This window comes from Paenibacillus oryzisoli (assembly GCF_050467285.1).
Lineage (GTDB): Bacteria > Bacillota > Bacilli > Paenibacillales > NBRC-103111 > Paenibacillus_E > Paenibacillus_E oryzisoli_A.
The window spans coordinates 1-57,671 of the sequence record NZ_JBCMUN010000009.1 but is presented as its reverse complement, the minus strand read 5'-3'; the positions used below and the strand labels follow the sequence as shown (position 1 = coordinate 57,671).

Below are 57,671 nucleotides of genomic sequence, written 5' to 3'. Positions count from 1 at the left end.
GCACGCCTTAGGATCCTCAGTGAATCCGTTTCCGAGGCGAGAGAAAAGTAGCCCTTTCGCGGCAATATAATTATCCATCGTACCGTGATAATCAAGATGATCCTGCGTAATGTTCGTTAATACTGCTGTCCGAAAATTGCAGCCTAACACCCGACCGGCATCGAGCCCCTGCGATGTCACTTCCATCACGGCATAGGCGCAGTCAGCTTCAACCATTCTTCGAAGATTTTCCTGTAATATCGGCGGCTCCTGCGTGTTGATGTCCGTTTTGTACAGCGTGTCGCAGATCTTCGTGCCTATGTTTCCCATCAGTCCGGTCTTGTTGCCTGCATGCCGAAGAATCGCCTCGATCATATGAGCCGTCGTCGTTTTGCCGTTCGTACCCGTGACACCGATCAGCCTCAGTTCATTACTTGGATATTCATGGAAATGCGCTGAGAGTACTGCAAGTGCATGCCGCGAATCCTTCACGAGAATCAACGGCACGTCGACCTCAACACTTCGTTCTGCAATAACAGCTACCGCTCCTGCCCGAACCGCGTCATGGGCATAGGGATGCCGATCTTCCTGATAGCCCGGAATTCCAGAGATGCACACAAACAGGTCGCCCGCTGTAACACGCCGTGAATGGTTGGCGATCCCCGTAATTTCAACCTCCACGTCTCCTTGAACAACCGCATTCGGAACTAGTGCTGCCAATTCTCTTAATTTCATTTGCGTCAAACCTCCTCGACTATTATTCGGATAACGCCATCCGCGTGTAGTAAGCTTCCTACTTCAAAAATTATTTAGATGAGATTTTTCAAAATCCATTCCACCGCATCGTGAATATTCTCAGCTATATATTCTGGTTCAGCTTCTATCCATTTGTAACGATAGTCCTTAAAAGACGCTTCTCCCCAGCCGGTTTTAACTAATATTTTCTTTGCTCCAACAGCATGTGCCGCTAGCATATCCGTATCCCCGACGTCGCCTATTACTGCACAATGCTTCAAATCAAGCCCATATTGTTCTGCTGCCTCAAGTAACATTCCAGGACGCGGCTTTTTGCATTCGCAAAGTTCGTCACTCCCATGAGGGCAAATGAACGAGTCATCAAAACCATAATCTTTAAATTGTTTCCGAAAATCCTCAATACTTGCCTGCCCTCGGGAGATTCGGTGCTGATTTGTAAATGCAAACACCTTGAGACCCGAGGCTTTAAGCGCATTGATTGCTTCTTGAGCGCCTTCGTACAAAGAGAACTCACTGGGATGAATAAAATGCCCTGTACCGCCGATCGTCCCGTCACGATCTAAAAACACAGCTTGTATTTTTGACATCAAGTTTCATTCCTTTCTAGCGAGCACCTCGTTGTTAAATTTATACAACAGAGTATTTCTTCATGAATGCGTTAAGATCCTTTTTTTATTAACTCCGTTAGCAGGTACATTCAGACCAAGACAGCCAAACCTGCAATTAAGCAGGAATCTCCATCCTGCCCCTCCCCATTCGATAAGATACCTGCAATTCTGCAGGAATTTTGGGGGAGAAGCCTCCTTTTGAGCGGAATCGGTCCAAAAAAACTGCCTTATCGCAGGTATTTCCCTGGAAACGCCATTTTTGCAAAAAATTCCTGCTGAATCGCAGGCATCTGCCTCACCACCTCGACAGATGCCTGGGCAGATCCCCCGTCAAGCAAACACAAAAAGACTGCCCCAAAGCCTCAGCTTCCGGGCAGCCGCCTTGCCAACCGCGCTCAATAATAACGCGATGTTATCATTTTCTTCTTCGTGTAAAACTCCACCCCATCCTTACCGTTGGCGTGCAAGTCGCCGTAGAATGAGTCTTTCCATCCTGAAAAAGGGAAAAACGCCATCGGCGCCGGCACCCCGACGTTCACGCCGAGCATGCCCGCCTCCACCTCCTCGCGGAATTGGCGGACCGCCTTCGCATTCTCCGTATAGATAACGGCGGAGTTGCCGAAACGCGATTGATTCACGATCGCAATCGCTTCATCCAGACTCGCGGCCCGGAAAATCGACAGCACCGGCCCAAAAATCTCCTCGCGCGCAATCGACATGTCCGGCCGGACATGATCGAACAGCGTCGCGCCGAGGAAGTAGCCCGGCCCGGCGCAGGCGGCCGCCGTGCGCCCGTCGAGCAGCAGCGTCGCGCCTTCGGCGACGCCCTGCGCGATGCAGCCGCTGATACGCGCGCGCTGCTCCTCGCGGATGACCGGCGTCAGGGACACGCCGTCATCCAGGCCGCTGCCGAGCACGAGCCCCTCGGCTGCTCGCACCAGCGGCTCCAGGACGGCGTCCCCGGCGCCGACCAACACCACGGCCGAGCACGCCATGCAGCGCTCGCCGGCACTGCCGAAGGAGGACATGATAATGTTCTCCACGGTTTTGTCCGGCACAGCGTCAGGCATTACGATGTGGTGGTTTTTGGCGCCGGCGAGCGCCTGCACGCGCTTGCCGGCGGCGCTCGCGCGCTCGTACACGTACTTGGCGACGGGCTGCGACCCGACAAAAGAGATCGCTTTGACGGCAGGATGCGCGGTCAAACCGTTCACGACGTCATGCGCGCCGTGCACGACGTTCAGCACGCCGTCCGGCAGCCCGGCTTCCCCCATCAAGGAAGCCAGCTTGTTCGCCGTCAGCGGCGTCCGCTCGGACGGCTTCAGAACGAACGTGTTTCCGCAGGAGATTGCCAGCGGGAACATCCAGCACGGCACCATCATGGGGAAATTGAATGGTGTAATGCCACCCACGACGCCGAGCGGGACGCGGAACAGCTCCGAGTCCATCTCCGCCGAGATATTCGCGAGCGTCGCGCCCATCATGTGCGATGGCGCACCGGCGGCGAATTCCACACATTCGATGCCGCGCAAGACTTCGCCGAGCGCCTCTTTGTAGCTTTTGCCATTCTCGAGCGTAATCAACTCGGCCAGCTCACGCTCATGCGCCTGCAGAAGCTGCCAATAACTGAACAGCACCCGTGCCCGTTTCGGCACTGGCGTCCGCCGCCAGCCATCCCAAGCGGCTTCCGCTGCCGCGACCGCCCGATCCACGTCCGATGTGGAGGAAAGCGGCACCTCCGCAATCGTCTCCCCCGTCGCCGGATTAAAAACGGCCTGAAGCTCCCCCGCCTCCGCATCCACCCAGGCGCCGCCAATGAGATTTTTCACCTCTGTCATATCAGCCCTCCTCACCGCTGCACAAACCTCACAGGAATGGTTACTTTTGGGCGCAGCTCGCGTTAGCCGCCACCCCAAACTTCCTCCTCACGGCTTCGTGCGCCCCTGCATCAGCAGGACATTCACATAATATTTGCGGGCATTCGCTGTTTTCAAATGCAGCTTTGCCGTTTCGCCGCCGGGATGCTCGAGATCCAGCCAAGCGCCCTCCAGATCTTCTTTGACGCCGACGATCCGAAACTTTTGCGCGACATAGCCGTCCAGCTTCTCCTTCTCCGCTTGAAATTGCTCAAACTCAGACATCGTCGACACCTCCGTTCGCCTTGGCAGGACTGCCGGCGTAGGCCGCGCCTTGGTACCGCCTCCGCTTGAGGTACTGCCCCGCTCCCGCTTTGCCGACGAATTGCTTATCGCGGATGACGAATTCCCCTCGTGACAGCACGCTGACCGGCTCGCCGGTAATCGCGATGCCTTCAAACGGGTTATAGTCCACATTCATGTGATGCGTTTGCACCGACAACGTGCGCGCCGCTTCCGGATCGAACAGCACAAGATCCGCATCGCTGCCGACCGCGATTGTGCCTTTTTGCGGGAATAAGCCGAACAGCTTCGCACTCCGCGTCGACACCACGTCCACGAACTGATTGAGCGTCAACCGCCCTTTGCGCACGCCCTCGGAAAATAAAATCGAAAACCGATCCTCGATACAAGGCCCGCCGTTCGGGATTAGGCTGAAATCACCACGTCCGAGCTCCTTTTGCCCCTTAAAATTAAACGAACACTGATCCGAGCCCACCGTCTGCAGCTGCCCACTGCTAAGTGCTGTCCACAGCGCCTCCTGATGCGCTTTCGGCCGAAGCGGCGGCGACCATACATATTTGGCCCCTTCAAAATCCGGCTTTTCCAAATATGTCTGATCCAGCATCAAATACTGCGGGCACGTCTCGCCCCAAATGTCGATACCCTGATTGCGCGCCTCCGTAATCTGCTTCACCGCTTCCTCACACGTCACGTGCACCACATAGAGCTGCGAGTTCGCCATCGCCGTCAGCTTCGCTGCGCGCCCCGTCGCTTCCCCCTCGATAATCGATGGTCGGGTGAGCGCATGGTAGATCGGATCCGTGTTGCCCGCTTCCAGCGCCTCGCGAATCAAATAATCGATCACATCGCCGTTCTCCGCATGCACCATGACGAGTGCGCCGTGCTTTTTGGCCTCGAGCAGCGTACGGTAGAGTGTGCCGTCGTCGGCTTGAAACACATTTTTGTACGCCATGAACACTTTGAGCGACGTAATGCCCTCATCCTGAATGATCGCCGGCAGCTCTGCCAGCACCTCATCCGTGATCTCCGCAATCATCAAATGGAAGCTGTAGTCGATGGTCGCCTTGCCCTCGGCTTTGGCATGCCACGTTTGCACGGATTCCCGCAAGGGTTTCCCTTTATTTGTCAGGCAAAAATCAATAATCGTTGTCGTCCCGCCGAACGCAGCCGCTCTCGTGCCAGTCTCGAAATTGTCGGCCGTCACCGTGCCACCGAACGGCATATCGAGATGGGTGTGCGGATCGACACCGCCTGGAAACACATACAGCCCTGTGGCGTCAACAATCTCCGCACCTTCCACGCTCAATCCTTTACCAAGCTGGGTAATCACCCCATTTTCGATCCTAATATCCCCCTGATACGTATCCGACGCTGTCACAATGGTGCCGCCCCGAATGATTTTCGCCATGCTACACCGCCTCCTTCTTGCTTCCGTCTTCGCCTTCACCGAGTTTGGCAACCGCCGTCTGGCGCTCGTTCCAGGTCAACGGAGGCTCCGTGCCCGCGACTTCCACCATGGAGATCGCCCCCTCCACCGGGCAAACGATCGCACACAAATTGCAGCCGACACAATCCTCTTCCCTCACTTGTAAAATCGGCTTGCCACTACTATCGACCGTGCGCTCGATGCATTGATGGGATGTGTCCTCGCAGGCGATATGACATTTGTTGCACGATATGCAGGTCTCGGTATCGATCCGTGCGACGACCGCATAATTGAGATCGAGATTGCCCCAATCCGAATATTTGGGAACGGACTTGCCGACCAGCTCGGACACACTGGCAATCCCTTTGCTGTCGAGGTAATTATTCAGGCCGTCGATCATATCCTCGACAATGCGAAAGCCGTGATGCATCGCCGCCGTGCACACCTGCACGCCTGTGGCGCCCATCAGCATAAACTCCACCGCATCGCGCCACGAGGAAACGCCGCCGATGCCGGAAATCGGCACCGTAATCGCCGGATTACGCGCGCAGTCCGCGACCATGTGCAGGGCAATCGGTTTCACGGCAGGGCCGCAGTAGCCGCCATGAGATCCTTTCCCGCCAACATGTGGGATCGTGTTCCACGTATCAAGATCGACGCCGGCGAGCGAGTTGATCGTGTTGATGAGGGAAATCGCGTCAGCGCCTCCGCGCACCGCTGCTTTTGCCGTTGCCGTGATATCCGTGATGTTAGGCGTAAGCTTTACGATGACAGGTGTCTGCGCCGCTTCCTTCGCCCACATCGTCTGGGCTTCCACGAGATCCGGCTGCTGCCCGGAGGCTGCCCCCATCCCTCGTTCCGCCATGCCGTGTGGACAGCCGAAGTTCAGCTCCAGCCCGTCGACGCCGACGGCTTCCACCTTTTTTACAATTTCATGCCATTTCTCCCGCTTCGGCTCCACCATCAGGGACACGACGAGCGCATGATCGGGGAACTGCTTCTTGGTCTCATAGATTTCTTTCAGATTCACCTCAAGCGGCCGATCCGTGATCAGCTCAATGTTGTTAAACCCCGCCACCCGCTGCCCGTTAAAATGAACCGCCGCAAAACGTGACGACGTATTAATAATCGGATCGCCGAGCGTCTTCCAGACCGCGCCTCCCCACCCCGCTTCAAACGCGCGCTGCACTTGATACCCGGTATTCGTCGGCGGCGCCGAAGCGAGCCAGAACGGGTTCGGTGAAGAAATACCAGCCAGATTGATGCGCAAATCCGCCATGCCGGATCCCTCCTTTGTGTTCATGATCGAGTCAAAAGCTTGTCACTCGTGCAGCTCTCAGCGTGGCGTGGCTAAGCCGACGCCTCCCGCCCCTCTCTTCCAGCCCAGTCGGCCAGTAGAGCCTGCAAAAAACCTGCAAAAAGGCAGGAATTTCACTGCAAAAGCCCCAATTTTACGGAATGCCTGCGAATAGGCACCTTTTTACAATTTTTCATCACTTTCTCGAGAGATGAGCCGGAATGCCTGCCTTTTCGCAGGAATTTTCATTTTTACCGCAGTTTTCTGGAAAAAGCCTGCCTTTTTGCAGGCTTCGAGGCCGTTACAGCCATTACACTGACTTCGGCACGCGATCCGCCTTTAAACCCGGCATCTGCTCGCGAGCGGCCTCTGTCTCCGCCGCCCCAAGAGGCTCTCAATGCCGCTTCCCGGGCTTTCCTAGCGCCCGGCACGCGTCCGGCTTTACAACCTACTCTCACGGCTTGGGGTTTGACCGACCGCCATGCGCCGGCGAAGCAACGAGCGCGTTGGGAAGCGCAACTAAGCCGACGCCTCCCGCCCCTTCACGAGCTGCTCATGAATCGCGTAGGCTGCGTCCTTCCCCTGCTGCGCAGCGGAGACGACCATCGCTTCCCCTTGTCCCGCGCCGAAACGAATGTCTCCCGCCGCATACACCTTGGGATGCGAGGTCGCGCCGGTTACCGGCTGCACGACCACGGTTCCGTTCACATGCTGCAGGCCAAACGCCTCGATCAGCGCAAGATGCCGCGTCTGTCCGATCGCTTTCACTACCGCGTCCACGGGAATTTCAAACGCCGTGCCCGCGATCGGCTTCGGCTCCTTGCGTCCGCTACCCGCATCCACAAGCTCCATGCGGATGCACGCCAGCGCCACGACGCGCCCCGCCTCATCGCCAACGATTCGCGTAGGCGCAGTCAGCCAGCGAAAGCGTACCCCGTCCTGCTTTGCAAACTCGTACTCAAAATCATACGCCGTCATCTCCGCTGCCGAGCGCCGGTACACGATCTCCACCTCCGCTGCGCCGAGGCGGACCGAGCACGTCGCCGCATCGATGGCGGTGTTGCCGGCGCCGATCACCGCCACGCGCTTGCCCACCAGCGATGTATCAAGCGATCTTTCAACGCCAAGTCCCGCTTTCGTCCGCTCCACAAAATCAATCGCATCGTGGACGCCGTCGAGCCCCTCGCCCGGAATGCCAAGCATCGGCACTTGCGCCATGCCGGCGGCAAGCAGCACGGCGTCGTACCGCTCCAGCAGCGCCTCGCTGCTGACATCCACGCCGACGCGCGTGTTCACATGAAACGTCACGCCCAGCCGTTCCACCTGCTGCACTTCCCACAGCGAGATTTCCTCCGGCAAGCGGAAGGAAACGATGCCGAACGTATCCAAGCCGCCGGCTTGCGGCTTCGCTTCATAGACGGCGACCTCGAAGCCGAGCCTCGCCAGCTCGCGAGCGGCCGACAGCCCGGCCGGGCCGCCGCCGACCACGGCAACAGATCGACCGTTGCTCGGTCCAGCCTCAAACAACTCCGGATCGTGGGCGATCGCCCAATCCGTCGCGTACCGCTGGAGCTGTCCGATCGCAATAGGCTTGGACGACTGATTAAGGACGCAAGCGCCTTCGCACAGTTCCTCGGTCGGACAGACGCGTGCGCACGAAGCACCCACAGGATTCGCTTCCAGAATGGTGCGCGCCGAGCCTTTGAGATTGCCGGTGGCAATCTTTTTAATGAACGACGGCACGTCAATGCCGCTGGGGCAAGCGCGCGTACAAGGCGCATCATAGCAAAACAAACAGCGATTCGACTCCTCCAGCGCCTCTTTCGGCTTCATCCCGGCCTTGACTTCCTCAAAGTTACGCTTCAAATCCGTGAGAGAAATCCATGAAGATCCCATCCTATGCGCTCCTTCCCTACCCTCTACCTCATGCTACTGAGTCACTAGCTTTATTCCTGCAGCGCAATCCGACGTGTCGTCCTGTACAGCAGCTCCGTCCCAAGCGCGATATCTTCCGGAGCCGCAAACTCCTTCGGATTGTGAGAGATGCCTGCCAGACAGCGGACAAAAATCATGCCATAATCGCACACGTACGACATCGCCAGCGAATCGTGAAACGGCCCGCTCATCAGCTCCGGCGGCGGCGCCATCCCCATGCCTTCCGCCTCTTCGCGCATCGTCCGCTTCATCCAATCCGCGCAATAGCGCGGTTCGCTGTTCGTGTCCTCGCGAACGGTATAGGCCAGCCCGTGCTCATCAGCAACGCGCTCCAAAGCAGCAAATAACTCCTGCTCCAGCGCTTGGCGGCGGGACAAATCAATATCGCGCAAATCGACTGTGAACGCCACCTTCTCCGGAATAATATTGCGCGAATCCGGAAATACCTGAAGCGAGCCGACCGTTCCCACCGTTGGCGCCCCCGGCTCCCGGCTGGCAAGCTCATTCAGCGCCACGATAATCTTGGCCGCTCCGACCAGCGCATCGCGCCGCATCCCCATCGGCACCGAGCCGGCATGTCCTGCGAAGCCCGTCATTTCGACCGTCAACCATAGCGGCCCCGAAATCCCGCTGACTATGCCGATCGGGTGATCCATCGCCTCCAGCACGGGCCCTTGCTCAATATGCAGCTCGAGAAACGCGCCGACCCGCCCGGCTTGGAATACATAATCGGCCTGCTCTGCCGGATCGACGCCGAAATCGAGCAGGGCCTGATGGCGTGTAACGCCATTTTTATCCATACGTTCCAACTCATCCGGCTCCAGCTTGCCCGTCATCCCGCGAACTCCGAACAACCCTTTGTTAAATCGGCAGCCCTCCTCATCGCAAAAAGCAACAACCTCCACATCGCGCTCCGGCACGATCCCTCGCTCGGCCATCGTCTGCACGGCTTCGATCGCGCCAAGCACCCCAATTGCGCCATCGAACCTCCCGCCGTAGGGCTGGGAATCGACATGCGATCCAAGCATTAGCACCGGCAATTCCGGATTTCGCCCTTTCCAGACGCCGATCAGATTCGCAAACGCATCGATGCGCGTCGTCATCCCCGCTTCCTCCATCCAGGATCGCACGAGATCGACGCCTTCTCGGTCTTCCTTGCTGAGCGCCAACCGGCACACGCCGGTCTCGCCGAGCTTCCCAATTTGAGCAAGTGCCTGAATATGTTGATGCAAACGAGGAGCATTAATGGATAACGGCTTGTTCTTTGGCAACTTGCATCATCCTTTCGACGAAATAGATCCGACTCCAAATACATCCAGCAGCGTCTCCACGATAAAATCGATATCATCATCGGTTGAACTGAGCGGTGGACTCAATGTCAAAATATTTGCAAAACCGGGCACGGTATCACCGTTTTTGCCAACCAGCAGCCCTTTGCTCTTGCAGGCGGCAACGATAGCTGCCACGCGCTCGGGAGTCGCAGGCTCCTTCGTACTCCGATCCTCCACCAGCTCAATGCCCATCGCCGAGCCGAAAATCCGAATATCACCGACGTGCAGGTGTTCCCGCAGCGGGACCAGTCTGGCCTCGAACGCTTCCCCGATCGCCGCCGATCTGGCGATAAGCCCTTCGTCCTCCAGGATGCGAAGGTTGGCAAGCGCAACGGCGCATGACACCGGATTGCCGCCGAACGTATTCACATGCCGGAAATGGCTCGTCACATCTCCGCCTTTGAACACATCATACAGCTCCGCTGAGACCGCTGTTGCCGACAAAGGCGAATAGGCGCTGGTGAGGCCTTTCGCCATCGTCACAATATCCGGCTTGACGCCGTAGTTGTGATGGCCGAACTTGCGGCCGGAGCGCCCGAAGCCGCAGATCACTTCATCGACGATGAGCAGCACGTCGTACTTCTCGCAGATGCGCCTTACCGCCGGCAAATAGCCCTCATGCGGGACAAGCATGCCGCCGCCGGTGATGACCGGCTCGAGGATGACGCCGGCGACGGAGTCCGGCCCTTCCCAGACGATGGCCTGCTCAATCGCTTTGGCGCATTGCAGAGAGCAATTGTCCTTCGTCTGGCCGAACGGACAGCGGTAGCAATACGGCGGCGGTACGTGCGAGAAGCCGACGCCGAGCGGCTCGTATTTCAGCTTCCGCTGCGCTTGCCCCGTCGCGCCGAGCGCGCCCATCGAATTCCCATGATACGCGCGATGCCGCGAAATGAATTTATGCTTCGCCGGCTTCCCTTTTTGATGGAAGTACTGCCGGGCGATTTTAAAAGCAACTTCATTCGCATCGGAACCGGAATTGGAAAAAAAGATCCGATACTCGCCTTCCAACCATGCATTCAACTTTGCTGCAAGGTCAATGGAGGGAATGTGCGCCTGCACCATCGTGGCGTAGGCAAGCGTCATCATTTGCTGAGCGGCGGCTTCCGCGATCTCCTTCCTGCCATGGCCGACATTCACGCACCACAGCCCTGACATGCCATCAAGGTAGCGATTGCCGTCCACATCCGTCACCCAGCTTCCGTCTCCGGAAGCGATAATCATCGGATTGTCATTATGCTGCGTCATATGATGCCAGACGTATTTGCGGTCTTTTTCCAATAATGCTTCTTTGTCAACCGGATCGTTGATAGCCATCACCGCCACCCTTTCCCTCATTCCTGCTTCACTTAATCTATGAATATGCTTGTATGAGCGAGGCTATCCCAATTGATCCTGAATGAGATCGGGCGCTGCCGGAAAACAGTTGCGAATCGCTGCCGTGAGTTCGTGGAATAGCTTGGTTTCACGGATATTTGGCACCCGTTCAGAGCCGAGGTTAATCTCGTGCTGGGAGTGAAGGCGTCCGGGATTCGGCACCATGACAACAATACGATGAGATAAAAAAACAGCCTCCGACACACTGTTCGAGACGAAAACGATCGTTAGGTTCGTTTTTTCCTTCAGGTGCAGAAGCTGGTCTTGTAGTTTTTCACGGGTAAAAGTATCCAAAGCGGAGAACGGTTCGTCGAGAAAAAGAATAGGCGGATCGAGGGAAAGCGCACGTGCGATCGCGACGCGCTGCTGCATGCCGGGGCTAAGCTGCCACGGAAAGTAGTCGCTGAATTTCGTCAAGCCGACGATGTCAAGAAGGTGGTCAATCTTGTCTTTGAAGAGGGAACGGTTGTGCAAAGCAATTTCCAGCGGCAGTTCAATATTTTCCCGGACGGTGCGCCATTCGAACAGACCGGGCTGCGCACCGACAATGCCGAACTTTCGCCGTAATCGGACCTCGCGCGGATGTGCTTTATGCAGCGAGATTTGCCCTTTGGACGGCTGCTGGAGATCCGCCATGAGACGCAGAAGCGTCGACTTACCGCTGCCTATCGGCCCCAACAGCGTAACAAATTCATGCCGGCCAACATCAAACGTAATGTCCTGAAGCACGGTGCTCGTCTTGCCTTTTTTGCCAGCGGTTACCCATACGCCATCGAGTGAAATGTCCACATGCTGCCCAGCACGATCTGAATTCATCCATCGGCCCTCCCATTCCTGCGAACACAGAAGCATTGAGGTAAGTTGAAACACTGATTGTATACCATTATATAACCTTGAGGATCAATTTTAAATATACATCGGTCAATTTTACCTTTTTTTGTCATCATCCATAAAAGGCAGCGCTGAAAATAGGAATTACAACAAAAGTTTACATAACTTTTATTATGTCACCTAAATAGCAAGATAACGTGCACACCTTTGCGTTGTAGCAATGTATGCGTAAAACAGCGAATTGAGAACGCTTTTATAAGTCGACCTCCCTCTCTTTTTGTCGATAATGTGACTGCCCTGCTCCCACCGCAAGCCGTTTTTAGCGAATTGCTCTTGAAATAAAATATTTTCCATATATAATAATGACTGTGGTCATTATTTGACTTAAGTCATTTCACTGGAGGTGCACATTCGTCATGCTGCGCGAAACTCGTAAACAGGAGCTTAAAGATCACATTTTTTTGACGGCGATGCAGTTATTTACCGAACACGGCTTTCCGCACGTCACCGTCGACCAGATTACGCAGGCATGCGGTATTGCTAAAGGAACCTTTTATTTGTATTTCCCTAAGAAAGAAGCCGTTCTTCTTCACTTCGGCAATTCGCAAATGGCTGCGGTGCATACAGCCGTCCAGCAGCACGCCGAGGTTGTCGACATCAAGAAAAAGCTGCAGTTGTTATTTCACGATCTGTTTGTGCCCTATGCCCGTCATTCCGAGCTGATTCGGCATACGATTTCCGAAATGATGCGTTCCAGCCTGTTCATGGAAGAGGAGCTGCCGCTCAGCGAACAATTTCAGCAAGTACTGACCGAATTGCTGCTGCAAGCGCAAAAAGAACACCAACTCTCCGCTGAATTGTCGTGTGCGGATGCCGCCGGTGTTCTAGTTGCGATCTACTTTCATTGTCTGCTGCAGTGGGCTGCTTCCCCACAGCGCCATCCTCAGATTGAAGCGTTATTCTTACCGCGATTTGAACTTGTTTGGCAAGGTATGAATCCAAGGAAGGATGTGGAACAACGATGATTCTTATCTCATTCGTCTTGCTGCTTGCAGTCGGGACCCTGCATATCTATTGGGCATTTGGCGGAAAATGGGGCAGTACGGTCGCGATTCCAACTATCGCCAATTCCAGCAGTCCGACCTTTCGGCCAGATAGGATCGCTACTCTGCTTGTGGCCGTTGTCGTTATCCTCGATGCCTGCCTGCTCGGCATGCAAGGAGATCTGCTCCCGCTTGCCCTGCCGGCAAAGCTCGTGAGATGGGGCTGCATCTTGTCGGCCATCGTATTTGCTCTCCGATGCATCGGCGATTTTAAATACGTCGGACTTTTCAAAACGAACCGCGCCTCCCGATTTGCCAGGTACGATTACTTTTTATTTACACCGCTCTGCCTCTGGCTGTGCTGGACATTCTTTTATGCCCTGTAGGCCGCAGAATGAAGCATCTAGCCGTGCGTTGGTCCCCCCTGCGCATCGGCAGAAAGTATTTCCTTCACCCGTCCCACCTGGCCGTCAGTTAATCTCACTTTAATACCATGCGGATGTGTGGGAGAGTTCGTCAACAGCTCTTTCACAACGCCTTTTGTCAGCTTTCCACTTCGCTGATCCTGCTTCAATACTATGTTTACCTGGAGTCCGGGAACGATATTTTTCCGCAGTTGTCCATTCATGGTGCTCGCCTGCCTCTGCCTTTAATGTGACCCTCATTATAGCATAATGAACAGAACGGACTCCAATCTCTACCACCGTTTTCGATCCCGAATATCCGCCGCCAGCTGCGCCGCGATCTCTTCCACGTTCCACACAGCGCCCTGAGCGGCTCCTCTTGCTCTGACGGACGCTTCGCCCGCCTGCATCTCACGATCACCGACGACAAACACATACGGCGCTTTGTGCAGCTGCGCTTCCCGTAAGCGATAACCGAGCTTTTCCTGACGCGCATCCACTTCCGCGCGAACGCCTGCATGCGACAGCAGTTGCTTCACTTGATAAGCATACGCAGCCTGATGCTCGGAGACCGGCAAAATCAGGACCTGTGTCGGCGCCAGCCACAGCGGAAACGCGCCGGCAAAATGCTCGGTCAGCATGCCGATGAACCGTTCCATCGAACCGTACAGTGCGCGGTGAATCACAACCGGCCGGTGTTTACGGCCATCCTCCCCCACATAGGCGAGATCGAACTTATCCGGCATCTGAAAATCGAGCTGAATGGTGCCACACTGCCAGCTCCGTTTCAGGCTGTCCAAGATATGAAAGTCGATTTTGGGCCCATAGAATGCGCCGTCGCCTTCATTGATCTGATAAGGAATGCCGCGCTGATCCAGCACATTCTGGAGCGCCAGCTCCGCTTGATCCCACAGCTCGTCGGACCCCAGCTTCTCGTCTGGGCGAGTCGACAGCTCTACGGTGTACGCAAATCCTAGCACGTCGTACACATGATTAATTAAATCGATAACCTGACCGATCTCTTCACCGATTTGCTCCGGCAGCACGAACAAGTGCGCGTCGTCCTGGCAAAATGTCCGCACCCGCATCATGCCATTCAATGCGCCCGACATCTCGTGGCGATGCACCTGGCCGAACTCGGAGATGCGAATCGGCAGCTCGCGGTACGAATGCAAGCTGTTCTTGAAGATCAGCAAATGACCGGGACAGTTCATCGGCTTCAGTGCAAACTTCACATCGTCCACCTGCGTGAAATACATGTTGTCTTTGTAGTGATCCCAATGACCGGATTGCTCCCAGACGCGATTATTCATCATCAAAGGCGTTCTTACTTCCTCATAGCCCCGCTTCCGCTGAAGCTCGCGCGCAAAGCCTTCCAGCTCATTACGAATGATCATCCCCTGCGGCAGGAAGAACGGCATGCCTGGGGCTTCTTCCGAGAACATGAACAGATCCAGCTCTTTGCCCAGCTTGCGATGATCCCGCTTCTTGGCTTCTTCGATTCTAGCCAAATGCGCTTCAAGCTCCTCAACGCTGCCAAATGCTGTACCGTAGATGCGCTGCAGCATCACATTCGCCGCATCCCCGCGCCAATACGCGCCTGAGGTATGCAGCAGCTTGAACGCACCCACTTCGCCGGTTGAGGCGACGTGCGGCCCGCGGCACAGATCCGCAAACTCGCCCTGCTCATAGACGGTCAACTCAGCATCCTCGGGTAAATCTCGTATAATTTCCAGCTTAAATGTCTCGCCCTGCTCCTCAAACCAGGCCAGCGCCTCTTCGCGGGAGACGACCTTACGTACGATCGGCAGATTCTCCCGTATGATGGCCGCCATTTCCTGCTCAATCGCAGCAAGGTCTTCCGGCGAGAGCGGCTTCTCCAGCGCCATGTCGTAGTAAAAGCCGTCGGCAATTACAGGGCCGATGCCGAGCTTGACCGCGCCTGCGCCATACAAGCGCTTCACGGCCTGTGCCAATACATGCGCCGTCGTATGGCGCATCACCTCTAATTGCGATTGATTGCCAAGTTCCATCTTACTTCCTCCTTTTCTCACGATTTCATTTCTATGTGAACGCAAAAAAAACGCCTCCATCCACCAAGGGACGAGTGCGTTCAGCTCGTGGTTCCACCCAATTTCAACGACAGGTACCCTGTCGTCCTTATTGCCATCCGGTATCGAGGATGAATCGTTGCCATCTACTGCCGCAAGCAAGGCGGGTTGGACGGCACAGCTGCAAAGGGGTAACGTCGCAATCGAATCCGGAGAAGCTTGCAGCCGAGGCTTCTCTCTCTGTGCGGTTCGGGGCTGGACATCGTGTCTTTGGTCAACGCTTTGAGATATGATTAGGCTTTATGTTACAAGACGTATACGCGCTTTTTCAAGGGAAAGAATCGTTATAACAGATTCACTCCTTCTCTCCGGAAAAGAAAATACGCATGGTCGTCTTTCGCCATCGCAAGCGGTCCTTTATAATGGACTCAAAGAAAGTTAATGCGATTAATTTCCCTCAGTGTAGCATTACGGCCATTTTTGGAAGGAATGTACAATATGCCCAGATTCATGGATAATACGATTAGCCCTTATCCGCTTCGCCTTATTACAATCCCGATCGATGCCAGCAAATTAAAGCTGCAATCGCTCATTATTTATAGCGTCGGTCACTTGCCCGGACGCATCCATTACCGGACACACGCTTCTTTCGAGAAGTGGGCCGCGGTGTACATCGCCGGGGGCAGTGGCGTTTTCCGCATCAACCAGGGCCCTGTGCAGCAAGTGGAAAGCGGCTCGCTGTTTTTTTTCAGACCTGGGGCCGAATACGAGTACGGACCTAACCCCGGCGGCTACTGGGATGAGTACTATTTCTCGTTCGAGGGCACACGGATCAACGAGTGGCTCCAGAGCTGGATCACCGACGCAGACCGCGTCACCTTTGTCGGCAAAGAGGACGGTTCGCAAATCGGGCGGATCGAGCTGATTTTTCAGCTGATGGAAAGCGGCAGCCCCGCCAATATTGACCGTGCCTCCCTGCTGGTGGAGTCGCTGATCTTCGAATTCATGCTGCGCGCAGAAGCCACCACGGAATCGCCGACCAAAGCCCAGCAGGTCATCAAGCTCATCGAGGAGCTGAACCATGCCATCTATCAGTCGTTTGATCCGCGTGAGTTTGCCAAGCGGCACCACATCTCGGTTTCGACTTTGCGCCGCATCGTGAACGATTACTCCGGCTACCCGCTCGGTACCTATATCCATCGTATGAAAATGGCCGAAGCCAAAAACATTTTGCTCAATACGGACAAAGCTGTCAAAGAAATCGCCCTTGAGCTCGGCTACCAGGACGTGTTCTACTTCTCACGTATTTTCAAGAAATATGTCGGCGTTGCGCCACAAATATTCCGTAATACGGTTCACACCTGATCCGCAAAGCCTGTACGGCAGTTCCACACGCGCCCAGTACAACTTGTCACCTCCCTGCATAAGATACAGTGGAAGCAAATCTTCCTTGCGTGGAGGTGAATCACAATGACATTTGCCCTTTCCGGATTAATGCTTTACGCAATGTGGCTTGTCTTGGCGGTAATGGGTATTAGCTTCGTCGTTGATTTGTTCAAATCGATGTCGGCCGGCACATTCTCTTCCGCTATGATTCTGTCTTACTTGCAAGACTTGCTCTACTACGTGTTCCCGCTCTTCTTGCTCGTCAACCTGATGCCGCTGGACCACACCGATTACATCGTGAAAATTGCGTACTATATCGGTGCTCTAGGTGTCGTACTCAAGTATGCGATGGGATTCGTTAAAAAGTAAGCTGCAAACGCCTTCAGCACCTGCCCTTGGCTGCCGGGATTTCCCGGCAGCTTTTTCACTATTTTGGCGTCCCGAAACACAAGAAACCGCCTGCCTCGCGGCAAACGGCTCCTGATCCACTCATTGTTGCTGCTGCTTCGAATCTTGCAGCTCCTGTTTCAAATCCTCGGTTTTCTGCCGCGCCTGCTTGATTTGCCCCTGCAGCTCCTCGAGCTGCTGCTCCGCGGCGCTTAGCGCAGCCTCCGTCGCTTGCGAATAGATCTGCTGCGCCATTTGCAGCGTTTGTTCCGCCGCTTGCTCTGCCTTGTGGGCGGCTTCTTTTACGCGTTCAAAGCCTTGCGAATCTTGCCCATTGCCTTGTTGATCCTGCTGCTGCATATCGGGTCCCTCCGGATGAAAATGTAACTTCCTGCTTAATGTGAGTCTCCGATTGGCATTTTATGCAAGATTTTATGCAAGAGGCAGGCTAGCTACTCAGAAGTCAAGTAAGCATGCGTGCTAAGGTCATCCTGAATCACCGTCGTCGGAATGACGAATTCCGGAACGCCCATGACGCCGGGGCCGACTTCATACTTCTGGAATACGATCACAAGCTTGCCCTGAGCATTGATGTAGAACGTTTGGTCTTTTTTGATGGACTTGAACAGCTCCATGTTGGGAACTTGCTGCGATCCGCCTTCCACCCAATACATTTTGCCCGGCTCGGTTTTCATTTGCTGAAGCATCTGTTCCTTGATGTTGGTGGTGATCAAATCAATGTAACGATCGTCCTTAAAGAGGCTCGGAAGCGTAATTAGCAGTTGATTTTTCTTATCAATAGTGTCGTACTGGAACGTCGTTGACGAGGACCCCGCGATATTGACTACATAACGTCCGACCGATAAAATCTGCTCGTTATCCGTCTTCACAACATAGCCGCTGTCTACCCCCATATGAGCATCGGGATGTTCCGCTTTGATCTTCTCCATATCAGCCATGAACGACGTATACAGCTGTTTGCTCTCCTCCAGATACTTGCTGTTGAGCGTTTCCTGCAGCTCCTTGTTATCCAAATTCGTGATCGCCGGCACCTCGACATTCGCTTGAAAGCCCTTATCCTCATAATGATACGTCCGGAACGTCAGCACTTTCACAAGTTCGCCAAGCACAGGCACTTCCGAGAGTGTGTCGGCAAACGCCTGACTCGTATTCAAGCCTGCCACGAAAACCACCGCTGCTGCGGCCGCACCCGCCGCCCATTTGCGCCCGCTGCGCTTTGGTCTATGCTTACGAATCGCCTGCTGGACGACAAAGTTCAGTTCTTGCGGAATCGGAATGTCCATATACTGTTGTCTCATCTTCTCCATTTTCTCTTCCATCGGTTATACCTCCACCAGCGCATCATCGTTCATGCGGATCTTCAGCAGCTTCAGAGCCTGATACAGCCTCGTCTTGATCGTATTCGTATTCTCTTTCAACACTTCGGCGATCTCTTCGATCTTCAAATCCTCAAAGTACCGCAAAGTGATGACGCTCCGGTACATATCCGGCAAGTCATCCAACGCCCGCTCCAGATCGATGTCCGCATAAGCGTCCTCGCTGCCTGAGGCGATCAACTCCATGGCCTTGTCGTCGACAATCTGTACTTTCTTCTTCTTCCGCAAGCAATCCAACGCGGTATTGACGACAATGCGATAAAACCAACTCTTGAGCGAAGTTGTGTTTTTCAGCGAGCCGGCCGCGGCAAAAGCTTTCTGAATCGCCTCCTGGACGACATCCAGGGCGTCTTCTTGATTTTTTACATAGCTGTACGCGAGCCGGTACACATTCTCTTGATGCTCCGTAATGCAAGCGACGAGCTGACTCTCCAATTTCGGATTCATTGCCATATCGGGATAACGCTCCTTTAACCGTCCAACGTTCATTATGATCTGTGATTCTGCACGTAAGACGCACGAAGGCGCAGAATAGTTTGGCGCTTTTCTACCAATTTTGACCATGCACTGCTATACTGAAATCTAGGAGGTGAGACGATCATGAATATCATTAAAATCAAAGACCGCCAGGAATTAGACAAACGAATTCCGACCATGCCTTGGTTTATCGAGCAATTTATTAACTATAAACTTCCGGATCTTTCCCCTTCATCCCTGCTCGAATATGTACGCGATTATGAGATTTTCCTAGGCTGGCTGATCGCCGAAGGGCTGTCGACCGCCGCCTCCGTCAAAGAAGTGACGCTGCTCGATCTCGAGACGCTCCATATGGAGAGCATAAGCAATTTTCGCATGTTCCTCACCACCCGTAAAGGACAAGGTAATGGTAAAACGACGATCAACCGCAAGCTGTCCGCCCTTCGCTCCTTGTTCCATTACTTGAGTCAAATCGCTGAGGACGAGAACTTCTATCCGCTGCTGAAGCGCAACGTCATGGCGAAGGTGGAAATCAAGCGCGCCTCCAAGCCGAAAGATATCGCGGCCAAGCTGGAAGGCAAGCTGCTGCAAGAGGAGGAAATTACGGAGTTTATTTACTACGTTCGGGAAGCGTACGAACACGATATTGCGACGAACAAGCAGGCGCTGTACGCCTACGAGCTTAATAAAATTCGGGACGCCTGCCTCGTGACGCTGATTCTTAATTCCGGGCTGCGCGTGTCCGAAGTGTACAACATGAACGCGGATGACATAGATTTGAAAAAGAAGCTCGTCTACGTCTACCGAAAAGGGAACAACGACGAGAGCTTCAAGACGCCCGTCTATTTCCGGAACGAAGCTGTCGAAATGCTGACGGAGTACTTGGCCATTCGCTCCACCCGCTACAAACCGGCGAAAAAAGAAAAAGCCCTCTTTCTGGCCATCGCAAATGGCAAGAAAGAAGGCGAGCGGATCACAAAGCGCGCGATCCAGGAGTTGGTCATCAAGTACGCGAAGCGCTTCGGCAAGCCGTACTTGTCCGTACATAAATTGCGACACTCGTTCGCAACCGATTATTATTTGCAGAACGATCTGTACAAAACGCAAGAGCAGCTCGGCCACGCCTCGCCGGAGACGACGCAGATCTACGCGCATCTCACCGATAAGACGATGTCCGAAGCGATTGATAAAAGAGCGGAATCCTGAGGATTATTTCTTCAGGATTTTTTCAATGGTGTCGAGCTCTTCCGAGGAGAACTCGAGATTTTTCAGCGCCGCCACGTTCTCTTCGATCTGCGACACGCGGCTTGCACCGATCAAGGCCGACGTCACACGTCCGCCGCGCAGCACCCAAGCGAGCGCCATCTGCGCGAGGCTTTGGCCGCGGGAAACCGCGATCTCGTTCAGTTGGCGGATCTGGTTCAGCTTCTCTTCCGTGATGTCCTTCGAGTTCAGGAAGGCGCTCTTGCCCGCTGCGCGCGAATCCGTCGGGATGCCGCTTACGTATTTGTTCGTCAGCAGGCCTTGCGCCAGCGGACAGAATGCGATGCTGCCGGCGCCGAAGTCGTCCAGCACATCCTGCAAACCGTCTTCAATCCAACGGTTGAACATGCTGTAGGACGGCTGGTGAATGAGCAGCGGCGTGCCGAGGCTTTTCAAAATCGAAGCCGCTTCCTTCGTTTGCTCCGCCGTGTAGTTGGAGAGCCCGACGTACAACGCCTTGCCCGAACGCACAATGCTGTCCAGCGCCTGCATCGTTTCTTCAAATGGCGTGTTTGGATCCGGTCTATGCGAGTAGAAAATATCCACATACTCCAGCCCCATCCGCTTCAAGCTTTGATCCAGGGAGGAAATGAGATATTTGCGGGAGCCCCACTCGCCGTACGGCCCTTCCCACATGTAATAGCCGGCTTTGGTCGAGATGATCAACTCGTCGCGGTAGGCAGCCAGATCGCTCTTCAGCACGCGGCCCATCAGCTCTTCCGCCGAACCCGGAGGCGGCCCATAGTTATTCGCCAAGTCAAAATGCGTAATCCCCAAATCGAACGAACGCAGCAGCATCGCTCTGCCGTTCTCGTGCAAATCGAGGCCTCCGAAATTGTGCCACATCCCCAAAGAAATCGCCGGCAGCTTCAGTCCTGTTCGGCCTGAGCGATTATATTTCATTTCTGCATAACGCGTTGCGCTTGCTTGATAAACCATGTCTACTTCTTCCTCCTCGGAACGATTCAATTCGAAAACTTTTCTAGTATACCCGGATGCCTGTCTCTGTTTCCTATGTACAGTATACGTGAACCCTTCGAGCAGCGGAAGAACTGAAAAAAACGTGTCTTACTTACGTCAAGGTGAGTAACCCCGCCTTATTGGTGCGCGAACAATAGCCGAGCGCCGTGAAGCTGCAGCCATTTCGTCTTCTCGTGCGTGCTCTGAATAATATCGATGAGGACCGCTTGCGAATCAATCTGGTCCAAATACCGGCCGAGGAAATGGATGAACACGTCGAGGCGGCGCAGCTCAATCAGCAGCGGCAGCACGCGCATCTCCGCGTCCGACAGCTGAATATGCTGGCGGTAACCGGCACAGAACGCATCGCATTGATGGCGTAGCTCGGATTCGCTGCGGCTCGGATCGATGAGATCGGACAAGCAGACGGCCAGTTCCATCACCCTCACATCGCGCGTCACAAATTCAAAATCCAGGATCGCCGCCAACTGCCCGTCATCGTCGATCAGCATGTTCGAACCGTTAATATCGCCGTGCACAAGCTGATGCGGCAAGCTGCGGATGAATGGAATCGCTTCGTAAATCGCCATATATCGGGCAAAAATATACGCCAGCTCCCCCTTTTGCTTCGCAAACGGCCCAGGCGGCTGCTCACAGAACGTCCGGATGGCGTCCGGCGTACAGCGTGGGTGAATCTGCTCGATTTCGTAATACGGCGCATATTCCGGCTTCAAATCCAGTTCGATCCGGCTAAGCGCAGCGGATAACTGTCCAACCGCCTTGCCGATGTGCGGCAGTTGGGATAACGCGAAGGCACCCGGGTTCTCGCCTTCGGTATAGGTGAATAGCGCCGCCAGCTTGCCGCCGGGCAGCGTCACCATCGTTTCGCCATTCGGCCGCTTCAGCGGCTGTGGAATGGCAAAATCCAGCTCGTGCTGCCGCCTTCCCAACTCCAGCAGCACGCGGTGCTCGAACGCGATTTTACTGCTATCGCGGTGCGTCTCATACAGCCGGAGCACATAGGTCGCTCCGGCCACTTCCACAAAGCGCGTCGTATTGTTCATCCCGCCGACGCCTTCGCGCAGCGTCCACGTCCGCTTCGGAAACCAATATGCGGGCAGTTCATTCAATTGCATGTCCACGTTATGCTCCGTCGCCATGGGCATCTCCACTCCTTTTTACACTTGAAGATCGTCGTCCAGAATAAAGTCGAAATCCTCGACGTCCACCGTCTCTACCGGCACACCGCCGTTAATGACACGGTCGATAAAATCCAGTTGGTCGGTGAGCAGCACCGCCTTCTCCCGAATCCCCGCCATAATCAGCTCGGTTTCAATCGGATCGAACAGCTCGCCATACGCCTCGTTGTCAATACTGTTGACGATACATAGCGTAACTTTATCGTTGATCGGCAGCGGCGGACTTTTGCCCCAAGGCATGGTGAGCGCTTTCTCGATTTTTTTCTTGTTGAACGGTTCCTCAAAGAACTGAATGAGCTCGGTGATCAACGTTTTGACAAAGCCGTCATCTTCTTCATCCAACATAATCGGCACCGTACTCGTTTGCAATTCATATAATTCTTGTATCGTCGTATACGGAATTACATACGTGACCGGCTTCGCGGGCAACATCAGCTGTCCGTGCACCGCCAGCATCACGGCTTCGATAATAAACGTCTTGCTCATGTCATTCCCCCCATGTACCAACTTACTTAGCATTATTTCGCTGCTAAGGAAGAGAAACCCTTCTTTCAGGATCTTCTGAAAAAGAAACAAAACCGTCAGCCTGCAGGTTCGCTTCCACCTGCTGGGCCGACGGTCCTCCCAAGGCTGCTATAAGCTTCCATCCATCCGATCTCGCTCCTCATAATGCAATCGTACCGGTTTCTTGGAAAACCGGTTGGCATAAGCCGACGCCACGTAGCAATCCGGTTTGATCACCGGCACCATCCCGACGGATTCGACACGTCTGACCATTTCCTGGACGAATTTGGCCGTCCGGTTCTTGTCCGCATCATCGCCGGCATCGATGTGAATGAACATATCGAAGGTCGCGCCTTGATAGAGATGAGGAAGTATAACATTTTCCATATCCTTCCGTTTTGACTCATCAAAAAACATCGCAATCTCTTCGCTCAGCGCGGTTTCCATCGAAAGCTTTTCCTTGATGGAATACATCGCGCGGGGCACGACATATTGACGGTAGCACGCCCACGCTCCTCTCCCCATCCGCTGGATAACAACACCCGTGATAAACTTCGTATGCCCTGGATGTACCTGACAATCCGTTCCGATAATGAATTTATACGTCGCTGCCGGGTCAAGTCGCATAAAATGCAAAATGCGCTCATGCACCGTGTCCAGGTTAAGCCCACTTTCCGTCGTGTTCCTGAATTCCAGAGGTTGGTTCATCGTCGCTGGTTTCAAAGATAGGCGCTCCCTTTCTCTATAGAGTCAATGGATGAGCAAAAGGCGGATGCAAAGGCTGCACCCGCCTCTTTCTATAGTATATGGCAAACCTGCGCTGATCGAACCATCAAGTTAGCGTAAAACCGATCCGCCGTATAAAAAACGATTCTCCCACTGCTTCCCATCAATCGTATCGATGCGCACGCCGCCGGATTCCACCGAGTACGTATGCAGCATTTCCCCGTTCCCCAGGTAGATGCCGACATGCGTGATCGGCTCCTGAAGGATGTTCACTCCGTCATAGTCAGACGATTTTGCGCCTTTGTAAGCCGAGAAGAACAGCAGGTCGCCGCGCTTCAGCTTCGTCCAATCCGTGACGATCGGCCCAAGCGATTGCACATACGTGCCTTGCGCCGCCGAATCGCCTGGTAGTACATCACGAAGCCCTTGCCAGAACATCGTTTGAATCAAATCAGAGCAATCAAACGTCGTCGGATCGTTGCGCTGGGAACCGTACTCATACGGTGTACCAAGATATTGCTGACCTACGGCAATTACTGCTTCTATCGCTTCTGCGACCGGTAAGTTCGGCATCGCGATAGAGAAGTCCACCGCCGTATACTTCGAACCTGCGCTGATGTAGCCCACGGTGCCGTTCGCATCCTGAATTTTGAACCAGCTATCGTTCAGTTTATCCGTGATCAGGATGTCTTCCCCTTTGGCCAGCATCCGAATGACTTTGGAAGCACTGTCTGTAGACGGCTGCGTCCGAAAGTTAACGCCATAAATGATTTGGGCATTGCTGATCACTTTTATGTATTTCGCGTTCGTAGATACATACCCTTGCACGCCTTGCGCGTCCTGTACGCCATACCAATTGGCAGACACATAGTCAGTTATCGTGACGATTTCATTCGTTTTCAAAAGCCGCATCACATTGCTCGACGTATTCGGCTCATCCCGAAAACTGACGCCCGCCACAATCTGCCCTTTCGTTGTTACCGCCTCCTCCGCATAGCCGCCTTGCGGCAGCAAGCCGACAACCGTGAACAGCGCCATTACGAAAACCATTAGCCATTTCTTCATGTTTTGCCTCCTGGTCGTCTGTCGTCGGACAGACTCATTGATGATGGTTTTTTCGCAATCAGTGAATAGTAATTTTTTCTTTCGTAACCTAATTATAGATTGCGGGGGTCGGAGGCGAATATAGGTGAAAGGAACGGATTCTTGGACAAGCGTACACGGCGTTCAGCCTATTGACGAGGCGGTACTATTTTCCAGTCAGCGCACCTCCGGTTTGCGGTCTGTCTGCCAATAGAGGCTTAGCCTCGGATCATTTCTCAACTTCACATTGCACAGCTTCATTTCGCGTTCATCCAGGTGAAGCAGCGTCCAAGATGACGCGTCCACAACCCCTTTGGCCTGCAAAAAAGCTGCCGCATCCCGCTCCGCCTCCTCTGCTTCGAGCCAAAACTTCACGCCATAATAAGGGAGGTCATAGTGGTTGACCAGCATAGCCGTATAGATTTGCTTCGTTTCTTTATGCTGCAGTACGTAAGGCATCGAGGCACTCTCCCTTCAAGTGAAAGGCACATCCACCCGAGGGTGAATGTGCCGCTGATGTTATAGATACGGATTCTCGTGCTTCGCTTTCAATCGATTCCAGCGACGCTCCACTTCCGTCTCGAACGATTGCAACGAACCGGCATACTCCGGCTTCGTCAGATGCTTCGTCTTGCCCATCGTCTTGAGCCAATCGGAGAGCGGAATCTTCTTGCCTTTGTCCTCCGGATTGTACGTCAACGTCGTTACGCCGTGCTCGACTTCGTAGAGCGGGAAGAAACAGGAATCGACCGCTGCGCCGACGATGTTGGAGCCTTCCTGGTCGTCAGACAGCCAGTTGAGCGGACAAGCGATCAAGATCTTGCCGTAGACGAGCCCTTCGTTTTGAGCGTACCACTGCGCCTTCGCAGCCTTCTTCACGAGATCTTGCGGGTACGCTTCCGAGCCTGTGAACACATACGGGATGTGCGTCGCCGCCATAATTTGCGCGGTGTCTTTGTGATGGAACACCTTGCCGCCCTGGTGCTTCCCGACGTTGGACGTCGACGTGCGGTGGCCCATCGGCGTTGAGTAGGACAGCTGCGCACCGGTGTTCATGTAACCTTCATTATCGTACTCGAGGATAATCATTTTGTGGTTCCGCAGCGCAGCCCCGATCGCCGGGCCCATGCCGATGTCCATGCCGCCGTCACCGGTAATCATGACGAACGTGAAATCGTCCTTGAGGCCGAGATGATCGAGCTCGCCTCTGCGCTTGCGCTCCCAGAACATCTCCACGACGCCGGAGAGCGTCGCTGCGCCGTTCTGGAACAGGTTATGAATGTACGTCGCTTTATGCGCCGAGTACGGATATCCTGTCGTGACAACCATCGCGCAGCCGGTGTGGAAGATCGAGACGATGTCGCCCTCGATGCCCTTGAAGAACAGCTCCAGCCCGGAGAAAATGCCGCAGCCCGGACATGCGCCATGTCCCGGCGCAATGCGCTTCGGTTTCTTCGTCAAGGAACGAAGCGGCGGGATCCGCACATTGAGCTTGCCGGTGTTCTCATCCGGCGTCACTGTAATAAGGCCTGTTTTCAAGTCCTCATATTTCATCGGTTCGAGCACCCGCTTCGGTGCCTTCGATGGATCGCCCGGCGAGTGCCCGTAGTAATCGAACGGCACCTCAACCTTGCCCGCGTTCATCGCATCGATCGCGAACTGGAACAGGTTATGCCCGTCCTCGGCATAAAAGTCTTTGCCGCCGAGGCCGTAGATGCGGCTGATGACGAGCGTGTCTTTGTTCCCATAGGTGAACAAAGCCGCTTTGATCTCGTTGACCATATTGCCGCCATGGCCGCCATACGAATCGGCGCGGTCGCCGACCGTGACCGCCTTCACATTCGCGAGCGCAGCCGCAATCTGCTTCGCCGGGAACGGGCGGATCATGTTCGGTGCGATCGATCCGGCTTTAATGCCTTTCGCGCGGAGCTGGTCGACGACGTCCTTGATGATTTCGGAAGCCGAATTCATCAAGAACACCGCGACTTCCGCGTCCTCCATACGGTACAGCTCGAGGATCGGGTACTCGCGCCCGGTCAGTTCCGCGTATTCCTTCTGAATACGATCGTAAACCTCATCTGCGTTGTACATCGCCATCGACTGCTGATAACAGTTATTAATGTAGTCCGGTTCATTCATATAAGGGCCAACCGTAATCGGATGGTTGCGATCGAGCGTATCCGGGAACCCTTGCGGCTGCTCGCCGATGAACGCGTGCACATCCTCGCGGTGTGCAAACGTTTGCACGCGCCGCTTCTGGTGGGACGTGAAATAGCCGTCCGACGCGACTAGCACCGGCAATCGAACGGCGGGATCCTCCGCCAACTTAATTGCCATAATATTCATATCATAAACAGCTTGCGGATCGCGGCACATGATGATAGGCCATCCTGTATTGAGTGCGTAATAGAGATCAGAATGGTCGCCATGAATGTTGAGCGGGCCGGACACTGACCGGCAAACCAGATTCATCACCATCGGGAAACGTGTACCGGATTGCACCGGCATTTGTTCAAGCATGTACAAATAACCATTGGCGCTCGTCGCGTTGAACACGCGGCCGCCTGCCGTCGATGCGCCGTAGCAGATCCCGGCCGAGCCGTGCTCGCCGTCTGCGGGAATGAGGACGATATCGTGTTGCCCATTCGTTTTCATCAAATCCAGGAATTGCGCCACCTCGGTGGACGGCGAAATCGGAAAGTAGCCCATCACATGATAATTAATTTGATGAGCGGCATAGGCAGCCATCTCGTTGCCTGACTCATAGACGATACGCTGCTCGATTTTGGCTTGTCCTAATTCCTTCTTAATATCAATAGACATGCGGCAGTTCCACCCTTCTCCCTTAATTACTCTCTAAGCTTACAAAGCCAGATTGAATCGGTGAGGCATGCGATTGGCGTCCGCGTAACCGTCTTCTTCCCGTTCTTGGGAAAGCGCTTCGGTCGGACAAGCCTGAACGCACTTGAGGCAACCCTTACAATATTGATAGTCAATGCCTTGAAGGAACATTTGCGGGCGGCCCTTCTTATCCGGAAGCTCATCCCACACAAAACAAAAATCCGGGCACACATTGTCACAGGACGCGCAGTGTATGCATTTATCTTCATGGAAATGCGGCATCATCCCCGCACGGGAAATACTCAAATCTTTTAAAATACTGTTGCCGGGATTGACCACCATGCCTCCGATCGGCTGTGTTTCATAGCCGAGCACCGGCGTATCGAGTCGGACGAAGTCCGGCATCTTCTCGCCTTCCGGCAGCGCGTACGTCTGGAACTGCACTTCATTGTAACCGCGGTCGAACGTGCGAATCGCCGGAGCAACCGCCAGCGGATACTTCTTCTCCAGCGACTTGCGGATGACGCCGCGCATCACTTCCGGATCGAGAAAATCGCAAAGCCGGAATAGTGCGCCAAGCATGGCCATATTCACGCGATTTTTCTCCTCGAGCGCAATCGCGATCGCATCGACAACCGCGATAGTGCCGCCCCGCAGCTTCATTTTCTCCTTAAGCTCGTCCGGTGTCTTGTCAGAATTTACTAGTACGGTACTATCCTCGTAGATGCCGCTGATAACATTTACAGTCTTGGAGAGCGATTCATGAAAAACTCCAACGACATGAGGCCTTTCCACTGGCGAGGTGTCCCGGATTTGCGTATCCATATCGCAAAACCGGATGTGTGCTTTGACAGGCGATCCTTTCTTCTCCGACCCGTAGGACGAGAAACTGACACCATTCAAACCAACGCCAACGACACCGGCTTCCGCCAGCATCTTCCCGGCCAGATTCGCACCCAAACCGCCGATGGACTCCAGTCTTATCTCGAAAAATCCGAGATCGTTCAATTTCGGCAAAGTTACCATGCATGGTCTCCTTTCAGAAGTGAACTGCATATAGAGTGAAAAGTAGGAATAGTAAATCTATTTTCATTGTAACAAGAAATAGCGGGTAAGCAACCTTTTTTTAAAACGATTCAAAGTAAATAGTCCATGATTAATCCACACTGTCCCAAATAGAAACTGGCTGTTTCTCGCTCCTCCTGCGCTTCCTCCTCGGTCCCCTCACACTCCTCGCATACGTCTACATAATCGTTTTCAATCGGGTTAAATACAATTCCGCACACATGTGAGTAGCTCCGCATCGCACATCTCTCCCTGGTTTCGGATAGCCATATTGTAAACGTTTGCACAACGTGTTTTTTTCTATTATACGCGGTGGCTCTCTGATTGACCAGAAGACTTTATCAAATCTTTAGCATATTAAATCGTCGTTTTCTCTTGATTCGATGAAATTCCATGAGATAATGTAGAAATCATAGGCTTTTTGTCGAATTGTGGAAAGGATGGTACTGCTTGCTTTACTCCATCATTGGCAGCGAACTGCAAGGTTTGCTGTATTTCATGAGCGCAGCGCTCCTGCATCTTGTGCTTGCTCCTCATTTCATCAATCGAACGCTTCGCTTAAAGCTGTTCTTTGGCATTATTTTACTCCTTTTCAGCTTGCTTTATTGGAACTTTGCCGGTGTAGATCCATTCGTCTATTCGCTGCAAATGCTCCCCGTTTCCATCATTATGGTTTCGCTGACGCTGGGACCTTTGCGTACGTTTATGACTTGGATCGCCTTAAATGCAGGTTGCTTGTTCGTACTGGGCGATCAATTCGTTCCGGCGCTGCTAAGCTCGAGTTTCTTACTCCTTTGCGCGGTATTATTGCATAAGCGACTGACCAAGCTCTCTTTTCCTCGTAAAATCAGCTATGCCACTTGCATCATGCTAGTCTATCAGCTCTTGTATGCGCCATTTTCGGCCTACCTGACATCTTATGCATCCCTGTACGTGCAATATACCATCATCTTTGCCCTGCTCTCGCTATGGATCATGGTCGCTTTGCTCGAAAGTGTTCACAGATACAAGGTGCAACGGCAGCATCTTCTCGATCTTGAAAAAAACCGTATGCTGGCTGAATCTTCCGCCGCAATCTCGCATGAAATCCGCAACTCCCTAACGACAACGCGCGGGTTTTTGCAGCTGCTGGCTCAACCCGAACTTACCTTTGAACAGAAGAGATATGCAGAACAAGCGATCTCTGGTGTCGAGCAAGCAACTTCCCTATTGGAAGAGTTTCTGAACTACGCCAAGCCGGCCGCCTCGCTCCGGGAGCAGCTGGATATTCGCGAAGAGCTTGAATCCACCGTCCGGTTCATGATGCCTTACGCGAACGACGCCAATGTGAGCATCGCTATTTCACATGAGTACGACGCCCCGCTTTATATTCTTGGCGAATCCCAGAAGCTGCGGCAATGCTTAATTAACCTCATTAAGAATGCGATCGAATCCATGCCTACCGGCGGCACGTTATCCCTGCGAACGCTCAAGTATGCGAATACCGTGCAAATCTCCATTATGGACACCGGCATCGGCATGTCGAGTAAACAATTGAAATCATTAGGCAAACCTTTTTATACCACCAAAGAAAACGGGACTGGTCTCGGCCTCGTCGTCGTCATGAGTCTCATTCGCAAGATGAACGGCAAAATTTCCTTCTCCAGCTCCCTCAACCAGGGTACCAATTGTTCCATTTTGTTTCAACTTAAGTAAGAAAAAAGGACAAGCCGTTAGGGCCTGTCCTTCTTTATTTCTACGCCAATCGGTGCTCACGCACAATATGATCGAGGAGCCGTATACAGCTATCCTCCACCATCTCATACACTTCTTGAAAATTCCCCGTATAATACGGGTCAGGCACGTCCTTTACGCTGCGATTCGGTGCAAAATCCAGCAGCTTGTGAATAGACGCCGTTCCTTGCCCTTTCGGAGCAAACGCCGATAAATTCCGCACGTTGCTCTCATCCATCGCAATGATATATGTGAACGAGGTGAAGTCATCGCTGCGCACCTGCCTGGCTTTCATTCCCGCGTAGCTGATCGCATACTGGTCCAAAATGGCGCACGTCCCCTGGTGAGGGGGGTGACCGATATGCCAATCGCCCGTCCCTGCCGAGTCGATCTCAATCTGCTGCTCCAGCCCGGCGGCCTGAACCTGATGGCGAAACACGGCTTCCGCCATCGGCGAGCGGCAAATATTACCCAAGCACACGAATAAGACCTTGATCATATTGCTCCGAACACGAGCATTTTTTCTTTCAAAGAAAGCGGTCTTGCCGGAATATCCAGCACAATTTTCCCTTCGGAAACGCCCCAAATCCGTGTAGCGTAGCGTTCCGCGAGCTCAACATTATGCAGCGTGGCAATGACGCTCATACTGCGATCCTTACACAACGCTTTCAAATCCTGCAAAATGTATTCCGTCGACTTGGGGTCCAGTCCGGAAACCGGTTCATCGGCGACCAGCACCTTGGGCCCAAGAATCAGCGCTTTCGCAATCGCCACGCGCTGCCGCTCCCCACCGCTAAGCTCCCCGACTTTACGCTCGCCTTTATCCAAAAGCCCAACTTTTTGGAGGTAGTCCATGCTGTCGACATGCTCGTCGCGCGAGGTAAGCCCGGCTAGAATCCGCAGTGGTGCTTTATAGATTTTGCCGCTCAGCACGTTCTTGACAGCGCTTTTATTTCGGTTGAGTACCGGCTTCTCTTCCAGGTACGCGAAGTCTTTGCCCAGTTTGAAGCGTTCCCAAAGATTCGGTTTTGTAATATCCTTCGATTGGTAAATCAATTGACCCGTTGTCCATTTTTCCTGATGGCTAATGCAGCGCAGCAAGGTCGTTTTCCCACTTCCGCTGCTGCCGATGACGGCGATGAACTCCCCTGGATCGACTTGAAAGCTGATTTGTGACAGTACCCCAATATCCGGCGGGAAAATTTTACTTAAATTACGAACGGTCAGCATCTCAACTCTCCTCCGTGTAAGCTACTCTAGGGAGCTTTCCGAAATTAGCGGTACTTTATTTGGGAAAGTCTCCTTAGCTTGCAAAAAATCGCCGCTCAGATCAAGTGCTATGGCCTGCGCTGAGGGCGATTTGGCTGTCTCCTGCTTGATTCTAGTCGCAAGAACTCGGAGCTTCCGTCGCTCCGGCTTCTACATTAATTTTCTCGGAAATCGTATCACGCACAACTGACATGACGAGTTGAAGCAAGTAATTAATGTCCTCTTGCGTCTGCTTAAACTCGCTGACAATCGGAATTTCATCCAATTGATCTTGCAGCTGCTCGATTTCACCTTCAATTTTTTTAACCATTTTCTCGTTTTGGAACGTTTCGAAAGCCACAATCTCTTTTTGCTTCTTCTTAATCGAAGAGATCAGCGTTTGAATCTCAGTGTTGATAGCAATCTGCTTCTCCGCCTTTTGATAGAACTGCACCTCGTTTGACGTCGTCAGCAGATTCGCCAATTCTTTCGCTTTCACCAGAATGTCCTCGCGTACGATCATTTCCGTATTTGTAAACTCGGGAATATCGTATTTATGAGGTTGGCTATCGTTATGGTCATGATCACAGTGGGACATGAAGGGACACACTCCTGTTCAATTAAATAGACATCTGTATAGGCTGCGCAACGATTTCGCCTTTTAAGATCCACGTTTGCGCGTGAGTAACTTGCACATTGACCATCTTCCCGACGAGGGATTTATCGCCTGTAAAATGAATCAGCTTATTCGACCGCGTACGACCGGCCAACACATCCGCGTTCGTACGGCTCTCGCCTTCGACCAACACTTCAACTACCGTATCCAGCAAGCGCTCATTACTCAGCTTACTGTGCTTGTTCACCAGCTCATTGAGGCGGTACAGCCGATGCTTCTTCTCTTCCATGGAGACGTTGTCTTCCATGCCTGCCGCAGGCGTTCCTTCGCGTGGAGAATAGATGAATGTGAAGGCAAAATCAAAGCCAACTTCATCGTACAGCGAAAGCGTATCTTCGAACTGTTCCGCTGTTTCCCCCGGAAACCCAACGATAATATCGGTTGTCAATACCGCGTTCGGAACTGTAGCTTTGATCTTGCGAACAAGCTCCAAATATTGCTCGCGCGAGTACTTTCTGCTCATCCGCTTCAGCACCTCGGTATTACCGGCCTGCACAGGGAGGTGTATATGCTCGACGAGATTGCCACCTTTGCCCAACACTTCAACCAGGTGATCGTCAAAATCGCGCGGATGCGAAGTCGTGAAGCGAATGCGCGGCACATCGATCTTTCGGATATCATCCATCAAATCGCCGAACGTGTAGGCTATATCTTCAAAGTCTTTGCCGTAAGCATTGACGTTTTGTCCAAGCAGCGTAATCTCTTGAAAACCTTGTCGCGCCAGTTCCCGCACTTCCGCCAGAACGTCCTGCGGTCTGCGGCTGCGCTCTTTCCCGCGGGTATACGGAACGATACAGTACGTGCAGAACTTATCGCAGCCGTACATAATATTGACCCAAGCGCGGATGCCTTCGCGTTTCTTCGGCAGATTTTCAATAATGTCGCCTTCCTTCGACCACACCTCAACGACCATTTCCTTGTTGAAGTATGCGTCCTTGAGGAGCACAGGGAGGCGATGAATATTGTGAGTCCCGAAAATCATATCGACGAACGGGTGCTTCTGCATAATTCGATTGACGACCGCTTCCTCCTGGGACATGCAGCCGCATACCCCAAGAACCAGATCCGGCTTCTCCGCTTTCAACGCCTTGAGGTGCCCAAGCTCGCCGAACACCTTGTCCTCCGCATTTTCACGAATCGCACATGTATTTAAAAGAATCACATCGGCCACATGCTTATCTTCCGTCGATTGGTAGCCCATCTGCTCGAATAGGCCGCGCATGACTTCCGTATCGTGCTCGTTCATTTGGCAGCCATACGTAGCAATGAGATAATACTTGCCTTGGCCAAATTCCTGCATATCGTCCGGAATTGCAAAATCGTAATGGACCTGAACGTCCTCTTTCCCCCGCTGCTTCTCATCGCGATAACTTGGGGCCGCATTGATCTGAATATTGCGCCCTTTAATGCGATAAGTCGTCTTGCCTTCTTCTTGACTAATCAATTTCGCATCCGAGAAGTCAAAGTATTTGGAGTAGTCCTTCACCTTGTCGGATTTTAAGTCCGATGTATTCCGGTTCTCCTGTGACATGTTGAATTCACTTCCCTTTATTTCAATCTAGTTCATCCTATCGTTGATAATCCAATACAACATTATAACATAGATGAGTGAGATATATCCATCATGCCATGTCATCGGGAAAACGATAATCGATCTCTTAAGAGTGCCGAAATGTGCTCGGCATTCTGCGGCCTGCTGAATAAATAGCCCTGCGCTTCATTGCACTGCTTTTCCACCAGAAACGCCAGTTGATCCTGTGTTTCAACGCCTTCTGCAATCACTTTGAGATCCAGATTATGCGCCATTGAAATGATCGTATGAACAAGTGCGGCATCCTTAACATTTTCAAACATGTTGCGTGTAAACGATTGGTCGATTTTCAAGCTGTCAATGGGAAACAATTTTAAATAGCTCAGCGAAGAATAGCCAGTTCCAAAATCGTCGATGGACAAAAAGATTCCCATATCCTTCAGCTTTTGCATCGTGGAAATGGCAAATTTGGAATCTTGGATGATGCTTTCCGTCAACTCAAGCTCCAGATATTTCGGATCGAGTCCTGTCTCGCTCAACGTCTGGCTTACGACTTCAATCAAGTTGCTCTGCTGGAACTGACGCGACGAGATGTTGACAGCCATACGGATCGGCAGAAAGCCTTGTTCCTGCCACTTTTTATTTTGGCGGCACGCCTCTTTCAACACCCACTCCCCGATAGGGATAATCAATCCGGTTTCTTCAGCCATCGGGATAAACTCAACTGGCGATATTTGTCCAAGCTCCGGGTGCTGCCAACGAATGAGCGCCTCGACGCCAATAATGCCGCCGGTTGCCACATCGATCTGCGGCTGATAATACACTTGGAATTCTCCCCGTTCCAGCGCCTTGCGAAGCCCGATTTCCAGCTGCATCTTCTTGGAGACAGCATCGTTCATATCCGGCGTATAGAATTGAAAACTATTTTTGCCCAGCTCTTTGACCCGATACATCGCGGTATCCGCGTTTTTAATCAGCGTATCCAGATCGCTGCCATCCCCCGGGTACATGCTGATGCCGACAGACGGTGTAACAAACAGTTCGTTATCGTCAATGGAAAATGATTGCGCAAAGGCGCGAATAATGGTACGCGCTTTTTTGGTAATCTCGTCTGTCGTTGTGTTGGGGAACAAAATAATAAATTCATCCCCGCCTTGGCGTGAGACCGTTTCAAATTTACTAACACAATCTTGAAAACGTTTTGCCGCTTCGATCAGTAATTTATCCCCTGTTGCATGCCCCAACGAGTCGTTAATATATTTGAACCGATCCAAATCGATAAACATGATGCCGATCATCTGCTTATTTTCTTGCGCCTGATCCAAGGCATGAATTAAACGATCATTGAGCAAATGACGATTCGGGAGTCCTGTCAAAGGGTCAAGATAGACCATTTGATTAATTTTCTCTTCCGCCTGCTTGCGTTCCGAGATGTCACGCATGATGCAGCTAAAATACGTTTTTCCTTCATCCATCCAGAGGCCGATTGAGAGCTCGATCGGGATTAAAGCTTTATCTTTGCGAATCCCTTGTACTTCACAGGTTTTCCCCATCAGCTGGGCCGACTTCAATCGCATGGAAATTAGCTGCTCCTGTTCCCCTTGGTCGCCAAAGGAAATAATCGTCAGGAGACTCTTTCCCATAATGTTAGACTCCTCATAGCCGAAAATGGCATGCGCACCTTTATTCCACGAAATGATAGTACCTTGATTGTCCGTCAAAATAATCGCATCGTTTGCGGATTCCACAACGGCGTGGAACTTACGTTCCGACATAAGCGATTGGGATTCAAACCGGCGATCGATAAAGGTGCTGATGAAGGCCACACCTAATATAAATAATACACCGAAGCCAACTAAATAGGCCAAGAGGGTATTGTCGATTGTGCTCCCCGCCATGACCTCATGAGCATGCTGACGAAATGTTGCCGCGGACATGCCTGTATAATGCATGCCGACGACAGCAAGGCCCATTACAACGGCGCTGCCGAGTTTTTTCAAAAAAATGCCTGGCAAATCCGATTGCTGCTTCACTTTATACAGTAAATAAAGTGCCGCCAGGGATACGACATATGCGACAATCGCGGAAAGCACCCACAGAAACGGATTATAGGTAATCGTCGCGCCCATCACCATAGCGTCCATGCCGACATAATGCATAGAGACAATGCCAGTTGCAATCAACGTTGCACCAACGAACACTTGCGATACGCGCATCGTCGGCTTGCTTATTAAATGCAGGGCCAGCCACGAAGCCAAGATAGCCGGGATAATAGATTTGATCACAATAGCTATGTTATACGAGACAGGGATCGACAAATGAAAGGCGAGCATGGCAATAAAATGCATCGACCAGATGCCCATCCCCATGGCAAAAGAGCCTCCTGACACCCACAGGTATCGTGCGTAACCCTTGGCTCGATGGATCCGAATTCCCAAGTCTAACGCTGCGAACGATGCGACAATCGCGATCAGGATCGAAAAAAGTACCAAAGGTAAATAATATGTACTTGCTAGTATGTCCATCAGGCAATCTCCTTTAATGACGCGAGTATTGTCGTAATTTGGGTGGTTTTGGCGTTCTTATTTGCCTTATTCTATCATGAATGCCTCAAAATTGCTAAAGAACTATTTTCATAGAACCCCCTGCTCGCGCGCAAAAAAAGCACCTCATCATCGCATGCGAATTTGAGATGCTTCCTGTTTCCTGATAATTAATGTTGTTAACTATCTATCTCAGCAATTCCGCTTGATCTCCGGTTTTAACTCCTGCCGCATTGCCTTCATCCGTATCGATATGAAAATCAAGCGCAAATTGATCGGATACGCGTGCAATGACGTCTTCAAACACCAACGGTCTTTCGCCGCCCACTCTCACCCGAAGCAATTGCTTGTCCTGAATATCCCAGCGTTCAGCATCGGACGTATGAAAGTGAATATGTCTTGCCGCGACAATCACCCCTTTGTCCAGTTCGATTTCACCTTTAGGCCCAATGACTCGAAGGCCCGGCGTATCGACGATGTTGCCGGATTCTCTTACGGGAGGCTGAATACCCAAAGCAAAGGCATCCGTGCGCGAAACTTCGATTTGCGTGCTAGGCCGCACTGGACCGAGAATTCTCACTTTATCGAAGCGGCCTTTCGGTCCTACGATGGCTACTGTTTCATTGGCCGCATACTGTCCAGGCTGTGACAACGGCTTGAATACGGTCAACTCGGCGCCTTGTCCGAATAATTGTTCCACATGCTCATCTGTAAGATGAATATGTCTTGCCGAAACCCCGATTGGAATCAACTTCATGGCGATCATCCTTCCTTTATATCTTCATCAACCGTATAGCGGTTAAAGAAAGAGGCATACGGAATTCTCCATATGCCTCTTGTGGTATGTGTGCAATTAGATAAATTCTTTCAGCATTTTACTGAAATCCGCTTCGGAAATTTTCAGATCTTGGTTGGCAAGACCCACTTCAGAGAAGTTCGGAACGGAAGCTTCATAGCTCTTCTTATCTTTGTTTTCGTAGATGATGCCTGTCAGCATGGAGTTCGTTTCCATGATTTTCGTCATCGCCATGACGCGGTTCGTAGGATCGTAGTCAGGGATTTCATCCAAATCAACGATGTTCTCTTTGAACCAGTCGTATGTGTTTACTTTGTTGAACGTTACGCAAGGCGAGAATACGTTGATCAAGGAGAAGCCTTTGTGGTTCAGACCTGCTTCAATAACCGCAGTCAGTTGTTTCAGGTTGCTCGAGAACGATTGCGCTACGAATGTCGCGCCTGCCGCCATCGCAACTTCCAACGGGGAAATCGCAGATTCGATCGTTCCTTGCGGTGTACTTTTCGTTTTGAAGCCTTCCGCACTACGTGGGGATGCTTGGCCTTTTGTCAAACCGTAGATTTGGTTATCCATTACGATGTAAGTGATGTCAATGTTACGACGAATGGCGTGAACCGTGTGACCCATACCGATCGCGAAGCCGTCACCGTCACCGCCGGATGCGATAACTGTCAATTCGCGATTCGCCATTTTCACGCCTTGTGCGATTGGCAGAGATCTTCCGTGAATACCGTGGAAACCGTACGCATTGATGTAACCGGAAATACGACCGGAGCAACCGATACCGGAAACGATTGCCAAGCCCTCAGGCTCCAGACCAACATTTGCTGCTGCTCTTTGAATCGCCGCTTGTACGGAGAAGTCTCCGCATCCTGGACACCAGTTCGGCTTCACATTGTTGCGAAAATCTTTTAACGTTGCCATGCTAGGGTCAACTCCTTAATTTTTTGTTCAATTTCTGCTGGCAAGAACGGATTGCCGTTGTATTTCAGCATGTTCTTGATTTTATCTGCATGACCGACATGCAGTTTAATTTGATCAGCGAGTTGACCTGTTGCATTGTTTTCGACAACGATAACTGTCTTCGCTTTCTCAACATATGGTCGCAATTGTTCAGCTGGGAACGGGTGAATCAAACGAACGGTCGCATGGTTGGTTGTAATGCCTTCTGCTGCAACGCGGCTTCTAGCTTCATCAATTGTACCGCCGGTGGAACCCATACCAATGATCAAAATGTCTGGGTTTTCGTTCGGAGCATCCACTTTAACGGCATCCGTCACTTGGATGTGTTTCAGCTTCTCAAGACGTTTATCCATCATTTTTTGACGGTTATCCGTGCTCTCGGACGGACGGCCTGTTTGGTCGTGCTCAACGCCTGTTACATGGTGCAGACCATGTTTCACGCCTGGAATTACACGCGGCGAAACGCCGTTAGCTGTAAATTCGTAACGTTTGAAAAGTTGATTCGCTTCTAGCTCAGGCGCTTCTGTCACCAGGGCGCCGCGATCGATCACGATACGGTTGTAGTCCAGCATTTCTGCGGATTGTTTACCCAAGGAAAGTTGAAGGTCCGTCATCAAAATAACCGGGCATTGGTATTGCTCAGCCAAGTTGAACGCTTCGATCGTATCATAGAAGCACTCTTCGATCGTGCTTGGGGAAAGAACGATTTTTGGAATTTCACCGTGTGTTCCGTATACCATTGCGTTCAAGTCGGATTGTTCTTGTTTCGTAGGAAGACCTGTACTTGGACCACCGCGCTGCGTATCCACGATAACAACCGGCGTTTCTGTCATACCGGCAAGGCCGATCGCTTCCATCATCAAGGAAAGACCAGGACCCGCGGAAGCTGTCAGTGCACGAGCGCCAGCGTAGTTTGCGCCGATTGCCATGGTGCAAGCTGCGATTTCGTCTTCGGTTTGAATAACTGTACCGCCGAATTTAGGAAGAGCTTTGATCAAGTATTCCATAACCTCGGAAGCAGGTGTAATCGGATAAGCAGGCATGAAACGGCAACCTGCAGCTACAGCTCCAAGCGCGATCGCATCGTTACCGATCATGAACAGCTTTTGTTTGCCGTCAGCCGGTTCCAATTGGAAGTCAGCGATAGGTCCGCCAGCAAGTTCCAATACGGATTCAGCACCTTTACGGACAGCCTCGATGTTTTTCTCAACAACTGCTGCGCCTTTACGGCCGAACTCTTCTTCTACTGCTTTATTAAACACGTCAAGCGGCAAACCAAGCAAAGCCCAAGAAGCGCCTGACGCAGCCATGTTCTTAAATAGGGAAGTACCTAATTCCTCCGCAATTGCCGTAATCGGCACAGGAAATAGTCTAGCTTTAATACCTTCCGGCAATACCGGGTTAAATTTAGCATCCGCAACGATGACACCATTGTCACGAAGCTCATGTGCATTGAAATCGATACTTTCTTGGTCGAAAGCTACCAGAATGTCCAAATCATCTGAAATTGCGCGAATCGGTTTGGTGCTGATGCGAATCTTGTTATTTGTATGCCCCCCCTTAATCCGCGAAGAGAAATGACGGTACCCATACAAATAATAACCGAGACGGTTCAATGCAGTAGAGAAAATACGGTCTGTTGATTCGACCCCTTCCCCCTGCTGACCTCCGATTTTCCAAGATAACTGACTAATCACCGTACGTCCACTCCTTTTGATTGTAGCTGCATGAAGACACTTGAACTACACCATTCCTATAGTAAGTAAAGAAGATCAATAAAAATTTCCTTTCACCATCACACAAATTCTATGCCTTCGCTAACTAAAATGCAAGTGTTTTCAACCATTTCAAAGATAGCTTTTTTAGATTGTATCCATATCAAAGTTAGATTGATCGGCTTTTTTGCATCTCGGAAGGTTAGCGACCATAAAACGGCGCCAATTTCCGTACAAAAACGATTCAACCTGGGTCTCCGTATAGCTTTTACTTAACGCTTCCCGAATATTTGCGTAATTGCCGGTGTGCCGAAGATTTACCATCCACTGCTCAATCCCGTCAAAGTCGGAGCCAAAGCCTACATGCTGCTCTCCTCCAAGTGCACACACATGATCGATGTGATTCAGCAGCGCAGAAATCGGGACACGCTCTTTCCCGCTCTCCACAAAGTAAGGCACGAACGTGAGACCCATCATTCCCTTACATGCGATGATAGCTTTGATCTGGTCATCCGATAAATTTCTTGGATGAGCGCAATGGGCCTGCGTATTGGAATGTGAAGCTATGAAAGGCTTTGGATATACGTTCGTCAGCTCCCAAAAAGCGGCGACAGAGAGATGAGATACATCGACTATTATGCCCAAAGTTTCTAATTCTTTTAACATCCCTCTTCCTTTTCTTGTGAATCCGCCGTTTCGCGGCTCCATGACGCCGTCAGCCGCCCAATTTGCATAGTTCCACGTCAGTCCGATCGCTCTTACGCCCATCTCGTGAAGCAGCCGGATATAAGTCAAATTGCCCCCTAGCGCATCCAACCCTTCCAAGGTAAGCATAGCCCCTATCTTGGATGACGTCTCTACTTCCAGCCAATCCTCAGACGTACGAATGACCTGCATATGCGGGTGACGCGCGATTTTTCGATAAAAGACATCTATCATACGTAAAATATGATCAAAGCCCGGGTTTCGAATCGACTCCGACAAATACATGGCAAACAGCTGGACTTTCACGCCGGCTTGGCGAAGTCTTGGATAGCAGACGTCCAGTTCCTCTTGTTCTCTATCAAAATCCAACCTCTCGTTAAGTGCCAGCTTGGTCAGGGCATCACAGTGAGCATCCACGACTCTCATCTTACCCGCCTCCTTATCGATGTCCAAACAACACAAAAACCTCTATAACAGAGGTTTCATTTGCGTGTGTATACGATTCAATCCCTTGCAGGTCATCAGGCTATCTACTGCGCATCTCTTATATGTAGAAGAAGAGTCATCGCGGCTCGACAATCAATTTAATCGCGGTACGGTCCTCGCCATCAATCACAATATCCGTAAAGGCCGGTACACAAATTAAGTCGACTCCGCTAGGTGCGACAAACCCTCTTGCGATCGCTACTGCTTTGATAGCTTGGTTTAACGCGCCTGCGCCAATCGCTTGAAGCTCAGCTGCTCCACGCTCGCGCAAAACGCCCGCCAACGCACCTGCTACGGAGTTTGGATTAGATTTTGCTGAAACTTTTAATACATCCATGAATAGTACCTCCTCGGGAATGATGGTTAGATTCCATTACCCATCATATTCTCGAGCTTGACTAAACATGCTACTTTATCCATATCTTATCTATCCATCACTTATTCGAAAAAAACATGATCTTCATCATAACGGATGAGCTGAATATCCTTCGCCATACCGGTATCGTCGTTCAGTTCAATCGCTACCGCATGGAAATGCCATTTCCCCTCATCCGTCACAAAACGAACGGGGAGCTGCGTCTTAAACTTCTGCAGCACGGCATTACGCTCAACGCCAAGAATGCCGTCACGCGGCCCTACCATGCCCACATCGGTCACGTAAGCCGTACCGCCAGGCAGAACACGGTTGTCGTTCGTCTGGACGTGCGTATGCGTCCCCACCACGGCAGACACGCGGCCGTCCAGGTGCCAGCCCATGGCGATCTTCTCTGAGGTCGCTTCCGCATGAAAATCAACGAATACGAATTTGTGTTTCTTTTTATCTTGATCCAGAATCTCATCGACTTTCCGGAACGGGCAATCGATCGGCGGCAAGAAGGTTCTACCCTGTAGATTAATGATCAAAATCTCCTGATCCTTCACCTTAATAACTGTGTGGCCTCTCCCAGGCGTCCCCGGCGGAAAGTTCGCAGGACGCACCATTTTATCGTCGCGATCGATGAAATCAAAAATCTCTTTCTGATCCCATGTGTGATTCCCCATCGTCATCGCCTGAATCCCCATCTCATAGATCTCTTTGGCAATCGCAGAGGTGATGCCTTTGCCCGCCGCCGCGTTCTCTCCATTGGCAATAAAGACCGCATTAGGGTACTTCTGTTTTAGCCGCGGCATCATATTCTTGAGCGCTTTTCTTCCTACTGATCCAACAATGTCTCCGATAAATACAATTCTCATAACGTCTTGGTTAACTCCTTTAGTGAGAAAAAATAAGGAAAAGTGGCCTTGTCAGCCACTTTTCCCATCCGTTACTTATTTCGCATATTCGACTGCTCTTGTTTCGCGAATGACCGTAACCTTAATATGTCCCGGATAATCGAGTTCACCCTCGATTTTCTTCGTAATATCTCGAGCTAGACGGAATGCTTCCGTATCGTCCACTTTCTCCGGCTGAACCATAACGCGAACCTCGCGGCCTGCTTGAATCGCGTAGGACTTCTCGACACCGTCGAAGGACTCTGAGATCTCTTCCAGCTTCTCCAGACGCTTAATGTACGTCTCCAGCGTCTCGCGGCGTGCGCCAGGTCTTGCAGCAGATAAAGCGTCTGCAGCGCCAACCAGCATCGCGATAACCGACGTTGCTTCCACATCGCCGTGGTGGGAGGCGATACTATTAATAACGACCGGATGCTCTTTGTATTTCTTGCCGATTTCCACACCGATTTCTACGTGTGAACCTTCTACTTCGTGGTCTAACGCCTTACCGATGTCATGAAGCAGCCCGGCACGTTTCGCCAAAGTTACGTCTACCCCGAGCTCTCCAGCCATTAATCCGGCCAGGTAAGCCACTTCCATAGAATGCTTCAATACGTTTTGACCGTAACTTGTTCTGAACTTTAGACGTCCAAGAATCTTAATCAAGTCGGGGTGTAGACCGTGAACACCAACTTCAAAGGTCGCTTGTTCACCGTATTCGCGGATCCGCTCGTCCACTTCTTTGCGGGATTTCTCCACCATCTCTTCAATGCGCGCCGGATGAATACGACCATCAGCGACGAGTTTCTCGAGGGATGTGCGGGCAATCTCGCGGCGAATCGGATCAAAGCCCGATAGAATAACGGCTTCCGGTGTATCGTCGATAATGAGATCGATGCCCGTCAATGTTTCCAATGCACGGATATTTCTTCCTTCACGACCGATAATCCGGCCTTTCATTTCTTCGTTAGGCAACGAGACGACGGAAACGGTCGTTTCAGCTACGTGATCTGCCGCACAACGCTGAATAGCGAGTGTGATAATTTCGCGTGCCTTCTTCTCTCCGTCTTCTTTCGCCTGGTGCTCAATCTCTTTAATAAGCTGAGCCGTTTCGTGACGTACTTCCTGTTCTACATTGGTAAGAATGATCGATTTCGCTTCTTCCATCGTCAAACCGGAAATGCGTTCAAGCTCTGTGACTTGTGTTTTATAAAGCTGATCAATTTGTGATTGTGTTTCTTCGATCCGCTTCTCCTTGTTGGCAACCAACTCTTCTTTGCGCTCAAGGGATTCTAATTTTTTATCCAGGGATTCCTCTTTTTGCAACAGTCGCCGTTCTTGTCGTTGAATTTCGTTACGACGCTCACGAATGTCTTTTTCAGCTTCGGTCCGCAGTTTGTGCACTTCGTCCTTGGCTTCCAGAACCGTTTCCTTTTTCAGCGCATCGGCTTCCTTCTTTGCAGCTTCAATGATCTGCTCAGCGGCTGTCTCAGCACTGGAAATTTTCGCTTCTGCAAGAGATTTTCGGATAAAATAACCAATCCCTAAGCATGCAGCCCCAACAATGAGAATGATCGCGATCCAGACGATCGTCATCTTGTTCACCTCCTCGTTGGTTTCTCCAAGGTGTGAGCTTGGGATACCCTTCGGTTCTTTACTCCGATTTTCAATTGTTTGGCTAGTCGTACATACCCCAAATGCTGCGGAGTATGGCTTTTAAAGGAATGCGCACGATCGTCCCAATAGACGTAAGCGTGCTAATTGTCCATAATTAACAGTGCAAAAATTGGCGATTTTTACAGCTGTCAGCTCAAAATCAATGAAAATAGTATGATTTTGATTACATTATGAAAATATACATTGTTATTTTAGCTTTTGTCGAAGAAGCTTGTCAAGCGAATGTCCAAGTGAGAGCCATTTTGCTGTCCTTTAATTTTCATTAATGGCATTAATTAAATGCCAATTATTTAATTCCATTAATAAAAATCGCCAGAATCATGTTCATCGGCGAAATCTATCTCGTCGTCCTCCGTGCCTTGACTGAGCTCATTTAACACTTTCTGCACGAGAGTGCCCATATACCCTCTTCGCATGAGAAACGCAGCGGTTTTTCGTTTGCGATCCAACGTTTTGCCGGAAGTCTGTTTCCATTTCGTCTGCGCAATCTTGAAGGCAGCGGCGTATTCATCCTCCGGATTGATCGATCCGATGGTTTCTTTCACCACATCCTTGTGAATCCCCTTCTGCTGCAGTTCCTGCCGGATGAGATTCCTGCCCTTCTTCTGCGAGACGACGCGATGATCCGTAAGCATCTTCGCGTATTGTTCATCGTTAATGTAGTTTTGTTCGATCAGTTTATCCGCTACCCACGAAACGATGTCCGGCTCAAAGCCCTTCACCTTGAGCTTCCGCTTCACTTCGGCCAAGGAATGGGGTCTCCTCCCGACCATATGCAGCGCTTTCACATAGCCCAAATTCCGCTCTTCATCCTGCATAATCGCTTGCAGTTGTTCTTGGAACAATGTCTCGCCTTTATTCAAGCGATGCTTCACTAAAATATCTTCATGTACAGAAAATGCATATTCTTCGTTTAAAAATATATTGTAACGATGCTTGCCGCGCTGCTGCTTCTCTACCTTGGTAATGACAAGTACTCGTGGCTGTTCCTCACTCATTGTATATTCGCTCCATTCAAAAAAGAAGCACCTCCACACAAGGTGTCAGGTGCTTCTTGACTCAACTTCACTTATTCAAGTTCTAATTCCACTTCATCATCTTCCTCATCAACGTTCGGGCCGACGACTTTAATCAAATTGCTGTTTTCGCGAATTTTGCCTTCGATTGTATCGGAGATCGCTTTGTTCTCTTTCAAGAATTGCTTTGCATTCTCGCGTCCTTGACCTAAGCGTTCGCCTTCAAACGAATACCAAGCGCCGCTTTTATTAATAATATCCATTTCTGTCGCAATGTCGACAATACTGCCTTCGCGAGAAATCCCCTCGCCGTACATAATGTCGACTTCCGCTTGCTTGAACGGAGGTGCGACTTTATTCTTCACAACTTTAATGCGCGTGCGATTCCCTACCATATCGTTGCCTTGTTTGATCGTCTCGACGCGGCGAACATCCAAACGAACGGAAGAGTAGAATTTCAATGCGCGTCCGCCAGGCGTTGTCTCCGGATTGCCGAACATGACGCCGACTTTCTCACGCAGCTGGTTAATAAAGATGGCAATAACTTTGGATTTGTTAATGGCACCGGACAGCTTACGCAGTGCCTGAGACATCAGACGTGCTTGCAAACCAACGTGGGAATCCCCCATGTCGCCTTCAATTTCCGCTTTCGGAACGAGCGCTGCGACGGAGTCAATAACGATAATGTCCACCGCGCCGCTGCGCACGAGCGCTTCGGCGATTTCAAGCGCCTGCTCGCCAGTATCCGGTTGGGAAAGCAGCAGCTCGTCGATGTTAATGCCCAGCTTGCTGGCATATAAAGGATCAAGCGCGTGCTCAGCGTCGATAAACGCGGCTTGTCCGCCAACCTTTTGCACTTCTGCGATTGCATGCAAAGCGACAGTTGTTTTACCGGAAGACTCCGGTCCATAAACTTCAATAATTCTTCCGCGCGGGAATCCGCCGATTCCTAGCGCTATATCAAGTGCCAACGCTCCCGATGAAATGGTTTCAACCTGCATGTGCGTTGATTCCCCGAGCTTCATGATGGAGCCTTTACCGAATTGCTTCTCAATTTGACGTAATGCGTTATCTAATGCGGCACGACGATCTGACAAAACGACCACTTCCTTCTATCATTATAGGTATATGATAACTTGTTTTGGTCCGTTTGCCAAGCATTTTTTCGAACATACATTCGTTTTTCTGCGAACAAACGAAGAACCGCAACAAAGTTATCGCTTTGCCGCGGTTCTTCCGTCAACATATTTCCCATTATACTGGAAATCTAGTTTTCTTTCAACTGCTTCCATAATTGGTAGAGTGCGCTTTTAGCGGCCCGCAGCTTGATCATGCCCCGGCTGCCCGAGGGCTGCAGCGTGAACACCTGCGTCTCCTTGCCCTTCTGTGCCAAGCCGACATACACAAGCCCGACCGGCTTCCCCTCCGACGGATTCGGCCCGGCCACCCCCGTCACAGAGATGCCAAAGTCGCTTCCTAGCGTGCGCAGCAGCCCCTCAGCCAGGAGAGCCGCCGTCTCCCGACTGACAGCCCCAGGAGCTCCTTCTCCCTCTAGAACGTCCATGGGAACGCCGAGCAAGCCGTGCTTCACTTGATTCGTGTAACAAATAATGCCGCCGAGAAACGGCTGCGAACTGCCCGAGACTCCGGTAATAAGATCGCTGAGCAGACCTCCTGTGCAGCTCTCTGCGACGCTTAACGTTCGCTTGGTCTCCGTCAGCCTCTGCACGATTACAGCCTCCAGCGGCACATCCTGAACGGCGTAGAGGTACTCGCCAACACGGCCCTGAATCTCTTGCATCGTCGGCGCCATCAACGCCTCGCCTTCTTCCGCCGTATGCGCCCGGGTCGTTAGACGGATCGCCACTTCGCCTTCTTTGGCATAAGGGGCGATGGTCGGATTCGTTTGCGTCTGAATCAGGTCCAGCAGCTGATGCTCCAGCGTCGACTCCCCGATACCGGCAAACTTCAGCATTTTAGAGTAGAGAGGCACTTGCTCATTCATTAACGTACTTAACCATTTGGCCGCATAGTTCGTAAACATCGGCTTCATTTCTTTGGGAGGGCCGGGCAGCAGAACAAAATGTGTCCCCTCAATCGTTATCGCATTCCCAACGGCAAGGCCGGCGTCATTGGGCAGCGGCGTGCTGCCTTCCAGCATGAGCGCTTGCCGGCGATTGCTTTCCACCATATGGATGCCTCGGGAGGCGAACAAATCTTCAATCGCCCCCATGGAGGGCTCGTGTAAGATTAATTTACAGCCTGCATAAGCCGCCAGCACATCCTTCGTGAGGTCATCCTGGGTCGGTCCAAGACCGCCTGTGCAGATCACAACATCGGCCCTTGAAGCCGCCAGCTTCAAGCTGTCCGTCAGCCGCTGCTCGTTATCGCCGACAACCGTCTGAAAGTATACGTTGATGCCCAGCGCCGCGCATTCCTGCGCCAGAAATTGCGCATTCGTGTTCACAATCTGTCCCAGCAGCAGTTCCGTTCCTACAGCAATAATCTCCGCCTTCATACGTACCATCTCCCCCTCAAAGTGAGAAAACCTCCAATCAGGCCAGCATGGTGCGGCCGTGATTAGAGGCATCTATGGAAACTTTCCGAAACCAAGTAACGCTATGTTTCAGACAAATCTCCGTGAAGCCCGGAGGCTTTGTCTAAAACTGCGGGCAGTGTTTTCGATAAGCTCCCTATGTACTACTGCTTATCTGTAAAATCAATAACATGCTTATTCTTAACGAAATATTCAATACCGGAATAAACCGTAATAATGGCTGCCGCCCAGCTGGCAATCACATCAAAAGGAAAATCAAGGAACGTAAACGGAAAATTATTGATCAGCAGGGCGATAATCGCAGTAATTTGCGCTGCGGTCTTCGCTTTCCCCCACTTGCTGGCCGCCATAACGGTTCCTTCGAGCAGGGCGATTTGCCGCAGACCAGTAACGGCCCACTCCCTGCTGATGATGACAATGACAATCCAGGCATCCACTTTGTCCATTTCCACCAACGAGACGAGCACGGCCGTGACAAGCAGCTTGTCCGCCAAGGGATCAAGCAGCTTGCCCAAATTCGTAACGAGATTGCGTTTTCTGGCAATATAGCCGTCCAAACTGTCTGTGCTCGCCGCAATAATGAAAATTAAAGCGGCAATAATTTGATTATACGTGATGCTGAATTCCTCTATCCGTATATGTGGGAATTTCACCTTCACCAACAGAAAAAACATGATGATCGGCACTAATAAAATTCTCGCTACGGTGATGCGGTTGGCCAGATTCATGCAATGACCTCCCCGGACAAATCGAACTCATAGGAATGGGTAACGCGGACTCTCGCCAGCTCGCCAATGTTCAGTTTGGCATTCGAGACGAAGACTTCGCCGTCGATTTCCGGTGCATCGAATTGCGAACGACCAACATAAACGTCGCTTCTTCCGTCATAACGCTCGATCAAGACATCAATTTCTTGACCGATGCGGCGGCCGCCGCGGAGATTGGAAATCTCGCGCTGAATTTCCATGATAACATTCGCGCGATATTCTTTGACTTCGTCCGGCACCTGATTCGGCAGACGCGATGCAGGCGTGTCGTCCTCTTGGGAATACGCGAACACGCCAAGGCGATCAAATTGCATCTCGCGAACGAATTCTTTCAGATTCTCAAAATCTTCCTCTGTTTCGCCAGGGAAACCGACGATCAAGGACGTGCGAAGCGCAACGTCCGGAATAGCCTCACGGATTTTACGAACCAATTCGCGGGTATCCTTTTGACGCCCCGGTCTGCGCATCCTTTTCAAAATCGAATCTTCGCTGTGTTGCAGCGGCATATCGATATACTTGCAAACCTTTGGATTGTTCGCCATCACTTCGATCAGTTCATCGCTGAAGAAGCCTGGATACGCATAGTGCAGACGCACCCACTCGATGCCCTCCACTTCGCTCACTTTATTCAGCAAAGTAGGAAGCATGAAGCGGCCCTCAAACAAATCCGTTCCGTAATTCGTGGAGTCCTGCGCAATCAGGCTGACTTCTTTCACGCCCTGCGCCGCCAGATTTGCGACTTCCGCTACGATCGACTCGATGGTCCGGCTCTTGAAAGCTCCCCGCATAATCGGGATCGAGCAGAACGTACACGCATTGTCGCAGCCTTCCGCAATTTTCACATAAGCCGTATAACGCGGTGTCGTCACGAGGCGCGGCAGATCCGCGTCATAGTTAAATACCGGATTCCCAATCAGAACCGGTTTCTTGCCACGCAGCGCTTCATCCACGATATGATTGATTTTATCAAAATCACCGGTACCGACAATGCCATCGATCTCCGGCATTTCATCCATTAGTTGCTGTTTGTAACGCTGCGTCAAACAACCGGAAACGATCAACGCCTTCAAATTGGCGGTCTGTTTAAGTTCAGCCATATCCAAAATGGTATTGACCGACTCTTCCTTGGCCGCATCGATAAACCCGCAAGTGTTTACGATAATGACCGTAGCCTCTTCTTTATTATCAACCAGTTGGTAGCCGCGGCCATGAATCAGCCCTGACATAATCTCGGAGTCGACCAGGTTCTTCTCGCACCCGAGCGTAACAACTTTTACCTTCTCTGTCATGAATAAAACAACCTCCAATAGTCCTCGAACGCTACCTATCAGTATAATACATGCCCTATGGGGTGTCAAAAAGTAAAAGCCCCCTACTTCCATAGGGGGACTTTGGATTATTTCAAGTTGACAAACTGCAGGTCGAGCGGGATTTCCGCTTTCCGCAGCAAGGCGATAATGGCTTGAAGATCGTCTCTGCTTTTGCCAGTGACACGAATTTGGTCACCTTGAATTTGCGATTTGACTTTGAGCTTGGAATCACGGATCAAAATGTTGATCTTCTTGGCGTTCTCTTGATCGACGCCTTGCTTTAAGCTGATTTTTTGGCGGACGGTCTGTCCAGACGCAGGTTCCACTTTGGAATAATCGAGATTCTTGATAGAGATTCCGCGCTTGGTCATTTTGGCATGCAAAATGTCCAGTACGTTCTGGAGCTTGAATTCATCGTCAGAAACGACCACGAGCTGATCCTTCTCCAACTTGATGGAGCTCTTACTCCCTTTAAAATCAAAACGATTCAGCATTTCCTTCTCCGCTTGCTGGATCGCATTGTTCAGTTCCTGCATGTCCACCTTGGAAACAATATCAAAAGAGCTTTCTGAACTCATCTCTCACGAACACCCTTTCCTTCAAATTACTTCTTGCATTATAGCAAGAACGCATAAAAAAGGAAATATCCGGTGCATGCACGCGAATATTTCCCAGCCTCATTTTTATTTCCGGGGAAAGCGCAGGAAGCGTCAAAAAGCTAGCTTTTCTGCAGGTTCAGCTGCAGCCGCTTCGGATTCGGCGTATCGCCGACTGGAACAAGCGTTCCGTTGACATTCAACTGCAGCGCGCTTGCCGCTCCTACATTCAAGTAAGCCGAGTTATCCAGTTCGAACGTATCCGTATCTCCGGCGTTATACAGCTTCTGTCTCAGCATTTCTTTGCTACCGTCACCTTTAACCGCATCGATTCGAATCCAGCAGGGACCGGTAATTGTCATTTGAATGCTTAGCTTAGGCGCTCCTGTTACCGCATAGTTGTCAACGCCTTTATCCGCCGTAGTAAATTTTACTTGAACGGCCGGCGGGGTCGGCGTCGGAGCAGGCGTTGGCGTTGCGGAGACAATCGGAGACGGATTGTTCGCCCCAGTCGCGTTCACCGACGTGCCGGGGGAGGAATTCGGATTCGTTGAATCCGTAATGCGCGATGTCGAGGTTTGTGAAGGCGTTTCGTCAGCCGGAGTCCCCTTATAATTTTTATACGTGTAGTAATACACAATCCCGAAAATCAGCAAAATGAAGCACACAAACATTAGACTGGAGGCCCATCTGCTCAATTTCTCGGTATTATGAACGCTCGAACGGTTTGGCCGGATGGCTTCAACAGCAGGTTTCTCCACAACAGGCGTTGGATTCGTCGATTGATACATGCTCAAGACTTCTGTTGGATCCAGCCCAAGTGCTTCCGCGTAGCTTTTAATAAACGCCCGCACATAAAAGCTTCCCGGAAGAACCTTGTAGTTCCCCTCTTCAATCGCTTCCAAGTACCGTTTGCGAATCTTCGTCACTTCTTGCAGCTCGTCGAGCGACATCTTTTTTTCCAGCCTGGTCTTACGCAGTATGTACCCTAAGTCAGCAGACACATGGTCACCTCCTCATCAAGAAGAATATCCTCGTAAATGGACGATACATCCCCTAAAAAGGTTCAGATGTATACGTGAACGAATCGTAATTGATTTCTTCATCCGGATTGTTCCGCAGTTCAATAATATAATCGAAGTGACTATACGTATATTCGGATTCACGGATAAAAATATCGGGGTGCTCGATCACTTTCGTCGACGGCATCGACATAATGTCTTGCAGCAGCCCGTAGTGCTTCTCGTTGGAACGAATGGTGGAAACGATACCATCGATAATGTAAACGTTGTTAGGCGCCATTTCATCCTCGGAAAGCTGGCTGCGGACCGTTTGTCTGAGCAGCGTGGACGACACGAACGTCCAACGCTTATTGGCGCAGACACTGCCGGCGATGATGGATTCCGTCTTGCCGACACGCGGCATCCCGCGCAGACCAATAACCTGATTGCCTTCACGTTTAAAGACTTCACCCAGAAAATCGACGAGAAGCCCCAATTCATCGCGCGTAAAACGGAAAGTTTTGCGGTCGTCGGAGTCGCGCTCGATGTAGCGGCCATGGCGTACAGCCAAAATATCCACTAATTTGGGCGGTCTTAAAGCAGTAATAGTAATATTATCTACTTTTTTTAGCATTTTACCCATTAAGTCAATTTTTTCTTCATCGTTGGTCTGCAAAAGCATGCCGCGCGTGCGATCCTCAACCCCGTTAATCGTCACAATATTAATATCCAGCATCCCCATCAGGGAAGCAATGTCCCCCAGGAGACCCGGCCGGTTTTTGTGAATTTTGTATTCCATGTACCATTCTTTAACGTCCACGTATTCCACCTCATTCAGTTGTATGCCGCATGAACAGCGACTAATCTGCGTATCTTAAACATTTCTACAAAATTCATCAATATCCTTCTTAACCTGAAAGGACAAGCCGGATTATTTCATTTTTAGTTCTTTTAGCTCTTGCAAATTGTAATTTTGAACTCCTGTTTGCCAACTGTGATTGGTCATAACCCCTAACCGATTCGCTAAAATGTCATCCCAACTCAAATTCGCGGATAGGCCTGCCGTCAAATCCATTACGGAAATGCCGAGCGTCTTGGCTTTCTGAATCTGAGCTTCTTCAGCGGGCGTATAGAAAATGGCCCATTTCGCATGATGCTGATTCACTTGAAAAGCAAGCTGCTGAAACCATTGCGGGTTATTGTCCAGCAATACAATATGATCGCTCTCTTCGGAAGGCGCCCATGCGGAAGGAATTGGCCGCTCGGCCTTTGTGACCCATTCGATCGGCGTCTGTTGGTCCAGCAGGCTTTGAACCCAAGTCGTTTTCATCGTCTCAATTTGAGCCGTATCTACTTGCAGCAGTGCCGCTTTGTCGGCAATTGCGGCACCTTGATTGGCTGCATCAGGCTCGCTCTGCAGAAAGGTCCACTTCCCTGCGGTCGGGTTAGCCTGCATCCAAACCGCCGCGGATGAGAACAAGCTATTGCCTGCCACATATATATAATCGTACGAAGCCGTTTTCAATTTGGCCTCTGCCCCGGCATCCACCGTTTGCAAGTCCTTTACCCAATCATACGCGATCATGCTTTGATCCCGCCATTTTAGCAAACCTTGCTCAATCGATTGTTTCGCCGCGTCTGGGAGTTCAGCGCTTGAAAGCATCAGCACCGATATTTTTCGATCAAGCATGTCTTGCTGGATTGTTGGAATACCGCGGCTTGTACAGCCGGCAAGCAAGCAGATAAGTAAAATAATGACCATTCCGTTTCGAAGCGTACGCATACCTGTCGTTAATCCTTTCTTTGCTATGAAAGCATGCAAAAGCCTCCGAAAAGGAGGCTTTCCCATTATACCTGATTAAATTGTAAAACGGTAATTAACCTTTGTCTACTAATTTTACCATGAGGCGGGCGATTGTCTGCTTCTCTTGCTCATCGCCAGCATCCCACAACTCTTTAAGTAAACGTTCCTGTTCATTTTCCGGATCTACTTTGTTCGATAGAAACTCGCCGATCTGAAATGCGAGCTTAGAGATCGTTTCCTCATTCATTCCTGCATGCCCAGCCTGACTCACGCGTTCAGCCAAAAATTCTTTCCATTTGTCGAACACTTTAAGTACAGTTGCCATTGTAAGAAGCCTCCTTTGAGTTATGAGAAATGGTCATTACAAAAAGTAATATGCGCTTCTCAAGCCTCAATTATGCGATGCGTCCATGAATGCAGGAATGGCAAAATATAAGAATCAAGTCAGCCAGCCGCCATTGGGGCTAATGATTTGACCTGTGATATAGCCCGACTCCGGCAGGGCCAGGAAGTACACGAGCGAAGCGACTTCTTCCGGCATCCCAAAGCGGCCGACAGGAATCTCATTCTCAATCGCGACTTTCTCATCAGCGTGAAAACCGGCCATCATATCCGTCTCCACCGCGCCGGGGGCGACCGCGTTCACCGTGACGCCGGACGGGGCCAATTCCTTGGCAAGCGCCTTGGTAAATGCGTTAAGTCCGCCTTTGGCTGTAGAATAGGCAACTTCGCAGGACGCGCCGGATATGCCCCAGATGGAAGAGACGTTAATGATGCGCCCAAACTTCTGCGAAATCATCGCCGGGACAAACGCCTGAGAGCAGAGAAACACGCCTTTCAGGTTCACATTCATCACATAATCCCAATCATCTTCGGAAATGTCGGTCAACAATCCATAATGAGAAATGCCAGCATTATTCACGACGATGTCCGGCACCATCCCCATCTGCTCCAATTTGTCGCGCATCTTGAGAATCTGATCCCGAGACTGCATATCGGCGGAAACGGTCAGCACTTTGGCGCCTTTTTTCATGCAAGCCCGAGCCACTTCATTGGCCGCCTCATGCGATTCCCGATAATGAATAACGATCTGCATGCCCTCCGCGGCAAAACGCTGCGCGATTGCGGCGCCAATTCCCCTGCTGGCTCCCGTAATCAACACCGTTTGCTCGTGAAACGGTTTATTCGTCATACCTGCTATTCGCGGCTCCGAATGATGGAAACGGCAAGCTTCGACCAGTCAAAATGTTCGCGGAAACGCGCGTTCACATCTTCTAATGTTATTTGTTCATATGCCGGCAAAATATCGAATAAATCAATGCCTCTGAACCGATACTTCGTATACTCATTGGCAATGGATTCAGGGGAATTCATCATGCGGAGGAAATTGCCGATTTTCTTCTTGCGGCTCCGTTCGAAAGCGATCGGATCCACGCCCGCCGCTTTGCGCTGCTCCACTTCTTCGCGGATTCGGGCAATCAGCCCTTCCGGATCTTTCGTATCGCCGCCAACAATCGAGAAGGCGTAGCCTTCGCTGCAGTTGTATTCATGACCGAAGTTATCCGTGATCAACTGGTCGTCATACAGGCTTTGATAAATATCCGAGCTGGAACTGAATAGAATATCGAGCATCAGCTTCGTCGTCAGTTCACGGACCAGAAGCGGTTTCCCCGTTTCGACAGGCGGCTGTTCTTTAAAGCCCATCAAGCACTTGGGCATGGAAACGGGCAAATGCATCAGCCTTTGCGCTTCTCTCACCTGAGCAGGCTCCTCTGGAAAGAAGCGCTGGATCGCGCCCTGTGGCGGGAATGTTTTCGCGGCTTGATTTTGTTTAATGAGGTTAATTACCTCTTCCGCATTCACACCGCCCACAACGAACAAACTCATATTGCTAGGATGGTAAAATGTGTGGTAGCACTCATAAAGCGTTTCCTTCGTAATTTCCGAAATAGAAGCGACTGTCCCCGCAATATCGATATGAATCGGATGCTTGGCGTACAAAGCCTCAATCAGGCCGTAATAGCTGCGCCAGTCTGCATTATCCTCATACATCTTGATTTCCTGGCCGATGATGCCTTTTTCTTTCTCCACATTCTCGTCGGTAAAATACGGATTCTGAACAAAATTAATTAATGTCGTTAAATTTTCGAGATAACGGTCCGTTGACGAGAACAGGTATACCGTCCGATCAAAGCTGGTGAAGGCATTTGCAGAGGCACCATTCGTAGCAAATGTGGCGAAAATATCGCCCTCCGGCTCTTCAAACATTTTATGCTCAAGAAAATGCGCAATGCCGTCCGGTACCTGCACTTCCGGCTTGCCTGCCACCTGAAAATGATTGTCAATCGAGCCGTACTTCGTGGAAAACGTGGCGTACGTTTTTTGAAAGCCTTCCTTCGGAAGAACAAACACATGCAAGCCATTATCGAGCACTTCATGATAAATGGTTTCACCCAGCTGCGCGTATGGAATTGTTTGCATGCCCTACTCCCCCTTCTGATCCCGTAAAAAGTATATCGTATCGAGCTGAACCCGCTTCGCCGCCTCGGCGATCGCCGGAATATCGACCTTCTCAATCGCTTCGATCAAGCCGGGAACGGTACGCTCTTTCCCCGATAAAATCGCGTTAAAATCAAACGAAATCATTTCAAACGCCGAGTCCTGAATTTCCCGCAGCTGATTGCTGATCATCGCCCTCGTCTGTCCCCACTCGATGTCCGTGATATCGCCATCTTCCATCGCTTTCAGCTGCTTCCGGATAATATCGACCGCCTTCTCATAATTGGCCATCTCAATGCCGGATTGGATCGTCAAGATGCCTTTATGTCCGTCAAAACGGGATGAAGCATAGTACGCCAGGCTGGCTTTCTCGCGTACGTTGGTGAACAGCTTCGAATGCGGATACCCACCTAGCACGCCGTTATACATGAGCGCTACTGGGTATAGATCATCCTTGTAGGAGACATTGGTCCGCAGCCCCATATTCAGCTTGCCTTGATTGACGTCGAGCCGCTCAACGATCGTTTTGACTTCGCCGGAGGCGCCGCGCGGTACCGAGGTCGCATAGGATGCAGCAGCGTCGCGGTCAATGTCGAACGCCTGTTTCACAATCCCTTCAACTTCGGCGAGCGTCGTGTTGCCGACTACATAAATATCCATCGGCGACGTGCGTAGCCAGTTCTGGTACTGCTCGAACAAGCTTGCCGCGCTGAGCTGAGCCAAATCTTCAATTTTGCCTAACGGATGGAGGCGATACGGCTCATTGATGCACATCTCCTCCATGCAGCGCTCGGCCGCATAACGGATTTTATCGTTAATGATGGATTCGATGCGCTTCTGAAGCGTTTGCTTTTCCGCATCGACGTATTTTTGACGGAAATGTCCGTTCTCTGTCGCAGGTCGTGTCAACGTTTCACCGACGAACCCAAGCCCCTGCTTGAGCAGGGAATCCGCCGATTTGACGAAACGGTCGTTAATAATATCCATTTTCAACTGCACGATCTGATAATCGCCGCGCTTATAAATATCGAATCCGAAGCCCGCCCCGTACAAATCGTCCAAATGTTCGCGGAACTGCTTCGTCTCCGGCAAGGATGCCGTACCTCTGCGAAGAATAAATGGCGTAAGCGCGGTGCCGGTCACAGTGTCTTCTTCAAGCTGCCGGCCTATGTATACAGAGATGGCAAACGTTTTGAATCGATCCGTGGGCAAAACGTGCAGGCGAATGTGCTTCAAAGTGCTGCGCTCAAATTTTGGCTCCAAAGGTCGGTCTCCCTTCTATTGTTAAGTTAGTTCCATTATATTCCTATACGAAGAGGAGAAGCAACCAATGCCGGTTCCTTCTCCATGTTCCTTCGTTTTTATATACAGAAAATATGTTTGCCGATGGTCTTCACTTGCGTCCGGCTCCAGATCCATTTGGACGTGGCGGTCGCCGGATTAAAATAATAGATGCAGCCGCCGGTCGGGTCCCAGCCGTTCAGCGCGTCTTTAACAGCCTTCTTCGACGACTCGTTCGGCGTCAGCCAGATCTGGCCGTCAGCTACCGCTGTGAAAGCACCCGGCTGAAAAATAACGCCCGAAATCGTGTTCGGGAAGCTGGCCGATTTGACCCGATTCAAAATAACTGCCGCCACCGCTACTTGTCCGATGTATGGCTCCCCGCGCGCCTCGCCGTGCACGGCATTGGCCATTAAGTTAATATCCTGCTCGGAGTAGCCTAGATTGTTGGATGGCGTCAGATTGGCGGGTTTATCGTTAGCCGTAGAAGCAGCTGCTCCGCCGCCACCTGCAGCCGCGCTTCCGGAGCTTCCGCTTTTCGCTTCGCCCATATTGGGGCCGGTCGGCTTCCAGTTTTTCGTCGCTTCCCACAGCTTCAACTTCGTTTTGGAACCGACAATTCCGTCCACTTTCATGCCGAATTCGCCTTGGAACCGTTTCACTGCCGTTAAAGTTTTATATCCGAAATCACCATCCACCGAGCCGCTGTAAAAACCGATGAATTTAAGCCTGCCTTGCAGCTCATTCACATCCGTCCCTGTAGCGCCATAGCGAATTTCATTGGAACTGAACGTTTCCTCGGCTGGCTGACGGAGTTTGTCCTTGAGTTGAAAGCCTAGTACAAGTACAACTGCAATGCTGCATGCAATCAGAAGGATCCGTTTCGTCATTCCCGTAATCAACCTCGCTTTTCATTTTGCCTAACCTTTTCTTGCTTATTATGAGAAAGCGTGGCGTCCATTATGCAGGAAATACGGAATCCCGATCAGTCATTGCACAACTGTAAAAGAAAAAAGACACACTCCACAGTCAATGTCATTAAGATAAGGCA

55 protein-coding genes (1 of these 55 running past the window's edge) are annotated in these 57,671 nt (G+C 51.4%); 6 read left to right on the top strand and 49 right to left on the bottom strand.

Features of this window, described 5'->3' with window-relative positions:
* From ABE504_RS15620 to ABE504_RS15575, 10 genes are all read right to left on the bottom strand, one after another.
* Positions 1–714 carry the 5' portion of a UDP-N-acetylmuramoyl-L-alanyl-D-glutamate--2,6-diaminopimelate ligase gene (locus ABE504_RS15620; protein ID WP_430090186.1) on the bottom strand. The gene continues 783 nt to the left of window position 1, outside the view, so 714 of the gene's 1,497 nt are visible here — the first part of the coding sequence; its start codon is at positions 712–714; its stop codon lies off the left edge, out of view.
* 74 nt (positions 715–788) lie between these two features.
* Positions 789–1,322: an HAD-IIIA family hydrolase gene (locus ABE504_RS15615; protein WP_430090184.1), complete on the bottom strand. Its 534-nt coding sequence runs from the start codon at positions 1,320–1,322 to the stop codon at positions 789–791.
* Positions 1,323–1,738: 416 nt separating this feature from the next.
* Positions 1,739–3,181 carry a CoA-acylating methylmalonate-semialdehyde dehydrogenase gene (locus tag ABE504_RS15610; protein ID WP_430090182.1) on the bottom strand — a complete coding sequence of 481 codons (1,443 nt, stop codon included), beginning with the start codon at positions 3,179–3,181 and terminating at the stop codon, positions 1,739–1,741.
* Between the two features lie 87 nt (positions 3,182–3,268).
* On the bottom strand, positions 3,269–3,484 hold the full coding sequence (locus ABE504_RS15605; RefSeq protein ID WP_430090181.1) for a hypothetical protein: 216 nt from the start codon (positions 3,482–3,484) through the stop codon (positions 3,269–3,271).
* Complete coding sequence (gene hydA / locus ABE504_RS15600; RefSeq protein ID WP_430090179.1) at positions 3,477–4,910, bottom strand: dihydropyrimidinase; 1,434 nt, start codon at positions 4,908–4,910, stop codon at positions 3,477–3,479. The genes ABE504_RS15605 and hydA overlap by 8 nt, the downstream gene beginning before the upstream one ends.
* Position 4,911: 1 nt before the next feature.
* Positions 4,912–6,207: an NAD-dependent dihydropyrimidine dehydrogenase subunit PreA gene (gene preA, locus ABE504_RS15595; protein ID WP_430090178.1), complete on the bottom strand. Its 1,296-nt coding sequence runs from the start codon at positions 6,205–6,207 to the stop codon at positions 4,912–4,914.
* A 537-nt stretch (positions 6,208–6,744) separates the two neighbouring features.
* Positions 6,745–8,121 carry an NAD(P)-dependent oxidoreductase gene (locus tag ABE504_RS15590; RefSeq protein ID WP_430090175.1) on the bottom strand — a complete coding sequence of 459 codons (1,377 nt, stop codon included), beginning with the start codon at positions 8,119–8,121 and terminating at the stop codon, positions 6,745–6,747.
* A 50-nt stretch (positions 8,122–8,171) separates the two neighbouring features.
* Positions 8,172–9,431, bottom strand: coding sequence for a M20 family metallo-hydrolase (locus tag ABE504_RS15585; protein ID WP_430090172.1), 1,260 nt, complete (start codon positions 9,429–9,431; stop codon positions 8,172–8,174).
* A 6-nt stretch (positions 9,432–9,437) separates the two neighbouring features.
* Positions 9,438–10,808 carry an aspartate aminotransferase family protein gene (locus ABE504_RS15580; RefSeq protein ID WP_430090170.1) on the bottom strand — a complete coding sequence of 457 codons (1,371 nt, stop codon included), beginning with the start codon at positions 10,806–10,808 and terminating at the stop codon, positions 9,438–9,440.
* A gap of 63 nt (positions 10,809–10,871) precedes the next feature.
* Entirely contained in the window at positions 10,872–11,684 is an 813-nt protein-coding gene (locus ABE504_RS15575) for an ABC transporter ATP-binding protein (protein WP_430090168.1), read from the bottom strand.
* A 431-nt stretch (positions 11,685–12,115) separates the two neighbouring features.
* Here ABE504_RS15575 and ABE504_RS15570 point away from each other — a divergent pair, with 431 nt between their 5' ends.
* Together ABE504_RS15570 and ABE504_RS15565 are read left to right on the top strand one after the other, a co-directional pair.
* Positions 12,116–12,724 carry a TetR/AcrR family transcriptional regulator gene (locus ABE504_RS15570; protein ID WP_430090165.1) on the top strand — a complete coding sequence of 203 codons (609 nt, stop codon included), beginning with the start codon at positions 12,116–12,118 and terminating at the stop codon, positions 12,722–12,724.
* Entirely contained in the window at positions 12,721–13,128 is a 408-nt protein-coding gene (locus tag ABE504_RS15565) for a DUF3995 domain-containing protein (protein WP_430090163.1), read from the top strand. The genes ABE504_RS15570 and ABE504_RS15565 overlap by 4 nt, the downstream gene beginning before the upstream one ends.
* A gap of 17 nt (positions 13,129–13,145) precedes the next feature.
* Here the strand turns inward: ABE504_RS15565 and ABE504_RS15560 are convergent, their stop codons facing one another.
* Both ABE504_RS15560 and thrS read right to left on the bottom strand, forming a co-directional pair.
* Positions 13,146–13,370, bottom strand: a complete 225-nt coding sequence (locus ABE504_RS15560) for a YwbE family protein (RefSeq protein ID WP_430090160.1) — start codon at positions 13,368–13,370, stop codon at positions 13,146–13,148.
* A 69-nt stretch (positions 13,371–13,439) separates the two neighbouring features.
* Positions 13,440–15,179: a threonine--tRNA ligase gene (gene thrS / locus ABE504_RS15555; RefSeq protein ID WP_430090158.1), complete on the bottom strand. Its 1,740-nt coding sequence runs from the start codon at positions 15,177–15,179 to the stop codon at positions 13,440–13,442.
* 516 nt (positions 15,180–15,695) lie between these two features.
* Between thrS and ABE504_RS15550 the strand changes: the two genes are divergently transcribed.
* Together ABE504_RS15550 and ABE504_RS15545 are read left to right on the top strand one after the other, a co-directional pair.
* A complete protein-coding gene (locus tag ABE504_RS15550; RefSeq protein ID WP_430090154.1) occupies positions 15,696–16,562 on the top strand; it encodes a helix-turn-helix domain-containing protein in 867 nt (288 codons plus the stop codon).
* A gap of 105 nt (positions 16,563–16,667) precedes the next feature.
* A complete protein-coding gene (locus tag ABE504_RS15545) occupies positions 16,668–16,952 on the top strand; it encodes a hypothetical protein (protein WP_430076944.1) in 285 nt (94 codons plus the stop codon).
* 120 nt (positions 16,953–17,072) lie between these two features.
* Here ABE504_RS15545 and ABE504_RS15540 read toward each other — a convergent pair whose 3' ends face one another.
* The 3 genes from ABE504_RS15540 to ABE504_RS15530 form a co-directional block, all read right to left on the bottom strand.
* Positions 17,073–17,330, bottom strand: a complete 258-nt coding sequence (locus ABE504_RS15540) for a hypothetical protein (protein ID WP_430090151.1) — start codon at positions 17,328–17,330, stop codon at positions 17,073–17,075.
* Positions 17,331–17,422: 92 nt separating this feature from the next.
* Positions 17,423–18,310 carry a DUF3298 domain-containing protein gene (locus ABE504_RS15535; RefSeq protein WP_430090148.1) on the bottom strand — a complete coding sequence of 296 codons (888 nt, stop codon included), beginning with the start codon at positions 18,308–18,310 and terminating at the stop codon, positions 17,423–17,425.
* 3 nt (positions 18,311–18,313) lie between these two features.
* On the bottom strand, positions 18,314–18,814 hold the full coding sequence (locus tag ABE504_RS15530; protein WP_430091343.1) for an RNA polymerase sigma factor: 501 nt from the start codon (positions 18,812–18,814) through the stop codon (positions 18,314–18,316).
* A gap of 153 nt (positions 18,815–18,967) precedes the next feature.
* On the opposite strand from ABE504_RS15530, the gene xerS reads away from it, so the two are divergent.
* The gene (gene xerS / locus ABE504_RS15525) at positions 18,968–20,050 is read left to right on the top strand and encodes a tyrosine recombinase XerS (protein ID WP_430090145.1); all 1,083 of its coding nucleotides are present in this window, start codon (positions 18,968–18,970) and stop codon (positions 20,048–20,050) included.
* Between the two features lie 3 nt (positions 20,051–20,053).
* On the opposite strand, the gene mgrA is transcribed toward xerS, so the two are convergent.
* The 8 genes from mgrA to ABE504_RS15485 form a co-directional block, all read right to left on the bottom strand.
* A complete protein-coding gene (gene mgrA / locus ABE504_RS15520) occupies positions 20,054–21,046 on the bottom strand; it encodes an L-glyceraldehyde 3-phosphate reductase (protein WP_430090142.1) in 993 nt (330 codons plus the stop codon).
* 158 nt (positions 21,047–21,204) lie between these two features.
* Positions 21,205–22,227 carry a phosphotransferase gene (locus tag ABE504_RS15515; protein WP_430090139.1) on the bottom strand — a complete coding sequence of 341 codons (1,023 nt, stop codon included), beginning with the start codon at positions 22,225–22,227 and terminating at the stop codon, positions 21,205–21,207.
* Positions 22,228–22,245: 18 nt separating this feature from the next.
* Positions 22,246–22,752 carry an ADP-heptose synthase gene (locus ABE504_RS15510; RefSeq protein ID WP_430090136.1) on the bottom strand — a complete coding sequence of 169 codons (507 nt, stop codon included), beginning with the start codon at positions 22,750–22,752 and terminating at the stop codon, positions 22,246–22,248.
* A gap of 147 nt (positions 22,753–22,899) precedes the next feature.
* Positions 22,900–23,493, bottom strand: a complete 594-nt coding sequence (locus ABE504_RS15505; RefSeq protein WP_430090133.1) for a ribonuclease H-like YkuK family protein — start codon at positions 23,491–23,493, stop codon at positions 22,900–22,902.
* 114 nt (positions 23,494–23,607) lie between these two features.
* On the bottom strand, positions 23,608–24,561 hold the full coding sequence (locus ABE504_RS15500; protein ID WP_430090130.1) for a C40 family peptidase: 954 nt from the start codon (positions 24,559–24,561) through the stop codon (positions 23,608–23,610).
* Between the two features lie 195 nt (positions 24,562–24,756).
* Positions 24,757–25,038, bottom strand: coding sequence for a hypothetical protein (locus ABE504_RS15495; protein ID WP_430090127.1), 282 nt, complete (start codon positions 25,036–25,038; stop codon positions 24,757–24,759).
* A gap of 60 nt (positions 25,039–25,098) precedes the next feature.
* Entirely contained in the window at positions 25,099–27,402 is a 2,304-nt protein-coding gene (locus ABE504_RS15490) for a thiamine pyrophosphate-dependent enzyme (protein WP_430090124.1), read from the bottom strand.
* A gap of 39 nt (positions 27,403–27,441) precedes the next feature.
* Positions 27,442–28,446 carry a 2-oxoacid:acceptor oxidoreductase family protein gene (locus ABE504_RS15485; protein WP_430090121.1) on the bottom strand — a complete coding sequence of 335 codons (1,005 nt, stop codon included), beginning with the start codon at positions 28,444–28,446 and terminating at the stop codon, positions 27,442–27,444.
* Positions 28,447–28,935: 489 nt separating this feature from the next.
* Between ABE504_RS15485 and ABE504_RS15480 the strand changes: the two genes are divergently transcribed.
* The gene (locus tag ABE504_RS15480; RefSeq protein ID WP_430090118.1) at positions 28,936–30,180 is read left to right on the top strand and encodes an ATP-binding protein; all 1,245 of its coding nucleotides are present in this window, start codon (positions 28,936–28,938) and stop codon (positions 30,178–30,180) included.
* Positions 30,181–30,220: 40 nt separating this feature from the next.
* Here the strand turns inward: ABE504_RS15480 and ABE504_RS15475 are convergent, their stop codons facing one another.
* The 26 genes from ABE504_RS15475 to sleB form a co-directional block, all read right to left on the bottom strand.
* Positions 30,221–30,697: a low molecular weight protein-tyrosine-phosphatase gene (locus ABE504_RS15475; protein ID WP_430090115.1), complete on the bottom strand. Its 477-nt coding sequence runs from the start codon at positions 30,695–30,697 to the stop codon at positions 30,221–30,223.
* A complete protein-coding gene (locus tag ABE504_RS15470) occupies positions 30,694–31,428 on the bottom strand; it encodes a phosphonate ABC transporter ATP-binding protein (RefSeq protein WP_430090112.1) in 735 nt (244 codons plus the stop codon). The genes ABE504_RS15475 and ABE504_RS15470 overlap by 4 nt, the downstream gene beginning before the upstream one ends.
* A gap of 151 nt (positions 31,429–31,579) precedes the next feature.
* Positions 31,580–32,044: a RicAFT regulatory complex protein RicA family protein gene (locus tag ABE504_RS15465; RefSeq protein ID WP_430090109.1), complete on the bottom strand. Its 465-nt coding sequence runs from the start codon at positions 32,042–32,044 to the stop codon at positions 31,580–31,582.
* Positions 32,045–32,066: 22 nt separating this feature from the next.
* A complete protein-coding gene (gene miaB / locus ABE504_RS15460) occupies positions 32,067–33,653 on the bottom strand; it encodes a tRNA (N6-isopentenyl adenosine(37)-C2)-methylthiotransferase MiaB (protein WP_430090106.1) in 1,587 nt (528 codons plus the stop codon).
* A 101-nt stretch (positions 33,654–33,754) separates the two neighbouring features.
* Positions 33,755–36,022 carry a bifunctional diguanylate cyclase/phosphodiesterase gene (locus ABE504_RS15455; protein WP_430090104.1) on the bottom strand — a complete coding sequence of 756 codons (2,268 nt, stop codon included), beginning with the start codon at positions 36,020–36,022 and terminating at the stop codon, positions 33,755–33,757.
* 361 nt (positions 36,023–36,383) lie between these two features.
* Positions 36,384–36,953 (bottom strand): phosphate propanoyltransferase, encoded by a 570-nt coding sequence (pduL, locus tag ABE504_RS15450; RefSeq protein ID WP_430090101.1) that lies wholly within the window; start codon positions 36,951–36,953, stop codon positions 36,384–36,386.
* Between the two features lie 96 nt (positions 36,954–37,049).
* Positions 37,050–37,916, bottom strand: coding sequence for a 2-oxoacid:ferredoxin oxidoreductase subunit beta (locus tag ABE504_RS15445; protein ID WP_430090098.1), 867 nt, complete (start codon positions 37,914–37,916; stop codon positions 37,050–37,052).
* On the bottom strand, positions 37,904–39,652 hold the full coding sequence (locus ABE504_RS15440; RefSeq protein ID WP_430090095.1) for a 2-oxoacid:acceptor oxidoreductase subunit alpha: 1,749 nt from the start codon (positions 39,650–39,652) through the stop codon (positions 37,904–37,906). Before ABE504_RS15440 ends, ABE504_RS15445 begins: the two co-directional genes overlap by 13 nt.
* A gap of 165 nt (positions 39,653–39,817) precedes the next feature.
* Positions 39,818–40,801: a dipeptidase gene (locus ABE504_RS15435; protein ID WP_430090092.1), complete on the bottom strand. Its 984-nt coding sequence runs from the start codon at positions 40,799–40,801 to the stop codon at positions 39,818–39,820.
* Positions 40,802–40,937: 136 nt separating this feature from the next.
* Complete coding sequence (locus ABE504_RS15430; RefSeq protein ID WP_028558349.1) at positions 40,938–41,198, bottom strand: stage V sporulation protein S; 261 nt, start codon at positions 41,196–41,198, stop codon at positions 40,938–40,940.
* Between the two features lie 101 nt (positions 41,199–41,299).
* Positions 41,300–42,094, bottom strand: a complete 795-nt coding sequence (locus ABE504_RS15425; RefSeq protein ID WP_430090089.1) for a TIGR00282 family metallophosphoesterase — start codon at positions 42,092–42,094, stop codon at positions 41,300–41,302.
* 75 nt (positions 42,095–42,169) lie between these two features.
* Positions 42,170–43,708, bottom strand: a complete 1,539-nt coding sequence (rny, locus tag ABE504_RS15420) for a ribonuclease Y (RefSeq protein WP_430090086.1) — start codon at positions 43,706–43,708, stop codon at positions 42,170–42,172.
* Positions 43,709–44,088: 380 nt separating this feature from the next.
* Positions 44,089–44,787 (bottom strand): regulatory protein RecX, encoded by a 699-nt coding sequence (locus ABE504_RS15415; RefSeq protein WP_430090083.1) that lies wholly within the window; start codon positions 44,785–44,787, stop codon positions 44,089–44,091.
* A 71-nt stretch (positions 44,788–44,858) separates the two neighbouring features.
* Positions 44,859–45,902: a recombinase RecA gene (gene recA / locus ABE504_RS15410; RefSeq protein WP_430090080.1), complete on the bottom strand. Its 1,044-nt coding sequence runs from the start codon at positions 45,900–45,902 to the stop codon at positions 44,859–44,861.
* A gap of 170 nt (positions 45,903–46,072) precedes the next feature.
* Positions 46,073–47,323, bottom strand: coding sequence for a competence/damage-inducible protein A (locus ABE504_RS15405; RefSeq protein WP_430090077.1), 1,251 nt, complete (start codon positions 47,321–47,323; stop codon positions 46,073–46,075).
* 182 nt (positions 47,324–47,505) lie between these two features.
* On the bottom strand, positions 47,506–48,090 hold the full coding sequence (pgsA, locus tag ABE504_RS15400) for a CDP-diacylglycerol--glycerol-3-phosphate 3-phosphatidyltransferase (protein WP_430090074.1): 585 nt from the start codon (positions 48,088–48,090) through the stop codon (positions 47,506–47,508).
* Positions 48,087–49,418 carry a 30S ribosomal protein S12 methylthiotransferase RimO gene (gene rimO / locus ABE504_RS15395; protein WP_430090072.1) on the bottom strand — a complete coding sequence of 444 codons (1,332 nt, stop codon included), beginning with the start codon at positions 49,416–49,418 and terminating at the stop codon, positions 48,087–48,089. Before rimO ends, pgsA begins: the two co-directional genes overlap by 4 nt.
* Positions 49,419–49,525: 107 nt before the next feature.
* The gene (locus ABE504_RS15390; protein WP_430090069.1) at positions 49,526–50,017 is read right to left on the bottom strand and encodes a YajQ family cyclic di-GMP-binding protein; all 492 of its coding nucleotides are present in this window, start codon (positions 50,015–50,017) and stop codon (positions 49,526–49,528) included.
* Between the two features lie 140 nt (positions 50,018–50,157).
* Complete coding sequence (locus ABE504_RS15385; protein ID WP_430090067.1) at positions 50,158–51,039, bottom strand: helix-turn-helix domain-containing protein; 882 nt, start codon at positions 51,037–51,039, stop codon at positions 50,158–50,160.
* Between the two features lie 52 nt (positions 51,040–51,091).
* Positions 51,092–51,835: a DUF3388 domain-containing protein gene (locus ABE504_RS15380; RefSeq protein WP_430091341.1), complete on the bottom strand. Its 744-nt coding sequence runs from the start codon at positions 51,833–51,835 to the stop codon at positions 51,092–51,094.
* 132 nt (positions 51,836–51,967) lie between these two features.
* Entirely contained in the window at positions 51,968–52,819 is an 852-nt protein-coding gene (locus ABE504_RS15375) for a hypothetical protein (protein WP_430090064.1), read from the bottom strand.
* A gap of 94 nt (positions 52,820–52,913) precedes the next feature.
* The gene (locus ABE504_RS15370; protein ID WP_430090061.1) at positions 52,914–53,165 is read right to left on the bottom strand and encodes a DUF3243 domain-containing protein; all 252 of its coding nucleotides are present in this window, start codon (positions 53,163–53,165) and stop codon (positions 52,914–52,916) included.
* A 114-nt stretch (positions 53,166–53,279) separates the two neighbouring features.
* Positions 53,280–54,032: an elongation factor P 5-aminopentanone reductase gene (gene ymfI / locus ABE504_RS15365; RefSeq protein WP_430090058.1), complete on the bottom strand. Its 753-nt coding sequence runs from the start codon at positions 54,030–54,032 to the stop codon at positions 53,280–53,282.
* Between the two features lie 5 nt (positions 54,033–54,037).
* The gene (yfmH, locus tag ABE504_RS15360) at positions 54,038–55,321 is read right to left on the bottom strand and encodes an EF-P 5-aminopentanol modification-associated protein YfmH (protein WP_430090055.1); all 1,284 of its coding nucleotides are present in this window, start codon (positions 55,319–55,321) and stop codon (positions 54,038–54,040) included.
* Positions 55,322–55,324: 3 nt separating this feature from the next.
* Positions 55,325–56,602 (bottom strand): EF-P 5-aminopentanol modification-associated protein YfmF, encoded by a 1,278-nt coding sequence (gene yfmF / locus ABE504_RS15355; protein ID WP_430090052.1) that lies wholly within the window; start codon positions 56,600–56,602, stop codon positions 55,325–55,327.
* Between the two features lie 98 nt (positions 56,603–56,700).
* Complete coding sequence (gene sleB / locus ABE504_RS15350) at positions 56,701–57,510, bottom strand: spore cortex-lytic enzyme (protein ID WP_430090049.1); 810 nt, start codon at positions 57,508–57,510, stop codon at positions 56,701–56,703.
* Positions 57,511–57,671 lie beyond the last annotated feature (161 nt).

Excerpts from the sequence above, each read along its gene's own strand:
- ABE504_RS15605 (WP_430090181.1), bottom strand. The coding sequence starts at position 3,484 with ATGTCTGAGTTTGAGCAATTTCAAGCGGAGAAGGAGAAGCTGGACGGC.
- pduL (WP_430090101.1), bottom strand. The coding sequence starts at position 36,953 with ATGAAGTTGATTCCAATCGGGGTTTCGGCAAGACATATTCATCTTACA.
- ABE504_RS15380 (WP_430091341.1), bottom strand. The coding sequence starts at position 51,835 with ATGGAATACAAAATTCACAAAAACCGGCCGGGTCTCCTGGGGGACATT.
- ABE504_RS15470 (WP_430090112.1), bottom strand. The coding sequence starts at position 31,428 with ATGCTGACCGTTCGTAATTTAAGTAAAATTTTCCCGCCGGATATTGGG.
- xerS (WP_430090145.1), top strand. The coding sequence starts at position 18,968 with ATGAATATCATTAAAATCAAAGACCGCCAGGAATTAGACAAACGAATT.
- rimO (WP_430090072.1), bottom strand. The coding sequence starts at position 49,418 with ATGACAGAGAAGGTAAAAGTTGTTACGCTCGGGTGCGAGAAGAACCTG.
- ABE504_RS15435 (WP_430090092.1), bottom strand. The coding sequence starts at position 40,801 with ATGAGAGTCGTGGATGCTCACTGTGATGCCCTGACCAAGCTGGCACTT.
- ABE504_RS15535 (WP_430090148.1), bottom strand. The coding sequence starts at position 18,310 with ATGGAAGAGAAAATGGAGAAGATGAGACAACAGTATATGGACATTCCG.
- ABE504_RS15485 (WP_430090121.1), bottom strand. The coding sequence starts at position 28,446 with ATGGTAACTTTGCCGAAATTGAACGATCTCGGATTTTTCGAGATAAGA.
- miaB (WP_430090106.1), bottom strand. The coding sequence starts at position 33,653 with ATGTCACAGGAGAACCGGAATACATCGGACTTAAAATCCGACAAGGTG.
- ABE504_RS15565 (WP_430090163.1), top strand. The coding sequence starts at position 12,721 with ATGATTCTTATCTCATTCGTCTTGCTGCTTGCAGTCGGGACCCTGCAT.
- ABE504_RS15590 (WP_430090175.1), bottom strand. The coding sequence starts at position 8,121 with ATGGGATCTTCATGGATTTCTCTCACGGATTTGAAGCGTAACTTTGAG.
- hydA (WP_430090179.1), bottom strand. The coding sequence starts at position 4,910 with ATGGCGAAAATCATTCGGGGCGGCACCATTGTGACAGCGTCGGATACG.
- ABE504_RS15545 (WP_430076944.1), top strand. The coding sequence starts at position 16,668 with ATGACATTTGCCCTTTCCGGATTAATGCTTTACGCAATGTGGCTTGTC.
- ABE504_RS15515 (WP_430090139.1), bottom strand. The coding sequence starts at position 22,227 with ATGGCGACGGAGCATAACGTGGACATGCAATTGAATGAACTGCCCGCA.
- ABE504_RS15510 (WP_430090136.1), bottom strand. The coding sequence starts at position 22,752 with ATGAGCAAGACGTTTATTATCGAAGCCGTGATGCTGGCGGTGCACGGA.
- ABE504_RS15530 (WP_430091343.1), bottom strand. The coding sequence starts at position 18,814 with ATGAATCCGAAATTGGAGAGTCAGCTCGTCGCTTGCATTACGGAGCAT.
- ABE504_RS15550 (WP_430090154.1), top strand. The coding sequence starts at position 15,696 with ATGCCCAGATTCATGGATAATACGATTAGCCCTTATCCGCTTCGCCTT.
- ABE504_RS15370 (WP_430090061.1), bottom strand. The coding sequence starts at position 53,165 with ATGGCAACTGTACTTAAAGTGTTCGACAAATGGAAAGAATTTTTGGCT.
- ABE504_RS15405 (WP_430090077.1), bottom strand. The coding sequence starts at position 47,323 with ATGAAGGCGGAGATTATTGCTGTAGGAACGGAACTGCTGCTGGGACAG.
- ABE504_RS15490 (WP_430090124.1), bottom strand. The coding sequence starts at position 27,402 with ATGTCTATTGATATTAAGAAGGAATTAGGACAAGCCAAAATCGAGCAG.
- ABE504_RS15615 (WP_430090184.1), bottom strand. The coding sequence starts at position 1,322 with ATGTCAAAAATACAAGCTGTGTTTTTAGATCGTGACGGGACGATCGGC.
- ABE504_RS15475 (WP_430090115.1), bottom strand. The coding sequence starts at position 30,697 with ATGATCAAGGTCTTATTCGTGTGCTTGGGTAATATTTGCCGCTCGCCG.
- rny (WP_430090086.1), bottom strand. The coding sequence starts at position 43,708 with ATGACGATCGTCTGGATCGCGATCATTCTCATTGTTGGGGCTGCATGC.
- ABE504_RS15425 (WP_430090089.1), bottom strand. The coding sequence starts at position 42,094 with ATGAGAATTGTATTTATCGGAGACATTGTTGGATCAGTAGGAAGAAAA.
- preA (WP_430090178.1), bottom strand. The coding sequence starts at position 6,207 with ATGGCGGATTTGCGCATCAATCTGGCTGGTATTTCTTCACCGAACCCG.
- ABE504_RS15415 (WP_430090083.1), bottom strand. The coding sequence starts at position 44,787 with ATGAGTGAGGAACAGCCACGAGTACTTGTCATTACCAAGGTAGAGAAG.
- ABE504_RS15390 (WP_430090069.1), bottom strand. The coding sequence starts at position 50,017 with ATGAGTTCAGAAAGCTCTTTTGATATTGTTTCCAAGGTGGACATGCAG.
- ABE504_RS15430 (WP_028558349.1), bottom strand. The coding sequence starts at position 41,198 with ATGGATGTATTAAAAGTTTCAGCAAAATCTAATCCAAACTCCGTAGCA.
- mgrA (WP_430090142.1), bottom strand. The coding sequence starts at position 21,046 with ATGGTTTATCAAGCAAGCGCAACGCGTTATGCAGAAATGAAATATAAT.
- yfmH (WP_430090055.1), bottom strand. The coding sequence starts at position 55,321 with ATGCAAACAATTCCATACGCGCAGCTGGGTGAAACCATTTATCATGAA.
- ABE504_RS15560 (WP_430090160.1), bottom strand. The coding sequence starts at position 13,370 with ATGAATGGACAACTGCGGAAAAATATCGTTCCCGGACTCCAGGTAAAC.
- ABE504_RS15455 (WP_430090104.1), bottom strand. The coding sequence starts at position 36,022 with ATGGGGATGGGCATCTGGTCGATGCATTTTATTGCCATGCTCGCCTTT.
- ABE504_RS15570 (WP_430090165.1), top strand. The coding sequence starts at position 12,116 with ATGCTGCGCGAAACTCGTAAACAGGAGCTTAAAGATCACATTTTTTTG.
- ABE504_RS15540 (WP_430090151.1), bottom strand. The coding sequence starts at position 17,330 with ATGCAGCAGCAGGATCAACAAGGCAATGGGCAAGATTCGCAAGGCTTT.
- ABE504_RS15610 (WP_430090182.1), bottom strand. The coding sequence starts at position 3,181 with ATGACAGAGGTGAAAAATCTCATTGGCGGCGCCTGGGTGGATGCGGAG.
- ABE504_RS15445 (WP_430090098.1), bottom strand. The coding sequence starts at position 37,916 with ATGGCAACGTTAAAAGATTTTCGCAACAATGTGAAGCCGAACTGGTGT.
- ymfI (WP_430090058.1), bottom strand. The coding sequence starts at position 54,032 with ATGACGAATAAACCGTTTCACGAGCAAACGGTGTTGATTACGGGAGCC.
- pgsA (WP_430090074.1), bottom strand. The coding sequence starts at position 48,090 with ATGAATCTGGCCAACCGCATCACCGTAGCGAGAATTTTATTAGTGCCG.
- ABE504_RS15495 (WP_430090127.1), bottom strand. The coding sequence starts at position 25,038 with ATGCCTTACGTACTGCAGCATAAAGAAACGAAGCAAATCTATACGGCT.
- ABE504_RS15375 (WP_430090064.1), bottom strand. The coding sequence starts at position 52,819 with ATGCGTACGCTTCGAAACGGAATGGTCATTATTTTACTTATCTGCTTG.
- thrS (WP_430090158.1), bottom strand. The coding sequence starts at position 15,179 with ATGGAACTTGGCAATCAATCGCAATTAGAGGTGATGCGCCATACGACG.
- ABE504_RS15575 (WP_430090168.1), bottom strand. The coding sequence starts at position 11,684 with ATGAATTCAGATCGTGCTGGGCAGCATGTGGACATTTCACTCGATGGC.
- ABE504_RS15465 (WP_430090109.1), bottom strand. The coding sequence starts at position 32,044 with ATGTCCCACTGTGATCATGACCATAACGATAGCCAACCTCATAAATAC.
- ABE504_RS15580 (WP_430090170.1), bottom strand. The coding sequence starts at position 10,808 with ATGGCTATCAACGATCCGGTTGACAAAGAAGCATTATTGGAAAAAGAC.
- ABE504_RS15500 (WP_430090130.1), bottom strand. The coding sequence starts at position 24,561 with ATGAAGAAATGGCTAATGGTTTTCGTAATGGCGCTGTTCACGGTTGTC.
- sleB (WP_430090049.1), bottom strand. The coding sequence starts at position 57,510 with ATGACGAAACGGATCCTTCTGATTGCATGCAGCATTGCAGTTGTACTT.